Origin of the sequence: Vibrio sp. BS-M-Sm-2, from assembly GCF_041504345.1 — a bacterium.
In the GTDB taxonomy this organism is placed as follows: domain Bacteria; phylum Pseudomonadota; class Gammaproteobacteria; order Enterobacterales; family Vibrionaceae; genus Vibrio; species Vibrio satsumensis.
Genome location: NZ_CP167894.1, coordinates 3460283 through 3517953, shown reverse-complemented (window position 1 = coordinate 3517953; position 57671 = coordinate 3460283). Strand labels below are relative to the sequence as shown.

General features: G+C 42.2%; 53 protein-coding genes, 3 pseudogenes and 1 riboswitch (2 of these 57 running past the window's edge). Of the genes and pseudogenes, 26 read left to right on the top strand and 30 right to left on the bottom strand.

Annotated elements, in window-relative coordinates:
- Positions 1-1205 carry the 5' portion of an MFS transporter gene (locus AB8613_RS15925; RefSeq protein WP_372384130.1) on the bottom strand. 40 nt of this gene lie to the left of the window's left edge, so 1205 of the gene's 1245 nt are visible here — the first part of the coding sequence; its start codon is at positions 1203-1205; its stop codon lies off the left edge, out of view.
- Positions 1206-1309: 104 nt separating this feature from the next.
- Here AB8613_RS15925 and AB8613_RS15920 point away from each other — a divergent pair, with 104 nt between their 5' ends.
- Positions 1310-2212: a LysR family transcriptional regulator gene (locus AB8613_RS15920; protein ID WP_372384830.1), complete on the top strand. Its 903-nt coding sequence runs from the start codon at positions 1310-1312 to the stop codon at positions 2210-2212.
- A gap of 91 nt (positions 2213-2303) precedes the next feature.
- Here AB8613_RS15920 and AB8613_RS15915 read toward each other — a convergent pair whose 3' ends face one another.
- A complete protein-coding gene (locus AB8613_RS15915; protein WP_146489950.1) occupies positions 2304-3038 on the bottom strand; it encodes a chromosome partitioning protein ParA in 735 nt (244 codons plus the stop codon).
- A gap of 609 nt (positions 3039-3647) precedes the next feature.
- Positions 3648-3767, top strand: a riboswitch (glycine riboswitch).
- A 129-nt stretch (positions 3768-3896) separates the two neighbouring features.
- Between AB8613_RS15915 and AB8613_RS15910 the strand changes: the two genes are divergently transcribed.
- The 4 genes from AB8613_RS15910 to AB8613_RS15895 all read left to right on the top strand — a co-directional run bounded on the left by AB8613_RS15910 (position 3897) and on the right by AB8613_RS15895 (position 8951).
- Positions 3897-5267: a sodium:alanine symporter family protein gene (locus AB8613_RS15910; RefSeq protein ID WP_017059726.1), complete on the top strand. Its 1371-nt coding sequence runs from the start codon at positions 3897-3899 to the stop codon at positions 5265-5267.
- A 391-nt stretch (positions 5268-5658) separates the two neighbouring features.
- Positions 5659-6465, top strand: coding sequence for a winged helix-turn-helix domain-containing protein (locus AB8613_RS15905; RefSeq protein ID WP_146489949.1), 807 nt, complete (start codon positions 5659-5661; stop codon positions 6463-6465).
- The gene (locus tag AB8613_RS15900) at positions 6462-6923 is read left to right on the top strand and encodes a hypothetical protein (RefSeq protein ID WP_372384129.1); all 462 of its coding nucleotides are present in this window, start codon (positions 6462-6464) and stop codon (positions 6921-6923) included. Before AB8613_RS15905 ends, AB8613_RS15900 begins: the two co-directional genes overlap by 4 nt.
- Positions 6924-7472: 549 nt before the next feature.
- Complete coding sequence (locus AB8613_RS15895; protein ID WP_372384128.1) at positions 7473-8951, top strand: aerolysin family beta-barrel pore-forming toxin; 1479 nt, start codon at positions 7473-7475, stop codon at positions 8949-8951.
- A gap of 115 nt (positions 8952-9066) precedes the next feature.
- Here AB8613_RS15895 and AB8613_RS15890 read toward each other — a convergent pair whose 3' ends face one another.
- On the bottom strand, positions 9067-9702 hold the full coding sequence (locus AB8613_RS15890; protein WP_048659471.1) for a LysE family translocator: 636 nt from the start codon (positions 9700-9702) through the stop codon (positions 9067-9069).
- 305 nt (positions 9703-10007) lie between these two features.
- Here AB8613_RS15890 and AB8613_RS15885 point away from each other — a divergent pair, with 305 nt between their 5' ends.
- Positions 10008-11480 (top strand): carboxypeptidase M32, encoded by a 1473-nt coding sequence (locus AB8613_RS15885; protein ID WP_285954434.1) that lies wholly within the window; start codon positions 10008-10010, stop codon positions 11478-11480.
- 92 nt (positions 11481-11572) lie between these two features.
- Here the strand turns inward: AB8613_RS15885 and AB8613_RS15880 are convergent, their stop codons facing one another.
- The 3 genes from AB8613_RS15880 to AB8613_RS15870 form a co-directional block, all read right to left on the bottom strand.
- Positions 11573-12574 carry a metal-dependent hydrolase gene (locus tag AB8613_RS15880; protein WP_372384127.1) on the bottom strand — a complete coding sequence of 334 codons (1002 nt, stop codon included), beginning with the start codon at positions 12572-12574 and terminating at the stop codon, positions 11573-11575.
- Between the two features lie 177 nt (positions 12575-12751).
- The gene (locus AB8613_RS15875) at positions 12752-13147 is read right to left on the bottom strand and encodes a hypothetical protein (protein ID WP_372384126.1); all 396 of its coding nucleotides are present in this window, start codon (positions 13145-13147) and stop codon (positions 12752-12754) included.
- A gap of 195 nt (positions 13148-13342) precedes the next feature.
- Complete coding sequence (locus AB8613_RS15870) at positions 13343-14152, bottom strand: sulfite exporter TauE/SafE family protein (protein WP_048659762.1); 810 nt, start codon at positions 14150-14152, stop codon at positions 13343-13345.
- A gap of 341 nt (positions 14153-14493) precedes the next feature.
- On the opposite strand from AB8613_RS15870, the gene AB8613_RS15865 reads away from it, so the two are divergent.
- Entirely contained in the window at positions 14494-15471 is a 978-nt protein-coding gene (locus AB8613_RS15865; protein WP_372384125.1) for a DUF1852 domain-containing protein, read from the top strand.
- A 69-nt stretch (positions 15472-15540) separates the two neighbouring features.
- Entirely contained in the window at positions 15541-16569 is a 1029-nt protein-coding gene (locus AB8613_RS15860) for a methionine synthase (protein WP_372384124.1), read from the top strand.
- 116 nt (positions 16570-16685) lie between these two features.
- On the opposite strand, the gene AB8613_RS15855 is transcribed toward AB8613_RS15860, so the two are convergent.
- Positions 16686-17123: a MarR family winged helix-turn-helix transcriptional regulator gene (locus tag AB8613_RS15855; protein ID WP_285954428.1), complete on the bottom strand. Its 438-nt coding sequence runs from the start codon at positions 17121-17123 to the stop codon at positions 16686-16688.
- 84 nt (positions 17124-17207) lie between these two features.
- On the opposite strand from AB8613_RS15855, the gene AB8613_RS15850 reads away from it, so the two are divergent.
- Complete coding sequence (locus AB8613_RS15850) at positions 17208-17654, top strand: hypothetical protein (RefSeq protein WP_285954427.1); 447 nt, start codon at positions 17208-17210, stop codon at positions 17652-17654.
- 44 nt (positions 17655-17698) lie between these two features.
- On the opposite strand, the gene AB8613_RS15845 is transcribed toward AB8613_RS15850, so the two are convergent.
- The 13 genes and pseudogenes from AB8613_RS15845 to AB8613_RS15785 form a co-directional block, all read right to left on the bottom strand.
- On the bottom strand, positions 17699-18181 hold the full coding sequence (locus AB8613_RS15845; protein WP_285954426.1) for a tetratricopeptide repeat protein: 483 nt from the start codon (positions 18179-18181) through the stop codon (positions 17699-17701).
- A pseudogene (locus tag AB8613_RS15840) lies at positions 18179-18610 on the bottom strand (GNAT family N-acetyltransferase); the annotation flags it as partial. The gene AB8613_RS15845 and the pseudogene AB8613_RS15840, both read right to left, overlap by 3 nt.
- A gap of 85 nt (positions 18611-18695) precedes the next feature.
- A complete protein-coding gene (locus AB8613_RS15835) occupies positions 18696-19202 on the bottom strand; it encodes an N-acetyltransferase family protein (protein ID WP_372219155.1) in 507 nt (168 codons plus the stop codon).
- Between the two features lie 47 nt (positions 19203-19249).
- Positions 19250-19717: a cold shock domain-containing protein gene (locus tag AB8613_RS15830; RefSeq protein ID WP_017081025.1), complete on the bottom strand. Its 468-nt coding sequence runs from the start codon at positions 19715-19717 to the stop codon at positions 19250-19252.
- Between the two features lie 74 nt (positions 19718-19791).
- Positions 19792-20025 (bottom strand): hypothetical protein, encoded by a 234-nt coding sequence (locus tag AB8613_RS15825; protein ID WP_017077144.1) that lies wholly within the window; start codon positions 20023-20025, stop codon positions 19792-19794.
- Positions 20026-20115: 90 nt separating this feature from the next.
- Entirely contained in the window at positions 20116-20556 is a 441-nt protein-coding gene (locus AB8613_RS15820) for a hypothetical protein (protein ID WP_372384123.1), read from the bottom strand.
- A gap of 402 nt (positions 20557-20958) precedes the next feature.
- On the bottom strand, positions 20959-21432 hold the full coding sequence (locus AB8613_RS15815; RefSeq protein ID WP_327783768.1) for a response regulator: 474 nt from the start codon (positions 21430-21432) through the stop codon (positions 20959-20961).
- Entirely contained in the window at positions 21419-22774 is a 1356-nt protein-coding gene (locus tag AB8613_RS15810; protein WP_372384122.1) for an ATP-binding protein, read from the bottom strand. Before AB8613_RS15810 ends, AB8613_RS15815 begins: the two co-directional genes overlap by 14 nt.
- 6 nt (positions 22775-22780) lie before the next feature.
- Entirely contained in the window at positions 22781-24199 is a 1419-nt protein-coding gene (locus AB8613_RS15805; RefSeq protein WP_372384121.1) for a DASS family sodium-coupled anion symporter, read from the bottom strand.
- A gap of 238 nt (positions 24200-24437) precedes the next feature.
- A pseudogene (locus tag AB8613_RS15800) lies at positions 24438-24653 on the bottom strand (hypothetical protein); the annotation flags it as partial.
- A 46-nt stretch (positions 24654-24699) separates the two neighbouring features.
- Entirely contained in the window at positions 24700-25098 is a 399-nt protein-coding gene (locus AB8613_RS15795; RefSeq protein WP_372384120.1) for an NUDIX hydrolase, read from the bottom strand.
- 110 nt (positions 25099-25208) lie between these two features.
- A complete protein-coding gene (locus tag AB8613_RS15790) occupies positions 25209-26177 on the bottom strand; it encodes a 5'-nucleotidase (RefSeq protein ID WP_372384119.1) in 969 nt (322 codons plus the stop codon).
- A 270-nt stretch (positions 26178-26447) separates the two neighbouring features.
- Positions 26448-28181: a DUF6119 family protein gene (locus AB8613_RS15785; RefSeq protein ID WP_372384118.1), complete on the bottom strand. Its 1734-nt coding sequence runs from the start codon at positions 28179-28181 to the stop codon at positions 26448-26450.
- Positions 28182-28796: 615 nt separating this feature from the next.
- Between AB8613_RS15785 and AB8613_RS15780 the strand changes: the two genes are divergently transcribed.
- Positions 28797-30620, top strand: a complete 1824-nt coding sequence (locus AB8613_RS15780; protein WP_372384117.1) for a M4 family metallopeptidase — start codon at positions 28797-28799, stop codon at positions 30618-30620.
- Between the two features lie 182 nt (positions 30621-30802).
- Here the strand turns inward: AB8613_RS15780 and AB8613_RS15775 are convergent, their stop codons facing one another.
- From AB8613_RS15775 to AB8613_RS15760, 4 genes are all read right to left on the bottom strand, one after another.
- Complete coding sequence (locus AB8613_RS15775; protein ID WP_285954411.1) at positions 30803-31828, bottom strand: aldo/keto reductase; 1026 nt, start codon at positions 31826-31828, stop codon at positions 30803-30805.
- Positions 31829-31934: 106 nt separating this feature from the next.
- A complete protein-coding gene (locus AB8613_RS15770) occupies positions 31935-32888 on the bottom strand; it encodes a Gfo/Idh/MocA family oxidoreductase (protein ID WP_372384116.1) in 954 nt (317 codons plus the stop codon).
- Between the two features lie 203 nt (positions 32889-33091).
- Positions 33092-34036: a DUF1932 domain-containing protein gene (locus tag AB8613_RS15765; protein ID WP_372384115.1), complete on the bottom strand. Its 945-nt coding sequence runs from the start codon at positions 34034-34036 to the stop codon at positions 33092-33094.
- A gap of 174 nt (positions 34037-34210) precedes the next feature.
- Positions 34211-35422, bottom strand: a complete 1212-nt coding sequence (locus tag AB8613_RS15760; protein WP_285954408.1) for a LysR family transcriptional regulator — start codon at positions 35420-35422, stop codon at positions 34211-34213.
- 451 nt (positions 35423-35873) lie between these two features.
- On the opposite strand from AB8613_RS15760, the gene AB8613_RS15755 reads away from it, so the two are divergent.
- From AB8613_RS15755 to AB8613_RS15710, 10 genes are all read left to right on the top strand, one after another.
- Positions 35874-36872, top strand: a complete 999-nt coding sequence (locus AB8613_RS15755; RefSeq protein WP_050621285.1) for a DctP family TRAP transporter solute-binding subunit — start codon at positions 35874-35876, stop codon at positions 36870-36872.
- A 103-nt stretch (positions 36873-36975) separates the two neighbouring features.
- Positions 36976-37470, top strand: coding sequence for a TRAP transporter small permease (locus AB8613_RS15750; RefSeq protein WP_050653371.1), 495 nt, complete (start codon positions 36976-36978; stop codon positions 37468-37470).
- Between the two features lie 9 nt (positions 37471-37479).
- On the top strand, positions 37480-38745 hold the full coding sequence (locus AB8613_RS15745; protein ID WP_082241965.1) for a TRAP transporter large permease: 1266 nt from the start codon (positions 37480-37482) through the stop codon (positions 38743-38745).
- Between the two features lie 15 nt (positions 38746-38760).
- Positions 38761-39693 (top strand): AEC family transporter, encoded by a 933-nt coding sequence (locus AB8613_RS15740; RefSeq protein ID WP_372384114.1) that lies wholly within the window; start codon positions 38761-38763, stop codon positions 39691-39693.
- Between the two features lie 51 nt (positions 39694-39744).
- Positions 39745-40815 carry a Gfo/Idh/MocA family protein gene (locus tag AB8613_RS15735; protein ID WP_372384113.1) on the top strand — a complete coding sequence of 357 codons (1071 nt, stop codon included), beginning with the start codon at positions 39745-39747 and terminating at the stop codon, positions 40813-40815.
- Between the two features lie 9 nt (positions 40816-40824).
- Positions 40825-42648, top strand: a complete 1824-nt coding sequence (locus tag AB8613_RS15730) for a bifunctional sugar phosphate isomerase/epimerase/4-hydroxyphenylpyruvate dioxygenase family protein (protein WP_372384112.1) — start codon at positions 40825-40827, stop codon at positions 42646-42648.
- A 521-nt stretch (positions 42649-43169) separates the two neighbouring features.
- Positions 43170-44375 (top strand): DUF1611 domain-containing protein, encoded by a 1206-nt coding sequence (locus tag AB8613_RS15725; RefSeq protein WP_372384111.1) that lies wholly within the window; start codon positions 43170-43172, stop codon positions 44373-44375.
- Positions 44372-45508 carry an alanine/ornithine racemase family PLP-dependent enzyme gene (locus tag AB8613_RS15720; protein ID WP_372384110.1) on the top strand — a complete coding sequence of 379 codons (1137 nt, stop codon included), beginning with the start codon at positions 44372-44374 and terminating at the stop codon, positions 45506-45508. The genes AB8613_RS15725 and AB8613_RS15720 overlap by 4 nt, the downstream gene beginning before the upstream one ends.
- Positions 45465-45830, top strand: coding sequence for a type II secretion system pilot lipoprotein GspS-beta (gene gspS2 / locus AB8613_RS15715; RefSeq protein WP_372384109.1), 366 nt, complete (start codon positions 45465-45467; stop codon positions 45828-45830). Before AB8613_RS15720 ends, gspS2 begins: the two co-directional genes overlap by 44 nt.
- A complete protein-coding gene (locus AB8613_RS15710; protein ID WP_285954400.1) occupies positions 45831-46061 on the top strand; it encodes a hypothetical protein in 231 nt (76 codons plus the stop codon).
- Between the two features lie 164 nt (positions 46062-46225).
- Here AB8613_RS15710 and AB8613_RS15705 read toward each other — a convergent pair whose 3' ends face one another.
- The 6 genes from AB8613_RS15705 to AB8613_RS15680 all read right to left on the bottom strand — a co-directional run bounded on the left by AB8613_RS15705 (position 46226) and on the right by AB8613_RS15680 (position 53212).
- Positions 46226-46822, bottom strand: a complete 597-nt coding sequence (locus AB8613_RS15705) for a tyrosine-type recombinase/integrase (RefSeq protein WP_016792302.1) — start codon at positions 46820-46822, stop codon at positions 46226-46228.
- A gap of 229 nt (positions 46823-47051) precedes the next feature.
- Positions 47052-47762 (bottom strand): isocitrate lyase/phosphoenolpyruvate mutase family protein, encoded by a 711-nt coding sequence (locus tag AB8613_RS15700; protein WP_372384108.1) that lies wholly within the window; start codon positions 47760-47762, stop codon positions 47052-47054.
- A gap of 372 nt (positions 47763-48134) precedes the next feature.
- Positions 48135-50525 carry a putative bifunctional diguanylate cyclase/phosphodiesterase gene (locus AB8613_RS15695; RefSeq protein WP_372384107.1) on the bottom strand — a complete coding sequence of 797 codons (2391 nt, stop codon included), beginning with the start codon at positions 50523-50525 and terminating at the stop codon, positions 48135-48137.
- A complete protein-coding gene (locus tag AB8613_RS15690; protein ID WP_372384106.1) occupies positions 50522-51574 on the bottom strand; it encodes a spermidine/putrescine ABC transporter substrate-binding protein in 1053 nt (350 codons plus the stop codon). The genes AB8613_RS15695 and AB8613_RS15690 overlap by 4 nt, the downstream gene beginning before the upstream one ends.
- 331 nt (positions 51575-51905) lie before the next feature.
- Entirely contained in the window at positions 51906-52349 is a 444-nt protein-coding gene (gene aroQ / locus AB8613_RS15685; protein ID WP_050621174.1) for a type II 3-dehydroquinate dehydratase, read from the bottom strand.
- Positions 52350-52372: 23 nt separating this feature from the next.
- Positions 52373-53212 carry a shikimate dehydrogenase gene (locus AB8613_RS15680; protein WP_372384105.1) on the bottom strand — a complete coding sequence of 280 codons (840 nt, stop codon included), beginning with the start codon at positions 53210-53212 and terminating at the stop codon, positions 52373-52375.
- Between the two features lie 251 nt (positions 53213-53463).
- Here AB8613_RS15680 and AB8613_RS15675 point away from each other — a divergent pair, with 251 nt between their 5' ends.
- The 6 genes and pseudogenes from AB8613_RS15675 to AB8613_RS15650 form a co-directional block, all read left to right on the top strand.
- Complete coding sequence (locus AB8613_RS15675) at positions 53464-54477, top strand: amidohydrolase family protein (RefSeq protein ID WP_146489923.1); 1014 nt, start codon at positions 53464-53466, stop codon at positions 54475-54477.
- An 87-nt stretch (positions 54478-54564) separates the two neighbouring features.
- Positions 54565-55242, top strand: a complete 678-nt coding sequence (locus tag AB8613_RS15670; protein WP_285954395.1) for a 4-carboxy-4-hydroxy-2-oxoadipate aldolase/oxaloacetate decarboxylase — start codon at positions 54565-54567, stop codon at positions 55240-55242.
- Complete coding sequence (locus AB8613_RS15665; RefSeq protein ID WP_285954394.1) at positions 55235-56320, top strand: 4-oxalomesaconate tautomerase; 1086 nt, start codon at positions 55235-55237, stop codon at positions 56318-56320. The genes AB8613_RS15670 and AB8613_RS15665 overlap by 8 nt, the downstream gene beginning before the upstream one ends.
- 12 nt (positions 56321-56332) lie before the next feature.
- Positions 56333-57214 (top strand): amidohydrolase family protein, encoded by an 882-nt coding sequence (locus AB8613_RS15660; RefSeq protein WP_372384104.1) that lies wholly within the window; start codon positions 56333-56335, stop codon positions 57212-57214.
- A 5-nt stretch (positions 57215-57219) separates the two neighbouring features.
- A pseudogene (locus tag AB8613_RS15655) lies at positions 57220-57572 on the top strand (protocatechuate 4,5-dioxygenase subunit alpha).
- 2 nt (positions 57573-57574) lie between these two features.
- A protein-coding gene (locus AB8613_RS15650; protein WP_146489918.1) for a class III extradiol dioxygenase family protein crosses the window boundary here: on the top strand, positions 57575-57671 show its start. It continues 743 nt past the right edge of the window; 97 of the gene's 840 nt are visible here — the first part of the coding sequence; its start codon is at positions 57575-57577; the stop codon falls past the right edge of the window.

Sequence of the window (57671 nt, the reverse complement as noted above, 5' to 3'; positions counted from 1 at the left end):
CACCAAAGCAAAGGAACACACAGAACAATACAAACTGCGACATAGACCAAAACATCAAAATCCAAAGATGAGTCAGATTGCGACTGTACCAAGGAGCTACTAAACAGCCCTCCAAATCCGACAGCAAAATGTTGTAGGGAACTTTGTATACGAATTAAAAGCATACGTTTATTAGGACTAAGAGCGTTAATCAGCTCAACAGATATCACTAAAGTTCGTGTTGAGCTCACCACTACAAATACAATAAAAGCAGCAGCTGCATTTCCGACATTTAAGGAACTAAAACCCAAGACGATAGAAATAACCATCGCCAATGATAAGCATGTAATAAGGAGGAAAACCGCTTTGTTGGAAACTCGAATACGCCCGAAGATTTGCATTGCAACAAAAGAACAGGTCCCGCTAATCACATAGCAATACCCTAGTAAAGTTGGCGATATTCCTAGGTTCACCTCGAGCATAACTGGAAACTGAGTCGAGATCAGAAAAGTACCGAGCACGGTGCCGAATGCCAAACAAACCGCAAAACGAAGATCCCGACTATATAGAAATTCAGTTAACGTAAATGGCTGATTATCTGTGCCTATCGACTTTGTATCTTCTGGTTTTGATAGAATTGATGGTGACAGAAACACCACGACACCAATCATGAATAGTGAGCCAGCAATCACCTGGAAACTCATTTGCCAATCACTCACGGAGGACAAAATAATAAGCGCTGGTACACCCACACTTAACGCTAATGGAAACGAACTCAGTAATACAGCGATGTTTCGCTTTCGATCACTGTCACCAGAGCGCAAGGTAAGATAATTCAGATTTAGAACAGCTAATGCCCCACCGAAAAATCCCGAGATCACTCTAAAAGCAAGCAAACCATTAAAATCAGTGATCAACGTTGATAGCCAAGTTGTCATAGCTAAACCTACAACGCAGATACATACTCTTTTTATTTCTCTATCCGGGTCTGTTGTGCCTTTCGTGAATAAACATATGATTGCCGCTGCGATCGCATACGCAGAAACAAGATAACCAGCTTGTGAGGCATCTTCTTCTAGGCTTAAGCTTATTGTTGAACTTAACGGGACAATAATAAGAGCATCAAGTGCAACTAAGAAGTGAATAACAAAACAACCAAAAACAACGCGACGTGGTAACGAAGTCTTACTTGGCAACAAAGACTTAATACGATTTATAATGAACAAATTTCACCCTACTGTACTGATTGGTAATGGTGTTATTGTACAAAGTGAAACAGGTCAACAAAGTAGCTATTGTTGGTTACATAATCCAAGAATTTGGGATAAAGATGATCGATCAAATAGAACAGCAATGGCTTAGAAGCTTCCATAGCGTTTTCGAGAACAATAGCTTTAAAAGAGCAGCAGAATTTTTAGATTTACCAACATCAAACGTTAGCCGCCACATAGCCCTATTAGAAGAAAAGCTCAACACTCGGTTGTTTGAAAGAACCACCCGAAAAATAGCGCCAACAGAAGCCGGCGAGAAACTATACCAATCGACACAACCCCTATTAGGTCAGCTTAATGAAGCACTAGAGGGAGTAACACGATATTCACACGGCATAGAGGGGCAATTAAGAGTATTGATGCCAGACACACCTGCTCTCGCGCAGGCTGTAATTTCGTTCTGTACTGAGCACCCCAAAGTTTCACTCTGTTGTGATACGAGCTTGAGCCCCAAAGGCGATCTGCTTGATGGGTTTGATGTTATCTTGAGTTTTGGTCGAGGTAAGTTGGCCGATAGTAATTGGATTGCGCGAGAAATTCGACGTTGGCCGAGTGTAGTTGTTGCGGCACCAAAGTTAATTCAAGACTCCAAGCGCCCTTTTCAAATAACAGATTTACTCCACGTACCCTGTATTAGCAGCTTAACAGCATTGAATGGAACACCCTGGATATTCAAGAGCACAGATGGTGAACTGATTACCCAAAAAGTAAATTCATCATTTAGAGTAAACAGTGGAAGCCTCGCCAAAGCCGGTGCCTTAGCTGGACTTGGATTTTCTATATTGCCACTCGAAGCCTGTCTCGGAGACATCAAGGCAGGCTCTCTAGAAGTCGTTGAGCTTGAGTATAAGCCTGAAGATTTGGTCTTGTATGCTTTCTACGCATCAAGAAAACACCTAGCAAAGAAGATATCGATGTTTGTAGAGCACTTACAAACTTGTCCAGCTCACCTACAAAAATAACCTGGAACGAAAAACGCCCACACCATTTTCATGATGTGGGCGTTTGAATAGTTATAGCGATAACCAAAGATGAATGATTAAAGGTTTGAGTTTATAAACCCATCTCTTCAGTAAGTGTTTTGATTTGCTTGAGATCCATGGTGTGGACTTCAATCATCTGTCTGATATCACTCAGTCTAGAGTTGGCATTATCTTGTTTCTCACACGCGTCAGATTTCGCATCCCATGATGTGCCATCTAAGAACACATCACACGCTTTCTTAAGTGAACCAAGGTTCTGTTCAAGCTCGTCTCTTTCTTTCTCAAGCTTTTCAAGTTCTTGAGATATTTGTAATTCTTTACGGAACAGTTCACGAGAACGTTCAAACAAGGTCGACTGCATATCCGCCTGACGGTTTAGCTTTTGATTATCTTGCTCAGTTTTATCTAGCGTTTGCTTTTGTTCGTTTAACTGCTGCTCTAACGAGTAGTTCGCCTTTTCTAAAACCGCAGATTGTTTCGCTAACTCTTGAAGCTCTTTTTGATGCTCTTCCACTTGCTTTGCTAGCGCAACTTCGACTTTGGCGTCGATCTCGGTATCAACTTTTGCCACTTTAGCTTCAACCGACGTCATCAATTCTGTTTTACTGTCGCGCAATTCTTGATAACGGGTTTCGAGTACCTGATAAGTGGACTCCCACTTCGAAGCCGTGACTGTAGAACCGATTAAGCCACCCAGCGCTAAACCTATAACCGCAGCAATGCCGATATAGAGCTGACTGCGCTTATCGCGTTCTTCAATAACAACCACTTCATCTTGTTCGCTTTGTCCAGATTGCTGGTTCACTAGCGGGTACTCCCAAAAATTTGTTTAACGTTACGCGGTCACTGGCACTGATGCCAATACTGATAGTGTAGGCTCAGTTAAACCTATCGCTCAAGCCAGAAGCACTTAAGCTTTGCTAACACATTCATCCCAACTGTTTACAGAGAGGTTTAACGAGTTAACTCCGAAATCATCAAGCTGGCAGTATACAAAAGGAAGCTGCTAACGATAACTATCACAACCCCTTTTTGCAGTTTTTCGTTTGTCCGGTAACGAAATAGTACAAATGCCAAAGCCAATAAAAAAACAATCGCTATTAGTCGAGTCATAACTCCTCCTTGTTTCTCTATTTTATACCATTTAAATAAGCAAGTTACGTCAGAGACTCGTTGTTTGATCATTTAGTTGAACAACATTTGTGCAAACAGATATTTTGTAGCTGACATCACATTTTATATGATCTAGGATACGCCTACAGATTACCTAATTATTTAGGTAATTGTTCCGATGAAGACTGCAGGAGAGTGGTTTTTAACTAAATATTAACATTTAGTTAGATTGACCCGCCGAAGAAGTAAATCTTTCAGGTGCTTTATGCTGGAGAAATCCAGAAAAGTGAGGACTGTCGTTGGAGGAACCTCTGGAGAGAACCGTTAGATCGGTCGCCGAAGGAGCAAGCTTAGTGCCCGTTACTTATCTATAAGTGATTCGCTAAGTGAAACTCTCAGGCAAAAGGACAGAGGAGTGGAAAGCAACAGCCTTAATTAACAAAAGAATTCTATCTAGAAATCCGTATGTATTAAGTAGTGCTCCCGATCCCTGTGATCTGCACTGCCTTCCCTCTTCTCCTTAAATTTTTTAATTTATTAAGGGGAATCTATGAACCACCTACAAGCTACACTACAAACCATCAACCAATTCGTTTGGGGACCACCACTGCTTATTCTGCTAGTGGGTACAGGTATCTACTTTACTTTTCGCTTAGGCTTACTCCAGTTTAGACACCTCCCAACCGCGCTAAAAATGGTATTCAGCAAAGACAAATCCGGTACGGGTGACGTATCAAGTTTTGCCGCTTTGTGTACCGCGCTTTCCGCAACCATTGGTACAGGTAACATCGTTGGTGTAGCGACCGCAATCAAGATTGGTGGCCCTGGTGCCCTATTCTGGATGTGGCTTGCCGCTGTATTTGGCATGGCGACCAAATACGCAGAATGTCTACTTGCCGTTAAATACCGCAGAACCGATAGCAATGGCGAAATGGTTGGTGGCCCAATGTACTACCTGCAATACGGTGTCGGCTCACGAATCTTGGCGGTAATGTTCGCTGTCTTCGCGCTCGGTGTTGCCTGCTTCGGTATTGGTACCTTCCCACAAGTAAACGCTATCTTAGACGCAACTCAAATTTCATTTGGTGCTTCTCGTGAGATGTCTGCTGTCGTTCTAACGATACTAGTGGCAGTGGTAACCCTTGGTGGTATTCAATCTATCGCTAAGGTGGCAGGGAAAGTTGTTCCTACGATGGCGGTTATGTACGTTGTCGCATGTTTAAGCGTTCTGATTTCAAATGCAGACCAACTGTTGAATGCTATTACCCTTGTTGTTACCTCTGCGTTTACCAACACAGCAGCAACCGGTGGTTTCTTTGGTGCAAGCATCATGCTTGCTATCCAATCAGGCATCGCTCGTGGTGTGTTCTCGAACGAATCTGGTCTAGGTAGCGCACCAATGGCGGCGGCGGCTGCAAAAACAGATTCATGCGTGAAGCAAGGCCTTGTATCTATGACAGGTACCTTCTTCGATACCATCATCATCTGTACCATGACAGGTTTGGCGCTTATCTTAACGGGCGCTTGGCAAACGGACCTGTCTGGTGCTGCGATGACCACTCATGCATTCGCCGTTGGTTTGAATGCAGACACCCTTGGCCCTATGTTGGTTTCTGTTGGCCTGATCTTCTTTGCGTTTACAACAATTTTAGGTTGGAACTACTACGGTGAGCGCTGCGTTGTGTTCTTGCTAGGTACCAAAGCAGTATTGCCTTACAAGATAATATTCATCGCATTAGTGGCTTCTGGAGCATTCCTAAAGCTCGACATGATCTGGATAATGGCCGATATCGTGAACGGCCTGATGGCAATTCCAAACCTGATCGGCCTTATTTTGCTACGCCACGTGGTTATCGAAGAAACTAAGCTGTTCTTCAAACCTTTAACGTCTTCAAACGATTGTGAAGCTGTAAAAGCATAATCAGAATTGATTGAACCAAAGCCCGCATTCAAGTGCGGGCTTTTTTCTATCCATTCAATACTTAAACTGACTAAATTATTACTACCGTATACCCACAAATAAAATAAGATTTTAATTAGAGCACTGTTCTAATTAAATTAGAGACAAAGATTAAGCCAATACTCTCTAATTAAAAGTTCCCTAATAAAATCAAAACTTAATTAGATATTACTTATATTTAACAGATTGTGACTAGATAGCAGAGTTTCTTTCATAAAAAATGAAGAATGCTTTTGTTTGAACCACGCAAAAACACACCAGAATAAAACATGTGACTTTAATTCATATAATAGTCAGTTTATAGTCATCTAAATTGTTGAGAGAATTATAATAAAAATAAAACGTTGGCTATATGATCAGATTTGACCCGATTAAAAACCGTATTTATAACGACGAACGTTCTATTAAAATAGGATATCGTGAAACTCGCGTTTTAGAGTTATTACTTAAAAACTCACCCGAGATTGTGAACAAACAAGATATTATTAGTTTCGCATGGGGAAGCGAGTTCATTGGGGATACGTCACTTGCGAAATGTATCAGTTTGCTTCGCCAAGGATTTGTTAAACTTGGCATCAGAGAAACACCCATCGTCACAGTGCCAAAGGTCGGTTACCGACTTATTGATGAATGCGTCTTTATTGACTCGCAACCACAAAGCGAAGTGACGATTCCCCTCACGCCTGTCAGCGAGCAAGTCCCGCTCGGTCAAAGTAATATTGCGGCCTCTATTGCGAGCAACGATACACCTGAATCCAAATCGACTTCACTTACTTACTCTCAGGTCAGCTTATACAAAAACAGGCTGTGTTATTTCATAACGGGTTGTTTATTGTTGTCCTCGGCATTATTGGCTTTTGCTAAGGTTCACGATAAAAGCCTTGGGGATATCACGCCCTTTAACCGGCTTAATGAACAATGGGTTGGGCAGGTCCAAGTTTTTCAGGAAACAAAAGTGTCCTTAAGCCCAGAACTAGAGGCTATTCTCTACAAATACCAATGTGATTGCGTGGCATACATCAGCGATGAGCCCGGCTATTCAGAACTCTCCATACTCAACAAGACGACACGTCAGTCCATCAATATCTTTTACACGGCCACGCAATTAGACCGAGCGAGTGAAGAGATAGAATTATTCCTAAAGAGAGGCCAATTATGATGCCATTTGTAGCTCTGTTTTCCTCGTTAGCGTTATTGATTGGTATATGGAGTATTCCTTCTTCTCCACCCCAAGAAGAGCACCGTTATCAACATAGCGTGGTAGATCTTGTGTTAGATGGAAATGTATTACGAACCAATGGACTCACCAAAATAAGCGATAACGAGGTTCTACACCTAATGTCCGTCCAAGATGACAGCATGCCCGACCCGATTGTTCTACGGTTTAGAGGTGAGGCCGGCCCTTCTCAATCCCTATTCTTTTCAATAGCTGGCACTATCGACTTACTCTCCGTGCAAAAAATAAATAAAGCGATGAATGACAGCTTGTTGTCGCCCTACCTGCTTATCAACAATGACCCTTTAACACTTAAGGTTGATATATTAAGTTCAAATGATCTGTTTGCCATCATTCGGACATGTAATAATGGAAGAACACAACTTTTGGCTAAACGATAATTTGTCGCCGTTTGGCCACCAGTTAAATTCACTTTATTTTAATTAACATCGTTCTGAATATTACACATAAAAAATGGATGGTTAAATTTATTACTGCATCAATAAACATCTCTTGTATTTTGAGCATTCAATTAATCGAGTGTTTAAAACACTGGATTAAATTTAAACATCCAAATCTGATTTATCGCTTTCCTGTTGATATTTACATCAAATAAAAACGATGTGAATAATATGTCTCCTCTCGTACTTAACCATTCATTTCACTCGCGATAGACCACGTCAAAAACTATTTGACGTTAATGTATCAATCATAACTCCTCATTTTTCTAAAAACGGTTTGAGCCTCATCAAACATTTTCTTTTTAGTTACACTCTCTTTCACCAAAAAACAAATCAAACAATACAAACCGTTGAATTTAAAAGGTAAATTAATTCAACCCTTTTCAGTATCTATCTATTTATCAACATGAAAAAGTGAACTTGTCTTGTTAACTGCATGGCACAAAAAACATTATCAAAATAGAAAAATTACAAATGAGGGAATTGTTAATGATCCGAATAAACAGAAGTCTCTTAGCAACCGCAGTGTTGTCTGTTCTATCTACTGGCGTAAACGCAAAAATTTACCCAGACCAAATAGTCCATGACCAACTTGGTGACGATGTATGTCGCTCTGGCTATCGCCCGTTAGACCGCTTTGAAGCCGAAGAGCAAAAGAGTGCTTTGCTGGCTAGAATGGGCACTTGGCAGATCACAGGCTTAAAAGGAAACTGGGTGATCATGGGCCCGGGATATAATGGCCTTATTAAACAAGATACAACCAACGGCAAAACGTTCTGTTATCCGAACAATGACCAGTCTGAGATTCCAAACTACTCTGCTAAATCAGTTCCAGAAGGTAGCGAGTTAGATGTTCAATATGAGTTGGTCAATAACCGTAACGATTTTGTTCGCCCACTAAGCTATCTAGCTCACAACCTTGGATACGCATGGGTTGGCGGCAATAACAGTCAGTACGTTGGCGAAGACATGACAATAAATCGCTCTGGCGACAGCTGGGTGATACAAGGAAACAATGGTGGTTCTTGTAGCGGTTATCGCTGTGGGGAAAAAACTAAAATCACCGTCGACAACTTTGCCTACACCGTTAACGACGATAACTTTTGGCATGGTGATGTTGTCGAATCAGATCGTGAACTGGTTAAGACCGTTTACGCAACAGCAAGAAACAACAGTAATATCGCGCAACAAGTGGTTGTCGACCTGAAAGTGGATGAGTCAACAAACTGGTCAAAAACGAACAGCTATGGGTTCTCACAAAGTGTTCAAACAGAGAATACGTTTAAGTGGCCTCTTGTTGGCGAAACTAAGCTCACCATTAAGTTCGAAGCCAACCAAAGCTTCTCTAAATCAAATGGGGGCTCCACTAGCGAGCAAGTGACACTTCAAGCGCGCCCGATGGTCCCAGCCAACTCAGAGCTTCCGATTCGAGTTGAGTTGTATCGTTCAAGTATCTCCTACCCGTACCGATTCAACGCCGACATTAGCTACGATGTTGAGTTTAACGGCTTCCTCCGTTGGGGTGGCAACGCATGGCATACACACCCAGACAACCGCCCTTACAGAGCTCACACCTTCACTATGGGTCGCGGTAGTGATAAATCTGCAGACATTCGCTACCAATGGGATCACCGATACATTCCAGGTGAAACAAAATGGTGGGATTGGGGCTGGGCTATTAAAGAAGCTGGCTTATCAAGCATGCAATACGCGACTGGCGGAAGCTTACGTCCATTCCACTCTTATGTATCGGGTGACTTCTACGCAGACTCTCAATTTGCAGGTACTATTGAGATTGGCCAAGCGACACCGATTACCAACAATCTACGTAGCAAAAGAAGTACAGATTCCGTTAACGAAACTACCGAACGTATTGGCGATATTGAAGTCACCACCAACTTCAATGCTGATGAGTTGAGTGACTTAGGTTTCGAAGGTGCTGAGATGAACATCAGCATTATTGAATAACACAATGACTCACCTTTAACACTTAATTTGCCAAAACACTCGATTCACCCTAAAGACAAAAGCCCACGACACGTCGTGGGCTTTCATATATTCATGTTCAGTAAAAAACAGTGAACTACACAGGCTCTTCCATTAGAAGCTTAACGCCTAGCCCCACTAGTACCATGCCAGTCACGCCTTCCATCCACTTCATAAAACTCGCATTCTTGAGCAAGTTTTTAGCCGAGTTCAATGCACCAGCTAAACCACATTGCCACACCATCGCAATCATAAAGTGGACTGAAGCCATCAACATAGATTGCAATAAAGGCGAGCCTTCAGGGTTTACAAATTGAGGCAGAAAAGCCAAATAGAAAACCGCCGTTTTTGGGTTAAGCACATTAGATAAGAAACCTTCACGCAAAGAACGTTTTGCACTGTAAGCTTGATGAGCTTGCTCGCCAACCTTCAACCCGCCACCATTTTTCATCAAAGCGCGTAAACTGCTTAAACCAAGCCAAATTAGGTAAACCGCACCCACCATTTTTACGGCTTGAAAGAGTTCAGCTGATTGAGCAAGAATCGCAGAGATACCCACCGCAGAGAAAAAAGCGTGCACATAAAGACCGCTACAGATACCAAAGCTGGTCATTACACCGTCAGATAAGCCAGAACGGCTCGTATTACGAATTACCAATGCCGTATCTAAACCCGGCGTTAGCGTTAAAATAGTGATGGCAATTAGAAATGCCTCAAAGTTCAAAATATCCATATCATTGTCATTCTTGTTCAGCGATTTATCATCAATACCGTGTATCTGAACAATTCGCAAGCAACAATTGCCACCAGCTATACAAGTCACTGATTTTGTGCACAATGGTACAGTTTAATTTGTTAACAAATAGTAAATTACTGGCATATCACTGCCCTACCTTGTTTAAGCTATATCTTCTACTGAGAAGAACAGCCTCAGAAACAAAGTGAAGTGACCAACTTCAAAGTACTAAACATCGAGATGCCCCTTAAACTGATGCAGCCTTATGGGTCATTTAAAGAAACCAAATTAAGAGTAGTCAAATGAGCGCATTCAAAAAACTAGTCGAACACTCTCAAAAATGTTCACGCTTTCAGCACCTAGCCTCTATTTGTGGTTGGGACCAAGCTTCCATGATGCCGGCTGGCGGCAATCAAGCACGTAGTGAAGCGATGGCCGAGCTTTCTGTTCATATTCACGGTCTAATGACTCAGCCACAACTCGGCGCTTGGATTGCAGACGCTGAAAACGAAACACTGAATAACGAGCAACAATCGTCCCTACGTGAAATCAAACGCCAATGGCAACAAGCTAACCTACTTCCAGAAAAACTGGTTGAAGCGAAATCTCTAGCGGGTTCAAAATGTGAACATGCGTGGCGTAGCCAACGTGGAGAAAACGACTGGGTTGGTTTTGAAAAGAACTGGCGTGAAGTGGTTGAGCTATCGCGCGAAGAAGCACAAATCCGCGCAGACGCCGCTAACTTGACCCCTTATGATGCGATGCTGGATATCTACGAACCGGGCACCAGCTCTGCTTCGCTTGATATCTTGTTTGCAGACGTTAAAACCTGGCTACCAAACCTGATTGACGAAGTCATCGAAAAACAGTCGAGCGAGCAATTTAACGCGCCATCTGGTATCTACTCGACAGAGAAACAAAAAGCACTTGGTCTAGAAGTGATGAAGCTTCTACAATTCGATTTTGAACACGGCCGACTAGATGAAAGTGTTCACCCGTTCTGTGGCGGCGTGCCTTCAGACGTGCGTATCACAACTCGCTACGATGAAGCTGAATTCGTTCAAAGCTTAATGGGCATCGTCCATGAAACGGGCCATGCACGTTACGAACAAGGTTTACCTAAACACCTAGCGGGCCAACCAGCAGGTGAGGCTCGCTCTATGGGTATCCATGAATCTCAGTCTCTGTTCTTCGAAATGCAAGTTGGTCGCAGCGATCCATTCATCGGACACTTAGCCAACCTAGCAGGACAACAGTTCTCAGGCTCAGAATTTGAGAAAGATAACTTCCAGAAGATCTACACTCGCGTGAAGAAAGACTTCATCCGTGTTGATGCCGATGAGCTGACCTACCCAGCGCACGTTATCTTGCGTTACGAAATTGAACGTGACTTGATCAACGGCAAAATCAAACACACTGATGTCCCAGAACTTTGGAACACTAAGATGCAGTCTTACCTTGGTTTAAGCACTCAAGGCAACTTCACAAATGGCTGTATGCAAGACATTCACTGGACAGACGGCGCATTCGGTTACTTCCCATCTTACACACTAGGTGCGATGTACGCGGCTCAGTTCATGGCTTCAATGAAGAAAACGGTGGATGTGAACGCTGTGATTGAAAGTGGTGACCTATCGCCTATCTTCACTTGGTTAGAGTCGAACATTTGGAGTAAAGGTAGCCTGCTTAACACCGATGATTTGGTGAAAGGAGCAACGGGTGAAACCTTGAATGCACAGTACTTCAAAGATCACCTCAGAAGTCGTTACCTTTAATTAGCTAATAAGCAAAGGTTGTTTAGAACAACGATCAAAAAAGGCTGAGCAGATCATCTGACTCAGCCTTTTACTCTCAAGACCCCTTACCATTAATTGCCTTTCAACATATCTAGAAAGATCTGTCTAGACTCGGGGGTGTTGTCCCTGTGTGTTTCGTACTTTATATGTGTCTCTGCATCAGCAGACCGAGATAATTTGATGCTCCAAAGTGCTTTCATTTGGTTCGGTACAATTGAATATCGAACATCGATAACACGCAGATCATCTATTGGATCTTGTGCAATATAACCATTTGAAAACCAACGAAAACGTTCAATGTCTTTTGCTTGCTGTGAATTAGGGTCAAGCCACGGGAAATCCTGACTCACATTCAGTTTAACAATAGAGTCTCCAGAATAGGTTTTAACGGAGGTGCCAACTCGAATAGCATCTACGTAGTATCGGGATTCTGTTTCGTACACCACTTTCCACACTAAGATATTTGCAAAGCTCGGTTTTGCCTCTAATCGAATCGGCTCATGTTGTCTTTCTTGCGCTAATTGCCATCCAATCGCCTCTGCCCTATCTCGCTGAATCATTCCTAGCGTCGGATAAATCAAAGCCCACAGAAACGCAATACGAGCCAACCAAGGTGTTCGTTTCCAATTTGCAAACACAAGCAATATTAAGATGGGAAGTGTATAAACAGGGTCGATGATTGAAATGGTATTCCAAGCAAAACGCGCGCTGGTGAAAGGCCAAAGCAACTGTGTACCATAAGTAGTACAAGCATCTAACAGTGCGTGAGTGCCGTAACCCAGTGCACAAAACAGCCAGCTTTGCTTAAAAGAAAGTCCGCGCCTTTTTGCAATCAGATGATGCAGAGCCAAAGCACAGATCAAACTGCCAATTGGGATAAAGAAGAGTGAATGTGTAAATTGCCGATGGAACTCCAAAGCCAACAAAGGATCACTCTGAGACTTAATCAGTGCATCTAAATCTGGCGCCAATCCAGAGAGTAGCCCTAATACCCCAGCGACCACCAAATGTTGTTTTTTACTCGCCGATTGTGCCAAAGAAGCGCCTAGCACACCCTGTGTTAACGGATCCATAAACCACTCACTTTAGCATTCCCTTAATCTGAACAAGTACATTTAGCTATAGCAGTGAATCCGGTTAAACAACAAGATTTTATCAACAGACTCATAGACATAATCGTATAAATGTAGGCAGACAAAAAAAGCAGCCTGATGACTGCTCTTATTCGGCTCTCATTAACCCGTATCTAATCAGTGTGATTGTGTCGCCTTACTCAACAACAGATCCCAATCAGATAGCTCAACTTGCCCTTTGCGAATATTCACCTTGTGGTAACCTTTTTCGGTTAAGGATTTCACTTCAATAAAAGAATGACCAAACAAAGACTTTTTAACCGCTAGGTTCGCCTTAATGCCATGCAAATACACGTTTCCATCATCTAAAGACAAATGGCTTTTCGTGAGCCTTGAGGCAAACATGTAAACCAAAGTCATGAGGGTAATTGAGGTAATGAAAGGGAAAAGCTGCAATTCAGTTTGATAAAAGAAACTGATCATCAGAGATACGATCGCATAGGTTATCGTCATTGATAAAACAACGTTCCATTGCGGCCCATTACCTTTAAATGAGATTTCCCGTGCCATCATAGATTCCTTTGGGTAAGCGCTTGAGCATATTCGAGATATTTATAAAACAGAATAAGTTTATTATGAGCAGTGATGCATTTAAAGGGCAGAATTACACTATTGAAGGGCTCAGATCGCAATTAGACATTTACGTGGCGTTTCACACATAAATATCTAATTAAGTCATCAGCCAGATAGGTCATGAACTATCAGAAATTAACGAGCCACCATGCTTGCCGCGATAACAACCAACAATACTGAGAAAATCTTCTTGATGGTTGGGACCGGTAAATGGTTTGTCGCTTTTGCGCCTAAGGGGGCCGTAAACCAAGACGTACACACGATACCCAATAACGCTGGTAGATAAACAAAACCCGCGAATCCATCAGTTAAAGCAAAATGGCTACTACCCGAACTGATGTAACCAATCGAGCCAAATAGCGCGATCACAATGCCACAAGCCGACGCACAGCCAATCGCCTTTTTCATATCGACAGAGAAGAACGTTAATAACGGAACCAACAATGCACCGCCACCAATCCCTATCATGGCAGACAAACCACCCGTAATGGTTGTCAGAACAGTTAGCACACCTTTGTTTGGCAGTTTTCGTTCTTTAGGTGCATCATTTTTGCTGCTCAAGAACATCTTGATCGCAATGAGAACCACACTCACAGCAAACACAATACGAACGACTTTTTCTGGCAACAGAGCCGCCATAAAGCCGCTAATCAGTGCACCCAGAGCAACACCCAACATGATCCAAGGCGCTAGATCCCAAGGCACGTTTCCATTCTTATGGTGAGCAAGTGCAGAAGACGTTGAGGTGAATAGTATCGATGCCAACGAGGTTGCAATCGCCGCGACAACCACTTGGTCAGACGGTAAAACGTCTAAATAAAGTAAAATGCTGCTTAGGACGGGAACAATGATCAGCCCTCCGCCAATACCTAACAAACCGGCGAGAAACCCAACACCACTGCCTAGTAAAGCACAGTAGAAAATCAACAACAGCAATTCACTCATTTCATCCATCTCTTATTCAATTAATTGTCTTAAATAACACACTATTAATGTGGTTATATTTCCATCAAGATAATTAATATAACTGACACCTACTTAAATATTCAAACATAATAGATCATGAATATTCCTCATGTTGAATGTGAAGTAATACCATTGTTAATGATGAACCTATCCACGTATAAAAACCTTAAGCGAATAAATTTATACGACATTAATTCTACTAAGCATTAATGTCAGACAGCATAGCCTTCGATTCTTAATCTGGTCAAAAGCAAAAAATAAAGCAGTTTTAATACTAAAGACCGAGAGAATCAGAAAATAAATTGGGATACCAAATCAGCATGAATAAAGAATTTAATTTTACGATTAAGAGCATTAGCCTCGACGAAAACTACCAGCCTGCAGACAGCACGCGTATCACAACTAACTTTGCTAACTTGGCTCGCGGCGACAGCCGTCAAGCGAACTTACGTAACGCACTACAGATGATAGACAACAGTTTCAATGCCTTAGCACATTGGGACAACCCAAAGGGCGACCGCTACTCTGTAGAGCTTGAAATCATTTCTGTTGATATGGACATTGAAAGCAACGGCGAAGCATTCCCTTCAATTGAAGTGCTGAAAACCAATATCCTGGACCACAAAACGAACGAGCGCATTGAAGGTATTATCGGTAATAACTTCTCTTCTTATGTTCGTGATTATGACTTCAGCGTACGTCTATTGGATCATAATAAAGGCCAAGATAAATTCAGCATTCCAGCCGATTTTGGTGATTTACACGGCAAGCTATTTAAGTATTTCGTTAACTCTGACGCTTACAAAAAGAACTTTAATAAGCCACCTGTTATTTGCTTAAGCGTGTCAGATAATAAAACCTATTACCGAACTGAAAATCAACACCCTGTATTAGGCTTTGAATACCAACCTAATGAATCTTCTTTAACTGAGCAATATTTCAAGAAGATGGGATTACAAGTTCGTTATTTCATGCCGCCAAATAGTGTTGCTCCTCTGGCTTTCTATTTCTTTGGTGATCTACTGAACGATTACTCTAACCTAGAGCTTATCAGCACCATCAGCACTATGGGGACGTTCCAGAAGATCTACCGCCCTGAGATCTACAACGCGAACGCTGTTGCGGGTAACTGCTACCAACCAAACTTGAAAAACTTGGATCACTCACTGACTCAAATCGTGTATGACCGAGAAGAACGAAGCAAGCTAGCTGTTGAACAAGGTAAGTTCGCAGAAGAAAACTTCATTAAGCCATACCAGTCGGTACTAGAAAACTGGTCTGCCAACTACGCGCTGTAATCGTTCTATTTTACGCGCATTAGGAAACATACGATCCACTTTGGGAATCTAAGGACAGGCAGAATTATTATGAAAACACTATTACCGACTTCAACAGCAGGCAGTTTGCCTAAGCCATCTTGGCTAGCGCAACCAGAAACACTTTGGTCTCCATGGAAACTGGAAGGCGACGAATTAACGGATGGCAAGCAGGACGCACTGCGCGTGTCTCTGCATGAACAACAACAAGCCGGCATCGATATCGTGAGTGATGGAGAACAAACCCGCCAACACTTTGTGACCACGTTCATTGAACACCTGAATGGTGTCGATTTCGAGAAGCGTGAGACCGTTAAAATCCGCGACCGTTACGATGCAAGTGTACCAACAGTGGTTGGCCCTGTTTCTCGTCAAAAATCTGTATTTGTTGAAGATGCAAAGTTCTTACGTCAGCAAACCGACCAACCTATCAAATGGGCTCTGCCGGGGCCTATGACCATGATTGATACACTTTACGATGCGCACTACCAAAGCCGTGAAAAACTGGCTTGGGAATTTGCAAAGATCCTCAACGAAGAAGCAAAAGAACTTGAAGCTGCAGGCGTTGATATTATTCAGTTCGATGAACCTGCATTTAACGTGTTCTTTGATGAAGTGAATGACTGGGGTATCGCTTGTTTGGAAAGAGCCATTGAAGGGCTGAAATGCGAAACGGCTGTACATATTTGCTATGGCTACGGCATCAAACCAAACACAGACTGGAAAAAGACATTAGGCACTGAGTGGCGCCAATATGAAGAAGTCTTCCCTAAGTTGCAACAGTCGAATATCGATATCATCTCATTAGAATGTCACAACTCTCATGTACCACTTGAACTGCTTGAGCTTGTTCGCGGTAAGAAAGTGATGGTTGGCGCTATTGATGTTGCAACCGATTCCATCGAAACACCGGAAGAAGTGGCTAGCACTCTAAGAGAAACACTTAAATATGTTGATGCAGACAAGCTCTACCCTTGCACTAACTGCGGCATGGCGCCCCTTCCTCGCGAAATCGCCTCAGCTAAGCTAAATGCTCTCAGCGCTGGCGCAGAGATAGTTCGTAAAGAGCTTTCAGCGTAACGCTTCACGAGCGACACAAATATACCTGGAGCCTAAGTATCACATTGATGCTTAGGCTTCTGTATTCTTCTCAACTGCCACTCTCTATTTATCTAATCTCTTATCTATCTAACCTCTTATCTATCTAAGAAGGTAGCCATCTTCTTCAGAGTGATTAGCGCCTTATCAAGCTCATCTCTTTCAATGCCTTCAGCGCCACTTTCTGCCCATACTTCCTGTTTTTTATCTAATAGCGCATACGCTTCTTTACCTTTTTCAGTCATGTTAACCAACTTTGCTTTTTTGTGATTCGGGTTATCAAGCCAAGTTAGCAGGCCATCTTTCACCATGATGTCGGTAACACGCTGTGTCGCTTGTCTGCTTTGCCCCATAATACGAGCAATTTGAGAAACCGTGACCAGATCACCGGACTTTTCAATCGCCCCCATCACCTTCCATCTGGCACTGCTTAGCCCTAACTCTTCAGTTAATTTGTCACCCTCAGCATTCAATAAACCACTGACCTTAAAGATCTCTAGTGCGATCTTTGTGAAAACTTCTCCATTCGTATCCATAACACCCACTTTGACAACATGCTGTCATTAAATTAGATTCAAACTAAATTGACAACATGTTACCAAATTAATGGAGAGAATGATATGAAACCAATAATCCACAGAACAGCGGCATTAACAGCAACACTGTGTGTCGCTACATTTTTTACTAGCACATTGCTTGTAGAACTGTTTGGCACTTTGAAATCAGTCGAGTTAGTCAAATCGCTGATCGTTTTTCCGGGTTTATTTATACTTGTCCCAGCCATTGCTATTACTGGTGCGACCGGTGCATCTATGGCAAAACAACGTAAAGGGAAAATAGTTGAACGTAAAAGTAAACGCATGCCAATTATTGCGTTCAACGGGATCGTTATTTTGATCCCAGCCGCGTACTTTTTGAATCAGTGGGCAAGTTTAGGAGAGTTCGATTCTGTGTTTTATGGCGTTCAGATTTTAGAACTGATAGCAGGCGCAACCAACCTAACACTGATGTCTTTGAATATTATGGACGGCAGAAAATTTCGTCCTAAGAAGGTAAAGCAAGGCTAAGCTCATCGTTTTTAAGCTAACAGATGAGCTTCATAGTCGGCTGTTTACCACGTTTTATCTAAATCTTGAGCGTATAAGGAGATCGCTCGTTGGTACTCTTTTATCGCATCGCTATTGGTCGTAGAAACCAACAACTCAAGCAACAGAGACGTTGCCTCTTTATGGCGACCCAAATTATACAAACACATCGCATAGAAAGGCTGAACTTCAAGGGAATCAGGATACTCAGCCATCGTCTGCTCAAAATAGCTTAAAGCCTCGGTATAAAGGCCAAGGCTTCGATATGTACTCGCCAAACCGAAAAGCGCATCAAAGCGTTCTGTAGAAGTAAGTTCACCCGACAGAGACAGCAAATAATGCTCGATAGCCTCCTGTTCTTTACCTTGGTTGTCGTAAGACCAAGCTATCTGCAAGTGTGCTTTCGCAGCATATTTTCCCTTATCGAGTAGTGTCGCCAGCAAGTCTCGTGACTCTTGGTACTTGGCTTCTTTTCGCAACTCGATGGCTTGTTTGATAATGGTGTCCATAGTTCTTCCTAAAATCAGTTCCATTTCAACGAGTCCTTTCACTTCAGACAACTGAGTAAAACCTTTTGCTTGATAAAGCTTAATCGCGGGATTCTCACTGAACACGCGCAACACTAAATGAGCCGATGATTGATTGTTCGCATGTTCAATAGCTAAATCGAGACACTTAGAGCCAAAGCCTCTACCTTGATATTCAGCTAATATCTGCAAGTCCCGAAGAAACGTTGTATCACTGGTGTAACTGAAGCGGATAACACCAATACGGCTATCCCCTACATAAATTTCATAGTTATCCAGTTCATCCCAGCTACATAAAAACTGACTATGACCCCAAGCGATTCCACGAGCTTGATAGTAACTCGTCATATTCGTTTTGGTGATCGATTCAGCGAACTTAGGATCTGAACCTTTGACCAACCTTACTTCCATATTGTGTCCTTTGTTTCTAAATCAAACATTGAGCAATACGTAATTTAAGTACCAAGAGTATTGCATCGTCTTTGAACCATCCTAATCAATCTGGTTCCTTGTTTAACGCCTTCTCTAACCACATTGAACTGATGTATTGACCGTTTTTCTTCGCATATTCATTGAACACTCCGACTTCTCGAAATCCAAAACGTTTATGAAGTGCTATTGAAGCCTCATTAGGTAAAGCAACACCTGAGAGTACGCGGTGAACACCATAATCACTAATCGATGCAAATAGCTGAGAATAAAGCTTGGAGCCTAAACCTTTACCTTGAGCTTCTGCCGCAAGATAAATAGTGACCTCTGCGGTATCTTCAAATGCCGACATAGCCCTGTATTGCTGAGAACACGCGAAGCCTAATAACGCATCACCTTCTGTCGCAACATACAGTTGATATTTGCTTTGGCTCGAAAATTGAGAAAACCACTGCTGACGATTTTCCAACGACAACTTCTCTTCTTCAAAGCGCGCATTGGTATGTTCAATATAAAAGTTGAAGATATCGGTGATGCCTGCAATATCAGGTAATGTCCCTACTCTGATTTCCATGTAATGTCCTTTTAGTTGTCTATTTTTGAATGACTAATAAACAGGCATCAATAGTGACTGCAGAACTGACTCTCGCAAGGAATACCATCACGATCACCATCTATTTTCACATTGGGACAGTTTGCCAAATAAAACTTTGCTTCATCGCAAGATAGCATCTCACTACAATGCGTTTTACCTTGGCAACTAAATCCCATATTCTCATATGCAGGATTTAACTTAGGCTCCAATACCAAAAGATACAAACCTGCGCCAATAAGCCCGACGAAAAGTGCAGACAAAATAATTGAAAGAGGGTTAGATTTGGATGTTTCTATACCAACTAGTTGAGCACTCGAAGCGCTGAGTTTAGAGCCACTATTCGATAATTGAAATTCAACTTCATCCCCAACTTGAGGACGACGATAACCGTCCGTAAACTTCGATATATGAACAAAAACATCTCCCTCTAATTCATCTGAATTGATGAAGCCAAAACCTCTCTCATCAACCCAGCGAACAATTTTTCCATTCATAGCTATCCCTTCTTCAAACCGCTTTCAACTCTTGACTCATATCACCAACAATATGCAGATTACATTATGACAGCTTAATGTGGGGGCAAATTACTCGATGGACTCTTAACTTTACCCATTTTAGTCAGGATGCCTTTGCCCTTCTCATAAACAAAAGATAAACCAAAGTAGACTGAAACCCACAAGACAAAATCGAGAGCAGCTAACTTGATATCAAGTGGATCTGAAAAGATGTTATAGGTGTGCCCAAACTTTGCTTCAATTGATTTAACTAAAATCACTGTAACGATAAAAATCACAATCCTCATGGGTTTTCCTATCTATATCTTTAAACTAAATCGTACACATGCGTGTGGATATTGTTTAAGTTATTCCAAGTATATAATAAGTTGACGGCCCTACTTGCCATCGACCTTTTCTATAAACCAACTCCCTTGGCACGGGCCATTGGTTAAGTGCCAACGACCATCAAATCGCTTGCCCCTACCAGTTGCTGAAAAGCGATAGTCCCACTGGCGATGTTTCGCATACAAACGTAAGCCGCCGCTTTCTGTCACCCAACCTTCTAATGGTGTTCCGTTGTAGGTAAGCCTTAGCGTGGCTTTACCCTCTCGAATGATTCCGGTGATGGTTGTCCGTTCACACATATTATTGCCAGTGGTGTTAATACGACGACCTAGCCACTCACCGTCAAAATCAGTAGATGGCACAAATTGGGGACTATTAGGAAGTTTAGGGAACGACTCGGAATTACTGGACCCGAACCATTGGAGTTCACGGCCAACGAGGAAGAACACAACAAAGCCGATTGATATCGCTATCACAAATCCCTTTTTCATTAGCCTCTTCCTAATCAGATGACCTAAAGAAAAGAACCCTAACATAATGAAAAGTAATAACTTACTATCAATTTAATTAATTTTGATATATTCCACAAATTGCATTCAAATGTTGAATATAGAGAAAGCGGCATCGTACGAAGTTCTGCTGTATCTTCAGGGAATCGTTCGTGAAGAAAACACAAGGCATCCGCTGGCGTTGGCGTATGAGTTTTAGACTTAAGCCAACAACCAGTGTGTTAATAACTGAGTACTAAAACCTGAACGACTAAAAGAGATAGGTAATATATGCACCGAAATATTAGATCTTTCAAAGAAAAAACCCTTCAGAAAGCGTCCTTCGGTGCATACAATTTCAAGCGACTGACATCAATGACTAGCGTAAGTCGCTAACATAAGAAACTAACGCAAGCGTCTCAACACAACCTGCTGGTCGAGCTCATTCTGATAGTCCGTGTAATCAAGCCCTTGATCAAATATGTACTCAGTGACAAGAGTACGAATGCACTCAACTAATGTGCTTGCTTGCCAAGGCTTTTCAAAGTAACGGTCGATACCTGCTGCATTAATCGCATTGATGGTATCAGTATGAGTGGCCTGCCCCGTAAGAAGAATTTTCTTTGTATTCGGAAAGCGGCTGTCATGAGACACTTCAGTGAGTAACTCCACACCCGTTTTCCCTGGCATCACATGATCAGACACGATGACGGTAATGTGTTCGCCTTCTGCGTCAAGTTCATCAATGAGATCAAGCACTTCTTGCGCTGATTCACAATCTTCAATATTCAGCCAACTCGCCAGCGGCTCTAAATCTTGTACCACTGCGCTCAGTACTTCTCTCTGGTCATCGACACAGATTAAATTAAGCTTCTCCATGTTCACCCTCTATTGGTAACTTGATTCTAAATACAGTTTTAGAAGCATCACTTTTCACAACGATACTTCCGCCATAACCCGCCACAATCCGCTTAACTATTGATAAACCCAAGCCCAATCCAAACGATAAACCACCTTTTTTAGTGGTGAAGTTGGGCTGAAATACCTTTCTACGAGTCCCCTCGTCTATTTCAGGGCCGTTATTCGTAATCGTAACTAATATTCTTTTCTTACTTAATCTGGTTTGAATTTCTATTGCAGCATCGTCTGAATTCGACATTGCATCACAAGCATTCTTTACAATGTTGACCCAAATCTGAACGAGCTCTGTTTTCGAGCCTTTAAAAGACGGTAAATCCGCAGGGCTCAATCGCACAGATACTCTACGTAACTCACTTTGTAACAACGATAAGGCATGGTTAATGGAGTCGTTAATATCAACCGCTTCTTCGGTGTCAATATCAACTCTGCCAAGTTGTTTAACCGATTTTACGATGCCAACGGTGTGTCTAGATGCCAAACGTAAATCATGTAAATCACAGCCCATCTGCCAAAAACGAATCGCTTCTTCTGGGTTTTTCAGCCAATGCTTTGAAATAACCTCTGTTGCAGATAAAGCGTCAATTGGAATCGCCTTTGCAAGAGAACGAGCAATGTTTTTGTCTAAACCATATTTTCTTTCAAATTGTCGCCCACGTGTTCGTGCTTCTGACGACGACGTTTTCTGACCATGCATTAACCCAAAATCGAAAAATTGACTGGCTTCTGGATGCACTTCTTCAAGTAGATCCATGATGACCGTTTCAAGTCGGCCAGATTTACTATTTACTACACCAATAGCGTTGTTAAGTTCATGGGCAATCCCTGCAGCCAATTGACCCAAGGTCGTCATTTGCTCAGCAGTATGTAACTTTTCTAGCGCTTTTTGTTTCGCTATCGCTTCTTGTGTTGCGCGGCGTTGACGGCGCGACAACTCATTGACAATCACAGGTGTGAACTGTGCGGTAAGAGGGCCAAATTTACCTTCATCTTCTGCCGGCGTGTCTTTATCGATCCACGCTAACTCAACATCGGTTTTGGCAACAACCGTTGAAGATGCTGTCCAATTACCTGAAAAGAAGCTATGAACGCCTATAAAAGCTCCACTACCCGCGCTAAACACGCGTACTCGCGGTGCATTCGCTTCGGTATAAAACCCTTCCAGTTCTCCACTAAACACATAATATAAACGAGTGTTTAACGCTGATTGTTCAATAATGGTGTTACCGGCACGGCACGTCACCCGACGTTCTGCCTGATTAAAATAGCGATCGATAAGTGCTTCTAGTTTTTGTTGATACACGTATCGTTATCCTATGTGACCAATTGAATGTAGCAGCCACACCATAACAAAACTCAGTAGCACACCAACCACACCCAAAATAATACCGATTCGGGCCATTTGATTACTTTGCACATGACCAGTAGCATGAGCCAACGCATTCGGTGGTGTACTGATTGGCAACGACATACCTAATGAAGCGGCAAAAGTCACAACCAGAATTAACGTTAACTCACCGCCTAGTGGCGTGAGTGAAGCCATAGACGACCCTAATGCAGCCATAATTGGCATTAACAAGTTAGCCGTTGCGGTATGAGACATAAAGTTTGCCATTACCAAACACAAGAACGCCGCTCCGAACAACACCACATAGGGTGAGTAAGTATCAAACGGAATACTGTGTACCACCAGCCTTGCTAAACCAGTTTTATCGAGCGCTAAACCAAGCGCAATACCACCTGATACAAGCCACAATACGTCCCAAGAAATTTTCTTCAGGTCTTCTTTATTGATGATCCCAGAGAGAGAGAACACAGCGACAGGAATCAGAGCGACGGTATAAGAGTTCATGCCATGGCTTGAGCCCATTAACCAAAGAATAATGGTCAGCGCAAAAGTGACGTACACCGCAATGGCTTTGGGTGTTTTAAGGAATTTACCTTTGATACTTAGTTCGATTTTCTTTTGGTCAGCTTTGTACATAAAGCCTATTAAAAACCACGCTAACGCCATCATAATAACGACAAACGGCACACCAAATGCCATCCATTCACCGAACGTAATGAGGTTGTCACCAACTAAATATTTAAGTGCGATAGCGTTCGGCGGAGTACCGATCGGGGTACCAATGCCACCGATGTTAGCGGCAACAGGGATACAAAGCGCAAACGCTATACGTCCGGGGTCTTTCGGGCCAAACACAGCCAGTACCGGCGTTAAAATAGAGAGCATCATTGCCGTTGTTGCCGTGTTAGACATAAACATCGAAAAGATACCAGTGATCAACATTAAGCCGAGCATCACAAACTTTGGGTCTTGTCCAAATGGCTTCAATAATACACGGGCTAAGTTTACGTCTAATCGATATTTAGTGGCAGCCATCGCTAAGAAGAAACCACCTAAAAACAGCATGATGATTGGGCTAGCGAATGTCGCCATGATATCGCTGTATTTTAACAACTCACCAAAATGTTCTTCCCCATGCTCAAACCTTAAAAAGATCAGCCCTTTATCCGACAACATCAACAGTTGCAGAACGATAATAACAACAGACGTCGCGTAAATCGGGATAGGCTCGAACACCCAGCACAATGCCGCTAATAAAAAGATCGCGATAACGCGTTGTTGAATAATCGTGAGGCCTTCAAATGGAAACGCTGATAGCGGCATTACGAGGATAATGAAAGGAATTAAAATAGGGATAATGTATTTAATATAGGGGCGCATAGCACAAAAACTCTTCCTGAGATAACAACTACTTAGAAAATAGATTTAAAGTTCTAATTTAGATCCGACAACGAATTATCGACCTCTTATCACTATCTCACTATCGGCTAGATCAATGATTACGTAATCGCGATATCCCCTTTTTCGATTCTGTGCGCTACCTCTACGTTTGTGTGTCATTTACTGTTGCAACTAAATTCCGAGAAACAAAAGGCAAACGTTCGCCTTTGCGTGGGAGATCCGTAAGCTTTGGCGTTTGTAGCATTGCAGAGTAATCACCTAAAACTTCAATCTCAGTTTGGTTTATCAGCTCACTCGTTTTACGCCAGACATTGTCTGATTTAGTGAAATAACCATTCAGATAGTTCGCAGACAAATAAGCTTTTAAAGAATGAGGTTGGTGGATACTGGCACTGCTATAAAGTGCCTTTTCCAATAGTTGGTCGCTTGTCATGTTTCCTCCGTGAAACTAAGACCGAATAGGTTTGGTTGTTATATGACTAGCGTCTTTGAGAGGTATATCGACTCAAGTGGTTCTCTATAAACTCGATATCTGCACGATAAAAGTCATCAAGAGGAATCGCTGAGGGCTCTAGCCAATAGAAAGTTTGCTGTCTTTCTGCATCGACCATTTTAGGCTCATCATTCTGATCCGCTCTCAAAACTACATAGTGAATTTCACCACCGAAGTCGTTCTGACCTTGATGAGTACCGAGGAGTTGTAAATCTTTAAGACCTGTTTCTTCCCACAATTCTCTAATTGCGGCTTGGCTACCCGACTCACCGTGATCAACTGAACCTCCAGGGAACTCAAATACCATACCTTGGCGATGTCTAAAACGCTTTTGGATTAAGACTTTCCCTTCTTTTACAACCACGGCCATAGCTATGTTTTTCATGTGAGCTTCCTTGTAGCTATAAATTCGTACAACTGAGAATATTGTTACGTCATAATACCGTAGTCTTCATACCCAACTTCGGACAATAGAGTCCAAGTGTTAAAGCTAATCTAAAATATCTTGCTATCCTTTTTCTCAATAATATCTTCTGTATTTTTTACACCAAAAGGTATGTGAACCGACGGAGCAACTGTACTAGTCGAGCTTAAATGACCAGACTGGTCATCAAAGAATATATGAGGCTTGAGCACCCCCAAAATTAGACCTTTATCAACGCCTCCTAAAAAGAATGCGTCATTCGTCATTACGCCCCAATTTTTTAATGTATTTAAAGCTCTTTCATGTGAAGGAGCATTCCTTGCAGTAACAATTGAAACTCTCAAACGGTTTCGATAATCAGGCTCAGATTGCTTCTTCCTCTCTTCAATTTTCTGAATAACTGATACTTTGACCAAAAACTCTTTCAACGGACCAGGATTATGAGGTTGCAACACATTCTTTGTTTCATGTTCGTGAAACTGACTAAGGTCGTTGGTATTGTGCATAACAGATTCTGATTCATCATCAGCAAGAACTCCATCAAAGTCGAATGCTATTCTTAAATCATCATCATCTTCATCGATAATAGTCGATTTCATAACATGGCCAGCGGGATAACCTAACCTGATTGCCTCTTTTACATCAGACGAATTTCCTGACAAAAATAAAGAAATACTCAAGGCGGGAATATAATCATATGGAGACCTACCTTGCATGAAAATCGCGCGTGAAATAGGTAAATTATGGTGTTCGATTGATTTCATAACACGAAGCCCTGTATCTGGGTCATTTCGTGATAACAACACAACTTCTACTAGCGGGTCAGATTCAGGGTTAGCACTCAAATCATTGAGAGAAAGTAAACGCTTCACAAATGAAAATGAGACACCTTTATCTAATGGATTATCTATGTTCACCGATTGATACCTACGATACTCCTCTTCGCCTTTGGTACGAAAAACTGTATCAGACTCTGTTAAATCAAACATCGCACTTGAAGCAACACCAATGACTAACCTTTTACTCAACTCATAAGGCATATACACAATCCAAAACAATAATAAACATCGAGAAAACTAGCACTATTATTAAGTCATGAGCAGCACTAGCACCAGACCTAAGCCTCAGTTCGGGACATACTGAAAGAAGAAATATTAAGTTATAAGCCTACCTTAAAACCTTTTGAAATAGCATCTTATAAACCAAGTAAAGTAACAACACACTTTAATTTCAATTATATTTCTTCTATCAATCAATGTTAAAATCTAAGCTTCTATATATAAAATTAAATAAAAACTAGATTAGAATTTCTAATTTGTCTTTTTTACAAGTCTTATCGCATATGACAACTCAATCCCGCGTTCATTCGCTAGGTATTTATGCGTATTTGCTAATTCATACTTAGCCATAAATGGCAAGTCATCTATTTTCTTATTTTCGTTATACGTCAAGATACAAAGTAACACGCTAAAGGTTGTTTCTTGCAACTTTGAACGGCTTTCAGTAATAATAGAGAGGAATGGAGTTTTGTCTTTACTTTTATTTTCTTCATTATCATTATTATTGATAAAATCTATCATCGACTTCCTAGTTTCGATGTCTTTTACGAATGCATCCGTATAAAATCTAGCTTGAACAAATAAATGACTTAAAGAACTTGTGCCATCCTTTAGTACCTTAACATGTATCAACTGCTTGTTCTTATGAAGCAAATCACATATTTCATATCTTCTCTGACCAGCAATATTAATCTTTGCTTTATCAAATAGGTATATATCATCATTAGATTTAGCGACGTACGAATTGTAAACATCTTCTTTAAACTTGACTTTATCTCTCCCATTTTCCTTAACAACGCAACGAATAGAAACGTCATTAGGAAGGTAAAGCTCTGATTTATCTGTAATTTCACTTAAATACGCTTCGACCTCAGACTTAAAGTCAGAACTAACACACCTCCAAGTTCCAGAGCTCAAAATATAGGTTATTCCATTCTCTTCCAACTCACAATTTAAACAATCATAAGCTTTCATGGAACGAACATCACCCGAAGTATTTACATAGAAAATCCTCCATTTTATAACAGTTTGTATTGAAGATTTTTTACTAAAACTATGATTTTGATTCACAAGATCAGATATAGCTATGTCATCGAACTCTATAACAGAGTTATATATATCTGGATCTTTATAAGAAAAATAAGAAATATCATCATCTAGTATAATGCTCGGCGACAAGTGAATATTACTAAAATCATTATTTTTCAATTGTTCAAATAGAATAGTGTTTAACCTATCGATCTCGTCATCATCACTTACATAGTCAAGCTTCCCGTAAGAAGGAAACTTTTCTTTGTACTCTTCGAGATCATAAGCCTCCTCCAAACTTAAAAGTATATCAATTACACCCTCATCAGTTACGCTTGTTCCTTTTTTAAGGTTTACAGTAATTGAACTTTTTCCAGAAAACGATTTGATATACGGATAATGCTCATACGTAGAACCAGAAATAGCTCTAAAGAATTCTTTTTCATCATTGATATCAAATATATCCAAACTTGAGCCTTTGCTAGCTTGTCTATCAGTTAACGTTGATATGGATGAGTGTGTGGTTGTATTAACTTTTCTTAGGTTATTATGGTCACATATATTCATCGCAACCTTTATGCCAAAGTCATTAACTAACTTGTCTGAATTTATGAACCTAGAAGTATGCATGCCAAACGTCAAAACATAGAATAATATGTCTTGTACATCGCGTGTAATTTTCAAACACAAGACAGCTGAAGGAGATTTGTTAGTATTAGAAAATTCTAGATTTATGTCCTCACTAAGGTTGTTGAGCATAACCATCCAAGGGTAATCAGCTTCGGTTTTAGAAGTACCACCAACATCAGCATATTTTATAAGCCCCTCAATTTCATAGCCATTACTTTGATACGAAAACCTAGGTAAAGGCTCTGTCGATATATCGAATATAGCTGAAAAACTATTGACTGAGTCCTTGGCTCTAAAAATTGTCATTTTATCTAATTTACTGCTCACACTTCACCTCATTCCTGATTGAAAATCACAATCAGCACATTGAAATTTAAATAAAGAAAGCTCAATATCACCTCTTACCCTACCAATCTTACTCTCTAAACATAATTCATAACAATGACTTATCGCTCTTGATTTGCGATTGAACAGGTAAATATAGAGTTTAGTTCTGCCTAACGAAACCAAATGAAGAAAACTTGATAACTATTCTGTTTAATATTGTTAAAACAAGTTTACTATTGATAATAAAGACAATATTAAAGCTAAGAGAAACTCAGTTATTTAGAAAATTATAATTAAGGTAAAACAGAAAAACATCGAAGTTAACTTAGAAACTTTCATCCCATAAATTAAAACAAAGCGGTTTTTAATAACTCCCTACCCTTCATATATTTACGATAAATAATAAAATTAGATTTTATAAAAATAATTTGATCAATAAGGGTTTTTGTAAACTTTGAATTACATACTCTAAAATTTAATCTCTAATAAAAACTTGTCATAAGCCGAAATGCTCTTCCAATCTTGATTCGCAACACATGGCATTAGTGTGTTGCATATAGACTTCCTATAAAGCCGTTGGGAAGAAGGAGTTTATATTAAAATCAGGAACGAAAAATGAACCAACAACGTCAACTAAGCTGGAAAATAGCAGCCATTCTAGGTACCTCTTTCGGCTTTACTGCACACGCTGCAGAAATGGTCAGAGTCGATAGTGATGCATTACTACAACAAAGCCTCGTTGCTCAGTCGAAGAGTGTTGCTCCACTTGAATTAGGTTTTTCTGAAGTGAAACGGGTGGTATTGCCCAATGGAAAAACGAAAGTCCGCTACCAACAAACTCACTTAGGTTTACCCGTCTTTGATACTTCGGTCGTGGCCACCCTCTCCAAGAACCAACCCACTCAGGTGTTCGGCTCCATGGCACAAGGCATCAGTGGTGACCTATCCAGCATCGCGCCAAAACTGAATCAGGAACAAGCGATTGAAGCCGCATTGTCTGCTCATCGCACATTTACCGTCGGCAAAAAGTCCATTGAAAACAAAAACGCGAAACTGATGGTGAGATTGGATGAGAACCAAGTTGCCCAAGTGGTGTATCTGGTCGATTTCTTTATCGCATCCTCTATGCCAGAGCGCCCTTTCTACTTTATTGATGCTACGACTGGCGATGTTCTCCAAAAATGGAATGGATTAAACCACGCTAAATCGTCTGGTACTGGCCCGGGTGGTAACCTCAAAACCACTCGATATGAATACGGAAGTGACTTCCCTAGCTTTCCCATCGACAAAACAGGCACGACGTGTAAGTTAGAGAACGATTCGGTTAAGACGGTCAACTTGAATCATGGAACCTCTGGCAGCGCTGCCTACAGCTACAACTGTGCCGACGGAACCAACTACACCGATCATAAATACATTAACGGGGCATACTCGCCTCTTAACGATGCGCACTACTTCGGTAATGTTGTCTTCGATATGTACAAAGAGTGGATGAACACCTCGCCGTTAACCTTCCAGCTGACGATGCGAGTTCATTACAGCACGGATTATGAAAATGCCTTCTGGAATGGTACATCGATGACTTTTGGCGATGGCAAAAATACCTTTTACCCACTGGTCGATATCAACGTGAGTGCTCACGAAGTCAGCCACGGGTTCACAGAGCAAAACTCGGGGCTTGTGTACCGAAATATGTCGGGCGGTATGAATGAAGCCTTCTCAGACATTGCGGGCGAAGCGGCTGAATATTACTTGCGTGGCAATGTAGATTGGATTGTTGGTAGCGACATATTCAAATCGGAAGGTGGCTTGCGTTACTTTGATCAACCTTCAAAAGATGGCCGCTCGATTGATCATGCCTCTCAATACTACGACGGTTTGAACGTTCACTTGTCTAGCGGTGTTTATAACCGCGCCTTTTACCTTTTAGCGAACAAATCGGGTTGGAATGTACGTAAGGGCTTTGAAATATTCACAGTCGCAAACCAACTGTATTGGACGGCAAACAGTACCTTTGATGCTGGTGCTTGTGGCGTAGCGAAAGCCGCAGCCGACATGGGCTATGTGGTTGCCGATGTTGAAGATGCTTTTAACACCGTAGGCGTGAATGCAAGCTGTGGTGTCACACCGCCAACTGGCAATGTACTAACGAAAGACACTCCGATTGCGAACCTAAGCGGGAATCAATCCTCAGAGAGCTTCTACACCTTCACTGTGGATTCTGCATCAAACGTGACGGTTTCAATGTCTGGCGGCTCAGGCGATGCCGACCTTTACGTGAAATCGGGTAACAAGCCAACCACATCCAGTTACGACTGTCGCCCTTATCGCGCTGGCAATAATGAGCAGTGCAGTGTGAGCGCGCAACAGGGCGTGACTTATCATGTGTTACTGCGCGGATACTCGAACTATTCAGGCCTCACGTTGCGTTTAGATTGAGTTAGAACAAAAAGCGAACCGCGTTAAATGGAGATCAACAAGGCAAAACTGTTTTGCTTATTAGGTCTTGAAATAAAAAACCTCCGGTTACGTAGGCGTGACCGGAGGTTTATTGGATAGATTGTCATTGATACTACAAGTAAGATAAAGCGAGTAAGATACAACTAATAATCGAGCAGTGATTAGAACTCTTCAGTATCAATCTCGCGTTGAGTTGCCGCGTTATAACGTCCACCAGCTATCTTGTTTTGAGGAATAATATCGTCTATCACGCGCAACAATTCATCAGAAACCGATAACTGCTGTGCATTCCAGTTGTCCTCTAAGTGTTGGAGGCTTGTAGTACCCGGTAATGCGATAGAGTTCGGTGCTTTTTTCAAAGTCCAAGCCAATGCCAGTTGTGCCAGAGTCGGAGTTGAACCGCGATTGTCATTAATCGAAAAGCCGTTCTCTTCGGCAAACATCGGCAACACAGACTCAAACTGTCGTACTAAAGACAAATTAGACTCGAAGTGTTCATCAGAGAAACGTGGCATGGCTAAGCGAATATCACCAGCGACAAACTGATTATCTTTCACTTCACCTGTCAACATACCGCGGCCAACAGGACTGAATGACACAAAAGTTGCATCTATCTTTTGGCACTGTTCGATAACCGCGATTTCTGGATTACGCGACCAGAGTGAATATTCAGATTGTACTGCTGCGATCTTATGAACCGCATTAGCTTTGGCGATGGTGTCGGCAGAAACTTCTGACAAACCTATGTGTTTGATCTTACCCTCTTCGACCAAACGAGAAAGTTCACCAATGCTCTCTTCAATCGGAACGCTTTTGTCCCATCGATGCAGGTAGTACAAATCAATGACGTCAGTATTCAAACGTTGTAGTGAATCTTCACACGTTTTACGAATCGTTTCTGGCCGCCCATCAATCGCTCGCTTGCCATCAGGCCCTTTGAACATTCCACATTTACTAGCGAGGAAAAACTCATGACGACGATGACCAACCGCCTCAGCTAACAGTGATTCATTCGCACCAAAGCCATACAACGCAGCCGTGTCGAGCATGTTATAGCCCAGATCCAACGCTTGATTGAGTAACTTAATGCTATCCGATTTCTGCGGTGGAGTGCCATAAGCATGCGACAAGTTCATACAACCTAAAGCCACTGGCGCTAATGTCTGCCCACCAATACTAGCCATCATCGTTTATCCTTTTACTGCTAAAAATACCAACTGTTCACTAACACGACTTTAAAGAACGGTTCTTCTTTAAGTCACTACTGAGCGTTAACTTGCTACTCAGTTTTAATTACTCAGCTTCAAGTAACTGTTCAAGCTTGTCTAATGTTTCCATGGCAGGAAGGCAGCTCGCCACACTTGAATTTGGCTCACGACCCGTTTTGATTGCATCGAAGAATTCACGGTCGATAAGTTCAATACCATTATTAGAAACCGCAACACCTTCTAGCGAGATAGGGTTTTCTTTGCCGTCATACAGGTCATCATAGCGCGCTAGGTAAGTGCCCTCTTCACAGATGTAACGGAAGAACGTACCAAACGGGCCATCATTGTTGAATGACAGTGAAAGCGTACAAATTGCACCTGATGGCACTTTCATACCAATGCTCATGTCCATCGCGATACCCAAGTCTGGGTGAATTGGACCTTGAAGTGCTTGAAGTTTTGTTGCCTGTTCACCGGTTTGGTATTGGAAAAGATCAACAGTATGACAAGCATGGTGCCAAAGCAGGTGATCGGTCCAACAACGAGCTTCACCTTTAGCGTTGGTGTTTGTGCGGCGGAAGAAATATGTTTGTACGTCCATCTGCTGGATATGGAGTTCGCCGGCAGCAATCTTGTTCTGAATCCATTGGTGGCTTGGGTTGAAACGACGAGTGTGGCCAGCCATTGCGATTTTGCCAGATTTCTTTTGAGCTTCTACCACGCGGTAGCTATCTTCGATGTTGTCCGCCATTGGGATTTCAACCAAAACATGTTTGCCTGCTTCCATACATTCAATCGCTTGTGCTGCGTGCATTTGTGTTGGCGTAGCAAGAATTACTGCTTCCACCTCATCAAGTGCAAGTGCGTCAGATAGGTTGGTAAAGCCCTTTGAATCATGACCATACTCTGTGATCAGTTGATCAAGCTTATCTTGCTCTGGAGAAACCATCGCAGTTACGCGAACGCCTTCAATTTCACGGATAGCATCCAAGTGTTTACGTCCAAAGGCACCTGTCGCGCCCACAACACATACGTTCATATTCATTCCTTTAATTTGATACCCGCCCTGTTTGGCCGGTGTTGCTTAATGCTTTTTACTTAATGTTTGATTACTTAATGAATTACTTAGTTGCTTAATTGCTTAATTGCTTAATAATCGATGGCTTCTACGTTTAACCTTGCTCCGCATTCAACTAATCACAACATTCGCTTGCTTAGATTTTCGATTTTTTGGCTATGCCGTTATTCATTCAATGCGCGAGTTCCAGTATTGGCCAATTGCCCTAATACCAAATCACTCAATGTAGATAGGTCTTGCCCTTGATACTCGACTGGCATCTTACCGAGTGCGCTATGCCACTCCATCGCACCGTTCACCATCGAGCCATTCAAATTTAGTTCGCTTAAGGTATTAGACACCTCTTTAAGCTCGTTAGAACGTCGCTCCCCATGAGATAACATACGTTCCAAGTGATATTGGCCGAGATCGTTCAATGGCAGAGCTGGATACGTTGTACTGAGTGATTCGAGCACATGATTTTCAACCCCCGCTTTACGCGCTGCCAACAAACATTCCGTAGTGAGAGCTTCAAGTCCTTTTACCATCACAGAACGGATCATTTTGATGCTTGATGCCTCACCCACTTGGTCAGACACCACTTCAACTTTGAAGCCAAGTGAGATCAGTATCGGTTCAATTTCTAATGCTTTTTTTCCTGAGATCAACAATGGGATTGCAGATGTTCTTCCCAACACCGGGGCCATAATTGCAACATCAAGATAGCTTGCACCACATGCTTCAATAAGCTCAGCATTCCTTTGTTTTACTTGGGGTGAACATGAATTACAGTCCAAGAATATCTGTTTGGACGTGAATGTTTTCGCTACGTTTTTCGCCACAGCTTCAGCTTGATCGGCCGTCACCAATGAAAAGACTAACTCAGCACCATTTATCGCCTCGTGAGCTTCAAATGCACCTTGAACGCCATGCTTAATGTATTCAAGAAGAATGCTTTCGCGGTGCTGTGCATGGTTACTTTTGATATCGAATCCACTAATCACTTCTGGTGCTTTATCACCCCAGCTCACCAAAAATTCTTGTGCAGCTTCACCAAAACCAATGAACGCAGCTCTTGTTATCGTCGCCATAATTCTCTTTTTACCTGCCAACTTATCTGCGTTTTTCATGACAGTTACCTTAGCATTGGCACCTACAGAGCGATAATCAAATAAATATAAGGGGTATTCAATTTTGGAAAAATGCCTTCACTTTTAGACCGCACTTGAGTGTCATGATTTAAGTTGAAAATAGAAAGCCAAACAGAAAACACAACAAGCCGAACTGAACTCAACTGAGAATAACTAAAGCTGTACACCTTTCTCACGTAACAACGTCAGAAAATGGTTTTGAACCGAGGTAGCAAACCAGTTTTTCCGCATGGTTAAACCGATTGGGCGTGACTGCTTTTTGCAATCAAATGGCAGAATGGTGAAGTGCCCCTCTTCAAGTTCGCGAGTGATCTGGTGCTGAGAGAGAATCGTTAATCGATCGCTGCCTAAAAGCAGTTCTCTTACCAACATCTGCGAGCTCGCCTCAACAATTCGAGTGGGTACATCACGTTCCTGAGATGTGAAAATGTCTTCAAACATTCTACGTCCAGGTGTGTTTACATTAGATACAACCCAACTCGAATCTTGTAAATCATCAAGTGTTATTTGCTCTTTCAAGCTCAATGGATGATCGTTTCTAGAGAGGATTTTGTTATGTGATTGAAACAGAGTTTCTTGGCGAATATCAGTGCTCGGTGATGGGAAACGCAGCGCACCAATGAGGATATCTAGGTCACCGTGGCGTAAGTGATTGAGCAAGTCTTGATACGGGCCGTCGATCACATGAATTTGGCAATCAGGGAACTTACGAGAAAACTCATTGATGGTGTTTGGTAGTAAACATGTACGAGCAAGAGGCAAACAGCCAACCGTAATCACACTGTTATGGCGGTTACTCAATAAGCCAACCTCTTCGATGCCTTGCTTGATTTCTACGAAGGCTAATTTACTCGACATCACCAGAGCGCTACCAGCTTTACTAATCGTAATACCCGTGCTGTTTTTTTCGAATAAAGTGATACCAAGGATCTCTTCAAGATCTTTAGATGCACGATAAACTGACGACTGCGACACTTCCAAAATTCGACTGGCTTCAGTAAAGCTTTGACCGTTAGAAACCGCGATCAATGCTTTCAATTGAGTGGTCGTTATATTGAACAAATAGCGCTGAACACTGCTTTTTCGCTGGCCTTTCGCGACTTTTAGTGAATCAGCAATGCCTTTACTGATGTACTCTAACGCACGTTCAATTCGAAATGAAAACGCTTCTCCTTGTTCGGTCGGTTTCATGCCATCGGTGGTGCGTTCGAACAGCTCACTATGAATGTTTTTTTCCAGTTTCGCTATCGCTTGTGTGATGGCTGGCTGAGACAAAAACACCACTTCCGAAGCCTTGCTAATGCTTCCAGTATTCACCACTTCTGATATCGCTCTTAGGTGTCTCAAGTTTGGAATATTTAACATGTTATCGCCTCAAAAGTGCTGTCAAACTGCCATTTACATTCAAATTACAAATACAAATGACACCTTCAAAAACGTTGCCAAATGACTCATTTAAACCCCGTCAACTATCGAACACATTCAGCACATTTTTTGAATACTCTTCCAGCAGAAAAGCTGAAATCTGTGAGTTGATGTAGATAAAATGTAACTCCACCAAGGTAAAGATGTGACTTCATTCTCCAAAAAAGAAATACACAAAAATTCATTTTCAATCCCCTTTTTCAATACATAACTCACAGCTATATATCAGTAACCTACTGTTTTATAGTGCAATGCAAATAGAATATCAAACTGTAACCCCAGCACGAATAGTTAATGTTATCTCAAAATTGAATAACACTTTCACTATATGAATTATCGGTTGTTAATTTTAGGTGATAACTTTATCGACGTAGAAACAGGAGGTTCACAAATGAAAACAATAACTAAACTTACACTCGCTCTATCGCTTGCATATGCAGGTTCTGCTGCTGCTCTGGACATCACTATTGGGCATGTAGATTCACAAGATTGGACGATCTCTAAGAAAGGCGCTGCAACACAGGTTTTCAAGAACCTTGTAGAGGCTGAATCTGGTGGTCGAATTAATGTAAATATCTACCCTTCAGGTCAACTTGGTGGCGAGACAGAGCTACTTCAGTCGACTCAAGAAGGCATGCTAACCATGACTATGGTTTCTGGTGCTTACTCTAAGCTTTGTAAGGAAGCGAACGTACTAGAAATCCCTTACCTGTTCCCTTCAGCTCCTATTGCTTGGGAAGTGCTAGATGGTGAGTTTGGTCAAAAATTGAATGACCAATGTTTGAAAACAACGGGTCTACGTAACCTCGCTTATGGCGAAACAGGTTTCCGCCATTTCACAAACTCAAAGCGTGAAATTACTACGCCGCAAGACTTAAACGGTCTTAAAATCCGCGTAATGACAACACCACTTTACGTTGAAATGATGAAGTCATTGGATGCAGAGCCTACACCTATTGCATTCCCTGAAGTTCCTGCCGCTCTGACCACTGGCGTTATCGACGGACAGGAAAACCCTGTCAGCGTAATCAACGCGAACAAATTCTATGAACTTCAGAAATACATCACTCTAGACGGTCACGTTTATGGTACTGATTTCTTATTAATGAATGACGATTTCTACACATCTTTGAATGCCGAAGACCGAGCCATCATTGATCGTGCTGCAAAAGTTGCAGGCACAGTAGGTCGAGCTATTCAGCAAGTGAATTCAGCAGAAGGCTTAGAAGTACTTGCTCAAAAAGGCATGAAGATTACTTCGCTAACGCCAGAGCAACAGAAACAATTCCGCGATAAGACACAGCCCGCTGTGATCAAATGGTTATCAGGCACTATCGATTCAAAATGGATTGATGATGCACTAGACGCAGTAGAAACCGCGACTAACTAATTCATAACCGAATAATCAATACAAAAACCCTACAGCAGTACTTATAAGAAATGAGTCGTTATACCTCTGATGTATAACGACTCTTCCCAAGGAGACAGGGAACATGATTGAGCAATATAAAAAGCTACTTGCGATTCTCGCCGGGGCTTCACTCTTCAATTTGTTTGCAGTGATGTTGATCACCACAATCAGCCGTTACTTTTTTAATACCTCTATCCTATGGGGCGAGGAGCTAAGCAAATACTCAATGATTTATGGCGTTATGTTCGCTACATCATTGTGTTATTTAGAAGGCTTACACATCAAATTTTCTGTTCTTGATTCAGTGAAATCAAAAGCATTTCAAAAAACGCTGGAAGTCATTGTCGACCTATCTGTTTTGTTATGTTCGGTGATCTGGACTTACTCAGCGTACCTATTTGTGATCAAACGCGGAGGCATTGAGTCAGCTGGTATTGGAGTCTCTATGTACTACTTCCAATCAGCATTGATTGTTGGCGGCGCTTGCCTATTTATAGCCGCTACACTGCGTTTAATTCAGCACGTGAAATCAGCGCGTGTATCCACAAGAACTCAAGCTATCCAAAGCGACGTATAAGGAATCGTTATGCCTTCAATTGCCTTAATGGGATCCATGCTAATTTTTGGTATTCCTCTCGTATTCAGCATCATCTTGGCGATGTCGTTCTACGTCTCTAGTACTCCCATCTCTATCAGCCTAATAGCCCAACGTATTTTTAGTGGTTTGGATTCTTACTCTATCCTTGCGGTTCCTCTGTTTGTTCTTGCGGGTGAACTAATGAACAAGAGTGGTATCACTAGCCGTATCATTGATTTCGCTAACGCATTAGTGGGTCACTTTCGTGGTGGCTTAGCTCAAGTGAATATCTGGTCTTCAGTGATGTTTGCTGGTATCTCTGGCTCTGCAGTTGCTGATACCTCCGCACTTGGCCGCGTGTTCATTCCTCAAATGGAAAAAGAAGGCTACAGCAAAGAGTTTTCTTCAGCGTTAACGGCAGCGTCTTCGGTTATTGGGCCGATGATTCCACCTAGTATTCCAGTGATCATTTATGCGCTTATTGCGAGTGGCGTATCTGTCCCTGCCCTATTCTTAGCGGGTATTGTTCCTGGCGTATTGTCTGCGGTTGCTCTGTCTATTTTCGTGTTTATTTACGCGACTCGTCACAACATAAAAAGCAACGTGGTTCGTCAAAGCCGCCGTAAAGCGTTGGTAAAAGCGTTTGTTCCGCTAACAATGCCAATCTTCATCCTTGGTTCAATCTTGATGGGTATTGTGACGCCAACTGAAGCAGCGGCGTTCGCAGCTTTCTATGCGCTACTAGTTGGTATGTTCGTGTATAAATCTCTAAGTTTCAGTGACCTACCAGAAGTGTTCATGCGTTCAATGCGCGACTCTTCAATTGTCTTGATCCTGATTGCCGTTGTATCTGTAGCGAACTGGATTCTTACTTTCTCTCGCGTTCCTCAGTTCATCAGCCAACAGATCTTAGGCAGCATCAGCGACCCAATCATGTTTCTGATTATGGTAAACGTTATCTTGCTGGTTGTTGGGTTATTCCTTGAAGGCATTGCTGCAATGCTGATTCTTATCCCAATCTTTCATCCGATTGCGATGAGCTTTGGTATCGACCCTGTTCACTTCGGTATCGTAGTTATCTTCAACCTAATGATTGGCTTGATTACACCACCAATGGGGATTTGTCTGTTTGTGTCCAACACCATATCCAAGGTCGGAATCGCAGCGATTTCTAAGCAAGTGATTCCACTCTTCCTACTTGAAGTATTGGTGTTGTTCTTCATCACATTTGTTCCGCAAAGCGTGCTGTTCTTGCCACAGCTATTCGGATACTAGAGCACACACAAAACCATGTCTGTATATGAAATATTGCTGCCGCTGATACTGATTGTCGCGGCAGGCTTTCTCACGACTAAAAATGGCTTTTTCTCTCGCCATTTCATCGGTGACGTAAGCAAATTCGTTCTTTATATCTCACTTCCTGCGGTCATTTTTGGCAGTGTCACTCAGTTAAATTTGAGCGAAGCCATCAACAAGAACTACATGTTGATCTATGCCGTAGGCGGTTTGCTGTGTATGACCATCGCAGTGTTGTATAGCCGGTTAATCATGAAGTTGAAGTGGCAAGATTGCTTCATCAACGCTTTAGGTAGCGGGATGCCAAACAGCGCATTCATAGGCTTTCCTATCGTGTTGTCGATTTTTAATGGTCAATACGCAGAAGCGTTTCTAATGAGCGTATTGATTGAAAACCTCGTGTTTATTCCAGTGTGTTTGGTGTTGCTGGAGTTCTCGAATGAAACCGACTCATCGCTCAAAGATCAACTTATCGAGATTGGAAACAGGCTAAGAAAGAACCCAATCATCATTTCGATCACTTTAGCGTTGAGCATCAACCTATTAGGTATTCAGCTGCCATTCGTGATTGAAGAAAGCGTTGGTGTTCTCGCCAAAACTTCAGTCGCTTTAGCACTGTTTGCGATTGGTGGAATTTTGGGGCAATCACTGGTGCTAAACCAAAAATCACGCATTGCGCTGGTTACTAGCATCAAATTAATTTGCTTCCCAATTATTGCGCTCGGTTTACTTTTGGTCTGGCCGGTAGAAGGAGATTTGAAATATGTGCTGCTTATCTTTTGTGCATCACCAATGCTCTCTATCTACCCCATTCTTGGCGGGATTTATAAGCAACAAAACTTCTGCGCAAACACATTGATTATTACGACGCTGGCCTCTGGATTTACCTTATCCATCGTTGTTTCGCTCATAACTCATAACTCATAACTCATAACTCAAATAACAATAACTAAAATGTTCACTCATAAGGTCTTAAACATGGAAAAAGTTAAAATTGCTGTTGCTGGAGCAGGCTTAATCGGGAAAACACACATCAAACTCATTGTTGAAAATGAACAATGCGAACTGGCTGCTATCGTTGATCCGTTTCCAGCGGCGAAAGAGATTGCCGATGATTACGGTGTGCCCGTTTATGCGAGCTTAGAAGCGCTGTTTTCCGATGCAAAGCCAGACGGCGTGATCCTCGCGACCCCAAATAAGTTACACGCTCTGCAAGCACACGAATGTATAGCAGCGGGTGTGGCGGCTATCGTCGAAAAGCCAGTGACAGATTCTATCGAAGATGCGGTTGAGTTATTGAAACATGCAAAACATGAGAACAGTAAAATACTGGTGGGCCATCACCGCGCTTATAGCCCTCTTTTGGAAACCGCTAAAAAGATCATCGACAGCGGTGAGCTTGGCAAACTGGTTTCTATTATGGGCAGCGCGGCATTTTACAAGCCAGATTATTACTTTGATGAGGGCGACTGGCGCAAGGTAAAAGGCGGCGGTCCTATCCTTATCAACATGATTCATGAGATAGGCAACCTGCGTCACCTTGTTGGCGATATTGTCGGTGTTCAGGCGATGAGCTCAAGCAGTGCACGTGATTTTGAAGTGGAAGATACAACAGTCATCTCTCTGCGCTTTGAAAACGGTACGCTAGGATCTTTCCTTCTGTCAGATGCGTCAGCAAGCCCACGCAGTTGGGAACAAACCTCACAAGAGAACAAATCTTACGCGACGTACGAAACCGAAGATTGCTACCACGTGGCGGGCACCAATGGCTCCCTTTCTATACCAACCATGCAGGTTAAATCATTCGCGAAAGATGTTACGCCCTCTTGGTGGAACGAGATGCTTGAGCGCAAAGAAGAAATTCATCGTGAAGACCCTTTAAAACGCCAGCTTGAACACTTCTGCGCATTGATTCGCGGCGAAGAGAAGACACCGAAGGTCAGCATTTGGGATGGCCTGCAGAATCTATTGGTTATCGACGCGATCATCAAAGCTTGTGAAACCGAGCAATACGTACCCGTTCAAGACGTAACACCGCAGCTTAAGTAAGGAGCCACCATGAAATATTCAATCGCGACTGTGTGCTTGTCTGGCACGCTAGAACAAAAAATGCATGCAGCCGCTAAAGCGGGCTTTCAAGCTATTGAGATCTTTGAGAATGACCTCACTCAATACCGCGGTTCAGCTTCTGACGTTAAACGTATCGCAGACAGTCTTGGCTTAGAAATTCTTGTACTACAACCGTTTCGCGACATGGAGGGCATGCCTGCTCACCTTCGCCAGAAAAAGTACAGCATGCTTGAACGTAAAATGGATCTAGCCCACCAGCTAGGTACCAGCCGCTTAATGATGTGCAGTAACGTGCACCCTCAATCTTCTCCTAACATTGAGCAGTGCGCTGAAGACTTATACGCATTAGCAGAACTGGCAAAACGTGAAGACATGCAATTAGGCTATGAAGCTCTAGCATGGGGTCGCCACATTGCCGATTATGATGATGCTTGGAACCTAGTGAAAACGGTCGACCACCCTAACCTTGGTGTGGTTCTCGATACCTTTCACATGTTTGCACGCGGAAACACATTGGACACGTTGAAGAACGATATTCCGGTCGACAAGATCGCTCTAGTTCAAGTGGCCGACGCACCCAAAATGCAGATGGATATTCTTCAATACAGCCGCCACTATCGTTGTTTCCCTGGCCAAGGTGACTTCCCAGTTATCGATTTCGTAAAAGCGCTTAAAGACAAAGGCTACAACGACTATTTATCCCATGAAGTCTTCAACGATGAATTCCGTTCATCATCGCCAATCGAGAAAGCGATCGATGGCGTGCGTTCTTTAAAATGGCTAGAAGACCAAACTAACGATGCTTTCAATGCACCTAAGATCCACGACCTTAGTTTTATTGAATTCGCAGTTAAAGAGCGCGAGAACAACCCTTTCTCAGATGTGATTGAGTCTCTTGGTTTCCGAAAGACCCATTGCCATAAGAGTAAGAATGTTGATTTGTACCAACGCGGTGACATCAACTTCATCTTCAACTACGAGAAAAACTCGAACGCACAAACTTACCGTGAAGGCCATGGTGAGTCGGTTTGCGCGCTCGGCGTTATCACTGAAGATTCAAGCCGTCTTGTTGAGCTGGCAAGCCGCTACAATAGCCCAACCATTCATCAGACGCGCCAAGAGAATGAGTTAGACATCCCTACTCTCAAAAGCTCTGGCAACTTGCTGATTCACCTTCTTGAAGAGAACGAAGCGTCTAAGTTTTACGAAGTGGATTTTGAATCCGTAGCAGATCAAGCTCCGATGAACGACAACTTCACCCGCATCGACCACATGGGTCAAGTTGTAGCGCCTGACGCACTGCTGTCTAACCTGTTCTTCTACAAGTCCATCTTCGGCTTTGTACCAGAAGAGAGCTTTGACCTGCCAGATGTGAACGGCCTAATCACTAGCCGTACCATCAAGAGCGCCAACAGTAAAATCAAGATCGCATTGAACAGCACCAGCGCTAAGCAAACCTCAGCACAGCGCTTCTTGAACGACTCTAATGGTGCGAGCATCAACCAAATTGCCATGGAGTGTAAAGACATCTTCTTAGCGGTTCAGGATCTCTCTCCTATCTATCAGTTGAAGATCCCGAACAACTACTACTTAGACATTCAAGCGCAATTTGATTTACCCGATGAGTTGATTCAACGCCTAAGTGAAAACAACATTCTGTACACGGAAGACGAAACAGGCAGCTTCTTCCATTTCTACACCAAAGAGATTAATGGCTTGTTCTTCGAAGTCGTTCAGCGTGTGGGAGATTACAGTAAATACGGCGAGACTAATGCGTTCATTCGTCTAGCGTCACAAGCAAATCAGTTCTAACAGGCATTGTTGCCTAACTCGTTTCACCCAATATATCCGTCGCCATACAACCTCACTTACATGGCGGCAGATATATTAACTTGCTATTTTTCTTCTTGAGCTTTGCTGCACTTTACTCATCTTCGGTAAGTGCAGCTTTTTTTGTATCGTCGGGGGAAGCCGTTAGAGACGGTTGTCATTACTGAGGGGCTCTAACAAGCTTTTAGACAGTAAAAACGCGTTAGACCAAAAAATCTAATTAACTTAACTGATATTAGAAAAAACATCTTGAAACCTTAAAGCTGAGAGGTTGATACGGCGATGTTGAACAATGAGTCTTAGATCTCTAATCAGTCACGTTAGTATGAGTGAAGCCGGAAGTGATAGACTTAGAAAACGTATGAATAATAATCAACAAAAGTCTGGTGAGTGTGTTACCTTGGTCTCTATCCCTACCGCTTAGTAGGGACTTCTTTTCTTTTCCGAACTCACATCTCGGCACTCCTTAGTTGCCCTCCTAAGCCTCACAGCAGGCTTTAATTATGTCAATTTCAACCCAAAAGTTAAGAAACATATTCAAACTCACTAGAATTGAAAATGTAGAAACCAACAATCACGTACCCCATATAGCGCCTTGGTTACCACTTGCTCAAAAAGTAAAACCTGTCATCCCTTCTGCGATTATATATTGCGAAGGTAATTTTGGTAAAGTTGATGGTAAAACCGCTAATGGATTAGTGAGGCATTCGTTAAGCTATCGTATTCTATCGGTTATTGATAGTGAGTCTGCTGGCTTAGATGCTGGTGAAGTTCTTGATAACAAAGCCAATGGAATACCTATCCTTGCTAATGCTGAAGAAGCTATCATTCACGCGGAAAGCATTCCCGATTACTTCATTTTTGGCATTGCGCCATCAAGTGGTTTTTTATCTGACTTAGATAAAAGCATCATTTTAAATGCCATGTCACTAGGAATGAACATCGTAAATGGCTTACATGAATTCCTAACTGATGATCCTCTATTTTTAGAAGCTAGCTTAAAGAATAACGTTCGAATATTCGATACTCGCAAACCCAAAAATAAAGGCGATCTGAAAACGTTTAGCGGGAAAATACACAACGTTGAATGTCCGAGAATTGCTGTAATGGGGACGGATTGCGCGCTAGGAAAACGAACAACAGCGACAATATTGGCGAATGAACTGACTAAAAAAGGCCTTAACGTCGTTCTGATTGCCACTGGTCAAACCGGTATTATGCAAGGCGCACAATACTGCGTTGCACTCGATGCTGTCCCTTCACAATTTTGTGCCGGTGAGTTGGAATCTGTCATTGTACAGGCCTATGAAAAAGAAAATCCGGATCTGATAATTATTGAAGGGCAAGGAGCCTTGAGTCACCCTGCGTTTTCAACCAGCGCTTTTATCTTACGTGGCAGTTGTCCAACGGGTGTGATACTGCAACATGCCCCTAAACGTTTATATCGTAGTGATTTTCCTGATTGCCCAATGCCTTCGATTGCCTCAGAAATCAATCTTATCGAAACGTTTTCTAATACCAATGTTATTGGACTAACACTGAATCATGAAGATATGTCGTTGGATGAAACACGCTGTGTGATAGACAGTTACACTACCGAATTTGGTCTACCGGTTACTGATGCATTATCACAGCCTGTCGAACATCTGTTGCACATCGTATCGTCAGCCTTCCCTATAATAGCAAGTAAACTGGCCGAAAAAGGGTGAACTACCCTAGGTTAGACATCGATTGTGGGAAAGTTCACCATAACGCTCAGTACCTGATTAGTCAGCTCTCACTGAAAAACATATCTGTCACGCCTGTAACAAAAGCCTTCCTCGGCCACCCTATCATCGCACAAGTTCTTATTGATGCTGGCGCAACAATGTTAGCCGATTCAAGAATCGAAAATCTTCAAAAGATGACTGAATCTGGCATTGCTATCCCTAAAATGCTGATACGTACACCCATGCTAAGTGAAGTGGCGAGCGTAATAAAATACAGTGATATGAGTTTAAACTCTGAAGTTGAAGTGATTCAGAGGCTTTCACATGCAGCGGAACAACAAAATTGCCGTCACGATATTATTATTATGGTTGAGCTTGGCGATCTCAGAGAAGGTGTGATGCCTAATCATGTGATTGATTTTATCCGAGAAGTTATTTCTTTACCGAACATCACGATAAAAGGAATTGGTACGAATTTAGCCTGTCGGTATGGTGTCGCTCCAGATGATCAAAATATGAGTATTCTTTCTGATCTTGCCGATGGAATTGAAGCTACATTTGGGATCAGTCTAGAAATTATTTCAGGGGGTAATTCTGCTTCAGTTAACTGGGCTCTTCAGAGAACAGGCTTAACTCGAGTAAATAACCTTCGTATAGGAGAAGCCATTTTTTTAGGCTGTGAGCCTTTAGAGCACGAAAATATCAAAGGCTTACATACGGATGCGGTTTCTTTGACCGCTGAAGTGATTGAATCCAAGATTAAACCGACTTTGCCTTGGGGAAGTCGAGGGTTAAATGCTTTTGGTGAAAAAGAAAGCCTTCAAGATAGAGGGGAGGTCTCACAAGCCATTGTAGCATTAGGCCGCCAAGATGTTTGTGTCAATGGGCTTAAGGCTCCGAATGGGATTAAGATAATGTCTTCAACCAGTGATCATCTTGTCCTTGAATCCTCACAAAAACCACTATTTGTAGGGGAAACAGTCACATTCTGTCTCGATTACAGGGCGCTCTTATCTTCTATGTCTTCACGTTATATCCATAAATATTTTAAGGCACCTAAAGGGAGAAGAAAGGAAGAAGGAGCGCATAATGCTACGAACAACAGTAATTATCTTCGTCAGTGTCATGCTTAGTGGTTGTCAGATAAGCCCAATGGAATCAAATGGGCTTGCCGATTATAGAGCGACGGTTATCTCAAGCCAACTGCCACAAGATTTAGGACCACTCACGCTTGTGGGTGCTAAATCAAAAGCCAATATTGTTACTATTGTTTTCGTAAAAAAGAAAACTGTAGATATGGAAAGATTAGTTGCTCGAGTAACGGTCAGTTTTTGTGAAAATATTGAAATAAGACCTTTATTGGAATATGGGATTTCCTATCGAATTTTTACCTTAGGCAAAAATGATAAAGTAGAAAGCCTTAACGTCATTTCTCTAGCTAACTGCTCTAATTGAATGCTTAGCAGTCGAATGGATAAAAGCCAATACGAGTTGTTCAATGTACTCAATGACATTATTTTATTGAAGTTTGACCGTCTTACGCCTTGGGAAAAAAACTTTATCACGGACCTACACCACAAAGCTTTAACTAAGCAGGTCATTTCAACTAAACAAGAACAACTTGTGTTGAAAATTTCAATGAAAGCTCACAAGTCAAAGAAAAAACACACACATTCCAAGATTTAATTTAAGACTGTGTATACCTGATCTGTTCAAGGTACTCTAAACCTTGGACAGATTAGTAGTATTTGTACTTAACGTATTGAAAATAATCAAGTGTAGAGGTGAATGGGTAACAACTTTCAGCGTAATGGCAATTGAAACACCTAAGTATTTAGGTTCCTTTTCAATTAACACTCAGTACCTTCTGAAAGCAACAATGCATCTTCTAATTCAACCCCAAGATAGCGGATTGTATTATCTACCTTGGTATGACCAAGTAGTAGCTGCACCGCTCGGATATTTTTCGTTTTTGCGTAGACTAACGTCGCTTTTGTTCGCCTCATCGAGTGAGTGCCATACAAGTTAGGATCCAACCCCAGATTAGAAGCCCATCTCCTCACTAAGTATCGATAGTACGAATAGCTAATCGGTTGTTGCTTTCGCCTTTGGCTTGGGAAAATAAAATTGCTGTCATGTAGCGAAGCCATCAAAATCCATTTCATTAGACTCTGCTGAGTTCTTGTCGTTATCTCAAATTGAACTTCAATATCTGTTTTGCGCTGGATATGCTTAACGCGGTTAAATATCCTATCTTGCGAAGATACATCGCAAACTCTGAGAACGAGCAAATCACTTGCTCTAAGTTTGCTATCAATAGCTAAGTTGAGCAACGCAAGCTGCATCAAATTATTTTCAATTTCTAATCTGGTTCTGATCCGCCAAATTTCCTCAAGCCGAAAAGGCTTTTTGACGCCACTTCGTTTCGTTTTGTTGAAAACTACCATGATGACCTCCTTTTTAATTTGGTCATCACGATTGTTGTCATTACTGAGGGGTTCTAACAAACTTTTGGACATTTCTGAGCTAGCGACTTTGTTAATTTAGATAAGTGCGGATAACTTTGAGTACTGCTAAACACCGTGCAGCACCTCATAATTAGGTGCCATAGGTGAACGGAGTAGGACAAACCGTTCTCCTTGGAGATATGTAGAAGAGATTTTACTTTCCTCTAACTCAATTTGTATTACTGAAAAGTGGTGCAAATGATTGAGTATCCGCGACTTTCAATAAGTCTTTTTCTAGTTTTTTATAGATCCTACTATAAGCATAATTCCCCATGCTTATACGTTTTACCCCTAACTCAGAAAGAGTCTTGAAGTCAGGCAAACGTTGGGTACACATTACGTTTAGAGGTAACTCTGTGAATTCTGCAAGAACCTTAATGTCCTCTTTTTTCTCTAAAAAGGGTACAAAAATGCCATCTACACCTGCCTTTTGATACAGGGATATACGAAGCTTTGTTTCCTCAAGTGGAGTATCACTTTTGACTAAATAAGCATCTGTTCTTGAGTTCAAGAATATGGAAATACCTGATGCACGTAAAAGTGCTACCAAACCAGAGATGGTATTTTCCATTACATATGGATCTTTTAGAACTCTCTTTCCATCTATGACTACGCTATCTTCGATGTTAATCCCAACGACCCCAATTTCAGCTAACGCCTTAATATTGTCATAAATTTCAGATATTGTTTCCCCATAACCAGCCTCAATATCAACAGTCAACGGAATGGTTGTTCGGCCCTTAATCTTAATTACAAGATCGTGCAACTCAGAAAAGGAAATTTCTTCCCCATCTGAATACCCAAGCATACGAGAAATGGCTGCACTGGAAGTACCGATACATTGGTAACCAGCCTGCTCTGCTATAACTGCACTAAACACATCCCATACGTTACATATCAGAACTGGCTCTGGTTGAAAGTGTAAGCTCCTGAAATCCATATTAATAATCCTTATAACCATCTTCAGATAAAAGCTAACACGACCATGGTATTATTGAATAGTCATGCGGATGGATTTTTTGTCTACACACCCCTATTTTGATAGAAAATGGGAGTTTTCTGTCACGGCCTCTCATCTGTAAACCATGAGCAAAAGTAAGGTGATTTCAGTGGCACGATCTACCACTGAGTAATTATGTTAACGCGCAACGGGGCATTTTCAAACTAGAAAATGCCACGGGTAAAATGTGAGCACCAAGCGATATATTATTTCAAAACTCAGAACCAGCCTTATTCTATGGTGTCATATGTTTTAACTGTATTCAGGCAAACTCCCTCTCTTCCAGGCTGCGATAAAATCATCTTCTTTTAAGGGTTTAGATAGCAAGAAGCCTTGTACTTCCTGGCATCCTTTGTTGCGAACGTAATCTAACTGACTCACTGTTTCTACGCCTTCTGCAATGATATTGAGGTCGTAAATTTTGGCCATTTCTATGATCACTTCAATAAGCTGTTTTTCTGTTGATTCAGAGTCAATTGCGTTGACAAACATACGGTCGATCTTAAGCGTATCAATAGGATAATTTATTAGTTGGCTAAAGGCCGTATAGCCGGTACCAAAATCGTCAAGAGAAACCTTCACTCCAAGTTCTTTCAACGCCTTAAGTCTCTCAATATTTTGTTCATCACCGGGTATAAAGCAGGTTTCGGTGATTTCCATTTCAACCATGTGGGCTGGAATCTCATAGCGCGTCAGTAACCCAGAAAGTACATTGACAAAGTCGGAATTGGAGAGTTGCCAGGATGAGAAATTAATCGCTAATGTACCATCAAAATTCAGCTCTTCTATCCAGACGGACAGCTTCTGCAAAGCATTTTCAAAAACCCAATAATCAATATGTTTAATTAAGCCTGACGATTCTGCTACAGGTATAAAGTCCGCTGGCCCGTAGGAGAGAAGAGCCTCGTGGCTTGTACGGATTAGAACTTCTGCACCTTTTATCTTACCTTTTTCGATATCATAAACTGGCATATAGGTTAGATAGAACTCGTTAGATTTAATCGCATCTTTCAAGTCTTCATTAATTTGAGTATGACGCTTTATTTCTCTATCCATCTCTTTTGAGTAGAATTGATAATGGTTTCTTCCCGCGACATTTTTGCAGGCATACATCGCTGAATCAGCATTGTTAACCAGTTCGGTGACAGAGTTAGCATCATCAGGGTAAACGGAAATACCGACACTGACCCCAATATCAAATTGAGTACCATCCACTTCGAAGCCGTCTTCAAAGAGAGAGAGAATTCGATGGGCAAATTCGGTAAGTATATCTAAGTCGTCCAATCCACCAACTATGATGGCAAACTCATCCCCAGATAGCCTGGCGAACTCAAGCTCAGAGATAGTTAGATTTCCCCACTCAAAATCAACAAAGCTCTCGACAAGGCGTTCTGCAAACACTACGAATAAGTGGTCACCAACATGATGTCCGTACTTGTCATTTACGTGTTTAAAGTTATCAATATCAAAGTAGATAACGGCGCACTTTGTATCTGTTTCGGTGCAGTTACTCATTATACGCGTGATATCTAGATTGAATTTTTTCCTATTTGGTAAGCCCGTCAGAGAGTCTCTTTTTGCCAGATCATCGAGATCAGTAATCAAATTAATGTACTTATTGGTAAGGATGGAGACTTCGTCGTTACTTTTGGAACGCTCTATGTAGACTAAGCCATCATGATTTACGGACTCCACTTTCTTAGTCAGTCTCTCCACTGGCTTAATGATTTGTTTTACGATTAGCCACTTTAGTAGTAAGAAAGTGACAGCCGTTACTAACAAAACAATAACAGCGTAAAGAAGTTGAAAGGGTTTATACAACTTATTGAGGTGTATTTGAGATAGGCAAATTTTGATCGACCATAAGTCATGTATTAACTGAAAACCCAATTCATAGTCTGGCAGGGTAATATCTTTTATCTGTTCTTCGTTCCCCAGCGAGTGCGAGGTAGTATTAGGTCTAAGTATCAGTTGAGCGCCAGGATCAAGCTTACTTCTCACAGACTCTTGAAATTCATTGTAGTGCCTAATTTTGGAGCGAACTACTGCAGTAAGTAATGTCTGCCCATAAGAAAAGGTTGGGACAGTAAAACTCTGCTCGGGTGTAAATGTCTTTACAACTAAAAATTCAGGGCCTTCAACACCATCGTTCAGTTTGTAGGTAGAGGCATTAACGCGAGCTACACCTTTCAAGTCTAATGCTTGTTGAATCGCAGCAAGGTGATCCGTCACAACCGTATCAGCAGAGTATTTTGCAAATGGGTCCGACGTATTAAAGTAGATAAGCTCTTTGCCATTAATATCCACTAGAGCAAAGCTCTCGATCGTACTGTGATTGAGCTTTAATTGATTGATATAAGCCGTTAGCTCTTTCTCCGTGTAATATTGAGCAGTGTCATCATATATTTCAATAAGATACTTTTGAATGTAGTAGTTCTCTAGACTCATTCTAATCGCAGAATCGAGCTCTCTAAGCGCTTCATTAAGCTCATGAGAGATATGAGTAAGTTCACTTTGTAATTGTTCCGATAGCGACGAGTTCAGTTGCATTTTTTGACTGGTATACGAAAACACTCCGGCGATGGAGAAAATTACCACCATAACAGGGAGCAGAATATAATTGATCTTTAGCGACAGTTTCATTTTTTTGTTTTATATCTTTGGTTATGAATAACAAAGAGTATTTGGCTTCTCAGGTCTGAAGCTTCTTTGCTTAGTGTCTTATAGGTAAACGATGAACCGCTGTCTAATCCCGTTGGGAACAACTCTTCATCTAACAGATAATCATCAGATGCTAAGCCCAAAACGTGTCTGTTCGAGCTTGCGAACCACATCTCTTCTGCATTTAATGCCGATCTTTCAGGTGTGTTAATAAAGTTAAGGAACTCTATCGACGCTTTGCTAATAGGCCTGTCTTTATGGACACTAAAGCATTCATGCCACATCAAAGTACCTTCTTGAGGAATGGTATAGATCCAATCATCTTGCTCTGTATACGACGCTATTTGTTCTGTTTCTCCTGAATAGATAACGGCAACTTCCATTTTAGAGCCAGATTTTTTATCTAGAGCGTAGCCAATAGCCGCTCTTATTACTAATAGCTGTTCACGGACCTTCATTAACAGTTTGTACGCTTGTGCCAATTCGACTTCATTTTCGGTCATAGGATCGAACCCTAACGCCAATAATGCGATTGCAATGGTATCTACATCGTCATCAGGAATCACAACAGTTTGAGGGTGCTCTAATGCGTAGTCGAAAACGTCCATCCAAGAGGTTATACCTTCGGTAGCTCTTGAAGACCGAAATGCGACCCCCATGGTACCATTAGCGTACGGAATGCCATGCACCCCGCAAGCTCTGCGAGACACCTCTGTAAAGTTTGAATTACCTTCCTTCAAAGTATTAGACAAATCCCCTAAAGTGCCTGCTTTGCCCAGTTCGCCAATAGTTAGCCCATCAATGATAAACAAATCATAGGCTAGGGCTTTACCTGAATACACAACAGCATCACGCAACATTTCATTTTCAAAATAAACTTGAGAAACAGTATGACCGTACTGTTCTTCAAACTCTTCTATCAGAGTGTCAGAGATATAGTCTTCCCAAGTGAAAATTTTTAGCTCTTCAGAAAAACTCTGTGTTGACAAAAAAATAGAAAAAGTTAAAGAAAAACAAGTTATGAAATGCATCAGATACCTACTACAATTGTTTTCGATGGCGTTTAACCATGACGTTAATTTTGGTCTTATTACATAAAACAATAGGCGTGATTGTGCCTCATTATTCAATATATTAGTGAGGTGTATATTAGATTTCGTGCAAATAGTTGATTTGTGGGACTAGAGTCGGCATAGAGAATTGATGTCGTTTGTACCATAAGGCATTTTGCATAGAGAGTGAGTTCAAATGGAATGTAATCGCGTACAGTTGGTGTTTTACCCTACTCCAGAACTTAAGCCGTAAAAAAGCCCCTAACGATGCTAGAGGCTTGATGTTGAGGTTTGTATTCGACTAGAGGTATTAGTCGTCTAACAGGAACTGAATCGCTAAGCCGTAACCTTTAGTTCCCATACCAATCACTGTGCCTGCGGCTACAGGCGATATGTAAGAGTGATGACGGAATGCTTCGCGCGCGTGAACATTTGAGATATGCACTTCAACAACGGGAACATCGACGCCTTTGATAGCATCATGCAAGGCAATTGACGTGTGAGTATAAGCACCTGGGTTGAATACCACGCCTACACATTCACCGGCAGTAAATTCACGACCTGCTTTGTGTACGGCATCGATCAACTGACCTTCAGTGTTACTTTGAAAGCACTCGACTTCGCAATCATATTTAGCGGCTAACTTGCGGCAGTTTTCTTCTACGTCTGCCAGTGTTTCATGACCATATTGTTGAGGCTCACGAGTTCCTAGTAGGTTTAGGTTTGGTCCGTTCAACACTAATAATTTTTTCATTGTTCCTTTCCTTACTTCTATCCTTAGACGGGATTTGAAAATTGATTTTGACGAAATTGAGATAACTCTTGAGGTGTTAATTCACGGTCGGTGAACAGTTGAAACGCATCAACCGCTTGATGAAAAAACAGTTCAAAGCCCGTTAAAACCGCGAGGTTCGCCCCCATCGCAGCTTTGATAAATTCAGTTTCAATTGGCGTGTACACAGCGTCAAATACCCACTGTTGGTTCTCTATCCAATCACTTGAGATAGGTATGCCCGGTGTCTTGTAATGCCCTATTGGAGTGCAATTAAGAAGGCCATCCGCCTCTCTAACGTGCTGCTCTAATGTTGTCTCTGTAAGACAAGTTACCTTAACATTTCTTTTTTCTAGCATCTGAGCTAAACCATGCATTTTTTCGGTATCACGGTCATAAAGCGCGATATGTTCGGCTTCTAATTCTGTTAAAGCCGAAGCCACCGCTTTACCCACACCGCCACAGCCTATAAGCACTGTTTTACCGGGCTTACAATGCCGAAAAACATTGTAGGCATTAATGAAGCCAGAAAAATCAGTGTTGTAAGCGAACGTACCTTCTGGGCGAAAGATTAATGTATTGGAAGCTTCAACTATTTTCGCTGACGTATCCAAAAAGTCAGCCACTTGAACCGCCATCTCTTTATAGGGATAAGTCACATTAGTAGCGTGAATATTACTTTCTTCCATTTGAGATGAATGCGCTCGAAAATCGGATATATCTCCACTCTCTAATGGGCTTAATTGATAATCGAGATCTATATTAAGTTGTTCTGCTAATAGGTTATGGAACTCGGGTGACTTGGATTTATCTATATTGGCACCAATAAGTCGACAGTTGATCATTTCGCTCCACCTTATTCTGGACTTTATTCAACGCTACCAGAATAGCGTTATTTAACGCCAATCACTTTTATTCAACACCCATTCATTTTTTATTTTCTATGGCTCCAACCCATGTGGAGTATCGCTTTTTCGCTGTCGTTATTGCAACTCTCTATCTCAAAATCTTATACCTTCGAAATAAATTGAAATAGTCGAGAATAAGCCTTGGTCGTTATAGTTGTTAGCAACAAAAACAACAAAGGACTGCCGAGATGATTATCGACTGCCATGGACACTACACAACCACACCGCCTCAGGTGGGCGACTACCGCGAAAGCCAAAAAGCTGCGCTAGCTGAAAACCCAAACCACATTGGTAGCAAAGGTTCAATTCACATTTCAGACGATGAGATTCGCGAAAGTATCGTAAACAATCAACTTCGTTTACAGAAAGAACGTGGCACAGATCTAACGATTTTCTCTCCTCGTGCAAGTTGGATGGGGCATCATATTGGCAACGAGCACACAAGTCGCTTTTGGACAGAGCATCAAAACGACTTAATCCGCCGTGTGTGTGACCTATTCCCTCAAAACTTTGCCCCTGTTGCTCAGCTGCCGCAATCACCAGGCATTAACCCTTCAAAATCTGTTTCTGAATTGGTTCGCTGTGTTGAAGAAATGGACTTCATCGGCTGTAACCTGAACCCAGATACAACGGGTGGTTTTTGGAAAGATGCCTCTTTGGGCGACCGTGCTTTCTACCCACTGTATGAAAAACTGGTAGAGCTAGATGTACCCGCGATGATCCATGTTAGCGGCTCTTGTAACTCGTGCCTGCACACCACAACTTCGTATTACTTGGGCGCGGACACGACGGCTTTCCAACAATTAATGACGTCTGACGTATTCAAAGACTTCCCTGAACTGAAAATCATCATCCCACACGGTGGCGGCGCAGTACCTTATCACTGGGGTCGTTTCCGCGGTATCGCACAAGATATGGGACTGCCACCGCTTGAAGAAACCGTATTGAACAATATCTACTTTGATACTTGCGTTTATCACCAGAAAGGCATCGACCTACTGCTTGATATATTGCCAGCGAAGAACATCTTGTTCGCTTCAGAAATGATTGGCGCAGTGCGCGGTGTTGACCCAGAGACGGGCCACTACTATGACGACACGAAACGCTACATTGATGCCAGTGACAAGGTCACGGCCGAGGAGAAATCGATGATTTTTGAGGGCAATGCCCGTCGCGTATTCAGCCGACTAAAAACATCTTAATGCGACTCTGCCCATTTTAAGAATGGGCACTTCAAACAAACTTTCTCTAAAAAATGAAGCATAAGCAAAGAGCAAAAGGAATTCATCATGAGTCAGAACATCGTTGTTCAACACATTAAACGTGCAGACAAAGAGATCATTGAAGGCTTACGCAAATGTGGCGTAGCAACCATTCATGAATCACAAGGCCGCCGCGGTTTATTGGCCGATTACATGCGCCCTATTTTTCAAGGTGACGCCGTTGCAGGTTCAGCGCTGACAATCTCAGGAGCTGCAGGCGACAACTGGATGATGCACGTTGCCATCGAGCAAGCGAAAGCGGGTGACTTTTTGGTGTTCGCCCCTACTTCACCTTCAAACCACGGCTTCTTCGGTGATTTACTAGCAACGTCAGCTCAGGCACGTGGTGTTGTGGGGTTAATAATCGAAGGCGGCGTTCGCGATACCCGTGACCTGCGTGAAATGAATTTCCCTGTGTGGTCAAAAGCGGTGTTTAGCCAGGGCACCATCAAAGAAACGCTAGGTTCCGTAAATGTTCCGATGACGTGTGCACAAGAAATCGTTAATCCTGGTGACATCATGATCGCCGACGAAGACGGTGTGGTTGTGGTTCGCCGTGAAGAGGCTGAACAAGTACTGCATGCTTCTCTAGAGCGTATGGAACGCGAAGAAGCTAAACGCGTTCGCCTTGCGAATGGTGAGCTTGGTCTAGACATCTATGACATGCGTGGTCGATTAGAAGAAAAAGGCCTCAAGTATGTCTAATCAAGCGCCATGCATGTGGATGAGAGCAGGCACTTCAAAGGGTGCCTACTTTCTGAAAGATGATCTGCCAGCTGATGCCAATGAACGTGACGCTTTTTTACTGTCGGTAATGGGCTCGCCAGATGAACGCCAAATCGATGGTATAGGCGGGGCTGATCCTCTGACATCTAAGGTCGCGATCGTTGAACCATCGAGTCGAGAAAATGTAGACATTGACTACCTATTTCTACAGGTGTTTGTCGACCAAGCATTGGTTAGCGGCAAACAAAACTGTGGAAACATCCTTGCAGGTGTCGCTCCTTTTGCTATCGAGCGTGGGTTAGTTGAAGCCGAAGAAGGAACAACATCAGTTCGTATCTTCATGGAAAATACACAACAGATCGCTACGGTAGAAGTTCAAACCCCAAACAAACAAGTGACCTATCAAGGTGATTGTCATATCGATGGCGTGCCCTCTTCATCGGCTCCTATTGCAATCACATTTGAAGACACGGCAGGTTCAACGTGTGGAGCTCTGCTTCCATCTGGTTCTGTTATTAACACAATAGATGGTATCGACGTCACTTTAATTGATAATGGAATGCCTGTTGTTGTGATGCGTGCGAAAGATCTCGGCATTACAGGTGACGAATCACGTGAACAACTCGACAATAACCAAGCATTAAAACAACAGTTGGAGTCAATAAGACTTCAAGCTGGTCCATTAATGAACCTTGGCGATGTTTCTGAGCTCTCTGTACCCAAGATGTCTTTGGTCAGTGAGCCTCAATATGGCGGTGCTATCTCGACTCGCACATTCATCCCTCACCGCTGCCACGCGTCTATTGGGGTGCTTGGCGCTGTGAGCGTCGCGAGTGCGTGCATGCTCGACGGATCACCGGCCAAACAACTTGCTCAAATCACCTCATCAAACCCAGATGGGCACATCCAATCAAGCCGTAAAATTGCGGTTGATGTTGAACACCCAATAGGAAAAATGAGCGTGGTTTTAGATATCGAAAATAACCAAGTTCAATCAGCTGCCATTCTTCGCACTGCGCGAAAACTGTTTGATGGTACAGCGTTTGGACACCAGTAACGACAAGGAAGAATGATGGACGCTGATTACCTACCGTTTCACCCAAACCCAAGCAAACCTAAGTTTGTTGCCCCTGCTGGCGCTGTCGACGCGCACTGCCATGTATTTGGCCCTGCGGCTAAGTTTCCGTATTCGCCAAAGCGCAAATACACGCCCTGTGAGGCATCAAAAGAACAATTATTTGCACTGCGTGATTACCTTGGCTTTAGCCGTAATGTGATTGTACAAGCTTCTTGTCACAGCACCGACAACTCAGCATTACTCGACGCTCTAGACTGCGCTGGTGAGCTGGCTCGTGGCGTCGCATTTGTTGATGAAACCGTTACCGATGAAGAACTGCAAATCATGGACGCAGCTGGCGTTCGCGGTATTCGTTTTAATTTTGTAAAACGCTTGGTCGATACCACACCAAAAGATGTGTTGAAACAGCTCGCCGATCGCGTTCGTCCAATGGGGTGGCACATTGTGGTCTATTTTGAATCACAAGATATCGATGACATCGCCCCTTTCCTCAACGAACTTGATATGACGGTTGTTGTAGACCACATGGGTCGACCAGACATCGCACAAGGTATCAATAGTGAAGCCTTTGCTAAGTTCATTCGCCTTATGGAAAACAATCCAAACATTTGGACAAAGGTAAGCTGCCCAGAGCGTTTAACACTGACTCCACCAAACTACAGCGATGTTGTACCGTTTGCTAAAACCTTGGTCGAAAAATTCCCAACACGCGTACTTTGGGGCACAGACTGGCCGCACCCGAACATGAAATCGCACACACCAGATGATGGACACTTGGTTGACGTGATTCCTAAGGTTGCAGAAACTGAAGCCCTGCAACAAGCTCTACTTGTAACAAACCCAATGAAATTATACTGGCCAGAGAGTGAGTAACCGCAATGACTTATTTGAAAGATAAAGGAAATATCCCAGGCACCGTTTTGTTCGATGGATCAATGGCCATAAAAGGCTATGGCTTAAACAAAATGTGTTACACGCTAAATGGTCAGGCTGGTCGTGATGAATTCAAAGCAGACGAACAAGCATACTGCGACAAGTTCGGCCTAACTGACGCACAAAAAAAGCGATTGCTGAACGTGATGTACTAGCGCTACTTAACGAAGGCGGTAGCATTTACTACCTAGCAAAGTTTGTAGGAATGCTAGGGCTAAACATGCAAGACATCGGCGCAATACAAACCGGTATGAGCGTAGAAGAATTTAAACAAATGTTGGTTGAGGCAGGGAAATAATCATGGCTAAAGTTATTGGCGGTATCAGCACTTCACACATTCCCTCTATCGGCAAAGCGATTGAAAATAATCTTCAAGAAACGGAATACTGGCAGCCGT

What these genes read in the sequence shown, in the direction of transcription:
- AB8613_RS15920 (WP_372384830.1), top strand. Translation starts at nt 1,310, where the DNA reads ATGATCGATCAAATAGAACAGCAATGGCTTAGAAGCTTCCATAGCGTT.
- AB8613_RS15910 (WP_017059726.1), top strand. Translation starts at nt 3,897, where the DNA reads ATGAACCACCTACAAGCTACACTACAAACCATCAACCAATTCGTTTGG.
- AB8613_RS15905 (WP_146489949.1), top strand. Translation starts at nt 5,659, where the DNA reads ATGATCAGATTTGACCCGATTAAAAACCGTATTTATAACGACGAACGT.
- AB8613_RS15900 (WP_372384129.1), top strand. Translation starts at nt 6,462, where the DNA reads ATGATGCCATTTGTAGCTCTGTTTTCCTCGTTAGCGTTATTGATTGGT.
- AB8613_RS15895 (WP_372384128.1), top strand. Translation starts at nt 7,473, where the DNA reads ATGATCCGAATAAACAGAAGTCTCTTAGCAACCGCAGTGTTGTCTGTT.
- AB8613_RS15890 (WP_048659471.1), bottom strand. Translation starts at nt 9,702, where the DNA reads ATGGATATTTTGAACTTTGAGGCATTTCTAATTGCCATCACTATTTTA.
- AB8613_RS15885 (WP_285954434.1), top strand. Translation starts at nt 10,008, where the DNA reads ATGAGCGCATTCAAAAAACTAGTCGAACACTCTCAAAAATGTTCACGC.
- AB8613_RS15880 (WP_372384127.1), bottom strand. Translation starts at nt 12,574, where the DNA reads ATGGATCCGTTAACACAGGGTGTGCTAGGCGCTTCTTTGGCACAATCG.
- AB8613_RS15875 (WP_372384126.1), bottom strand. Translation starts at nt 13,147, where the DNA reads ATGATGGCACGGGAAATCTCATTTAAAGGTAATGGGCCGCAATGGAAC.
- AB8613_RS15870 (WP_048659762.1), bottom strand. Translation starts at nt 14,152, where the DNA reads ATGAGTGAATTGCTGTTGTTGATTTTCTACTGTGCTTTACTAGGCAGT.
- AB8613_RS15865 (WP_372384125.1), top strand. Translation starts at nt 14,494, where the DNA reads ATGAATAAAGAATTTAATTTTACGATTAAGAGCATTAGCCTCGACGAA.
- AB8613_RS15860 (WP_372384124.1), top strand. Translation starts at nt 15,541, where the DNA reads ATGAAAACACTATTACCGACTTCAACAGCAGGCAGTTTGCCTAAGCCA.
- AB8613_RS15855 (WP_285954428.1), bottom strand. Translation starts at nt 17,123, where the DNA reads ATGGATACGAATGGAGAAGTTTTCACAAAGATCGCACTAGAGATCTTT.
- AB8613_RS15850 (WP_285954427.1), top strand. Translation starts at nt 17,208, where the DNA reads ATGAAACCAATAATCCACAGAACAGCGGCATTAACAGCAACACTGTGT.
- AB8613_RS15845 (WP_285954426.1), bottom strand. Translation starts at nt 18,181, where the DNA reads ATGGACACCATTATCAAACAAGCCATCGAGTTGCGAAAAGAAGCCAAG.
- AB8613_RS15835 (WP_372219155.1), bottom strand. Translation starts at nt 19,202, where the DNA reads ATGGAAATCAGAGTAGGGACATTACCTGATATTGCAGGCATCACCGAT.
- AB8613_RS15830 (WP_017081025.1), bottom strand. Translation starts at nt 19,717, where the DNA reads ATGAATGGAAAAATTGTTCGCTGGGTTGATGAGAGAGGTTTTGGCTTC.
- AB8613_RS15825 (WP_017077144.1), bottom strand. Translation starts at nt 20,025, where the DNA reads ATGAGGATTGTGATTTTTATCGTTACAGTGATTTTAGTTAAATCAATT.
- AB8613_RS15820 (WP_372384123.1), bottom strand. Translation starts at nt 20,556, where the DNA reads ATGAAAAAGGGATTTGTGATAGCGATATCAATCGGCTTTGTTGTGTTC.
- AB8613_RS15815 (WP_327783768.1), bottom strand. Translation starts at nt 21,432, where the DNA reads ATGGAGAAGCTTAATTTAATCTGTGTCGATGACCAGAGAGAAGTACTG.
- AB8613_RS15805 (WP_372384121.1), bottom strand. Translation starts at nt 24,199, where the DNA reads ATGCGCCCCTATATTAAATACATTATCCCTATTTTAATTCCTTTCATT.
- AB8613_RS15795 (WP_372384120.1), bottom strand. Translation starts at nt 25,098, where the DNA reads ATGAAAAACATAGCTATGGCCGTGGTTGTAAAAGAAGGGAAAGTCTTA.
- AB8613_RS15790 (WP_372384119.1), bottom strand. Translation starts at nt 26,177, where the DNA reads ATGCCTTATGAGTTGAGTAAAAGGTTAGTCATTGGTGTTGCTTCAAGT.
- AB8613_RS15780 (WP_372384117.1), top strand. Translation starts at nt 28,797, where the DNA reads ATGAACCAACAACGTCAACTAAGCTGGAAAATAGCAGCCATTCTAGGT.
- AB8613_RS15775 (WP_285954411.1), bottom strand. Translation starts at nt 31,828, where the DNA reads ATGATGGCTAGTATTGGTGGGCAGACATTAGCGCCAGTGGCTTTAGGT.
- AB8613_RS15770 (WP_372384116.1), bottom strand. Translation starts at nt 32,888, where the DNA reads ATGAACGTATGTGTTGTGGGCGCGACAGGTGCCTTTGGACGTAAACAC.
- AB8613_RS15765 (WP_372384115.1), bottom strand. Translation starts at nt 34,036, where the DNA reads ATGAAAAACGCAGATAAGTTGGCAGGTAAAAAGAGAATTATGGCGACG.
- AB8613_RS15760 (WP_285954408.1), bottom strand. Translation starts at nt 35,422, where the DNA reads ATGTTAAATATTCCAAACTTGAGACACCTAAGAGCGATATCAGAAGTG.
- AB8613_RS15755 (WP_050621285.1), top strand. Translation starts at nt 35,874, where the DNA reads ATGAAAACAATAACTAAACTTACACTCGCTCTATCGCTTGCATATGCA.
- AB8613_RS15750 (WP_050653371.1), top strand. Translation starts at nt 36,976, where the DNA reads ATGATTGAGCAATATAAAAAGCTACTTGCGATTCTCGCCGGGGCTTCA.
- AB8613_RS15745 (WP_082241965.1), top strand. Translation starts at nt 37,480, where the DNA reads ATGCCTTCAATTGCCTTAATGGGATCCATGCTAATTTTTGGTATTCCT.
- AB8613_RS15740 (WP_372384114.1), top strand. Translation starts at nt 38,761, where the DNA reads ATGTCTGTATATGAAATATTGCTGCCGCTGATACTGATTGTCGCGGCA.
- AB8613_RS15735 (WP_372384113.1), top strand. Translation starts at nt 39,745, where the DNA reads ATGGAAAAAGTTAAAATTGCTGTTGCTGGAGCAGGCTTAATCGGGAAA.
- AB8613_RS15730 (WP_372384112.1), top strand. Translation starts at nt 40,825, where the DNA reads ATGAAATATTCAATCGCGACTGTGTGCTTGTCTGGCACGCTAGAACAA.
- AB8613_RS15725 (WP_372384111.1), top strand. Translation starts at nt 43,170, where the DNA reads ATGTCAATTTCAACCCAAAAGTTAAGAAACATATTCAAACTCACTAGA.
- gspS2 (WP_372384109.1), top strand. Translation starts at nt 45,465, where the DNA reads ATGCTACGAACAACAGTAATTATCTTCGTCAGTGTCATGCTTAGTGGT.
- AB8613_RS15710 (WP_285954400.1), top strand. Translation starts at nt 45,831, where the DNA reads ATGCTTAGCAGTCGAATGGATAAAAGCCAATACGAGTTGTTCAATGTA.
- AB8613_RS15705 (WP_016792302.1), bottom strand. Translation starts at nt 46,822, where the DNA reads ATGGTAGTTTTCAACAAAACGAAACGAAGTGGCGTCAAAAAGCCTTTT.
- AB8613_RS15695 (WP_372384107.1), bottom strand. Translation starts at nt 50,525, where the DNA reads ATGAAACTGTCGCTAAAGATCAATTATATTCTGCTCCCTGTTATGGTG.
- AB8613_RS15690 (WP_372384106.1), bottom strand. Translation starts at nt 51,574, where the DNA reads ATGCATTTCATAACTTGTTTTTCTTTAACTTTTTCTATTTTTTTGTCA.
- aroQ (WP_050621174.1), bottom strand. Translation starts at nt 52,349, where the DNA reads ATGAAAAAATTATTAGTGTTGAACGGACCAAACCTAAACCTACTAGGA.
- AB8613_RS15680 (WP_372384105.1), bottom strand. Translation starts at nt 53,212, where the DNA reads ATGATCAACTGTCGACTTATTGGTGCCAATATAGATAAATCCAAGTCA.
- AB8613_RS15675 (WP_146489923.1), top strand. Translation starts at nt 53,464, where the DNA reads ATGATTATCGACTGCCATGGACACTACACAACCACACCGCCTCAGGTG.
- AB8613_RS15670 (WP_285954395.1), top strand. Translation starts at nt 54,565, where the DNA reads ATGAGTCAGAACATCGTTGTTCAACACATTAAACGTGCAGACAAAGAG.
- AB8613_RS15665 (WP_285954394.1), top strand. Translation starts at nt 55,235, where the DNA reads ATGTCTAATCAAGCGCCATGCATGTGGATGAGAGCAGGCACTTCAAAG.
- AB8613_RS15660 (WP_372384104.1), top strand. Translation starts at nt 56,333, where the DNA reads ATGATGGACGCTGATTACCTACCGTTTCACCCAAACCCAAGCAAACCT.